51 protein-coding genes (2 of these 51 only partly in view) are annotated in these 55689 nt (G+C 67.0%); 34 read left to right on the forward strand and 17 right to left on the reverse strand.

Annotated features, from left to right (window positions below; genetic code table 11):
* Window positions 1–477 carry the end of an MFS transporter gene (locus tag J2Y49_RS12295; protein WP_310115129.1) on the forward strand. 783 nt of this gene lie to the left of the window's left edge, so 477 of the gene's 1260 nt are visible here — the last part of the coding sequence; its start codon lies beyond the left edge, outside the window; its stop codon occupies window positions 475–477.
* Between the two features lie 17 nt (window positions 478–494).
* Here J2Y49_RS12295 and J2Y49_RS12300 read toward each other — a convergent pair whose 3' ends face one another.
* Window positions 495–2357, reverse strand: coding sequence for an FHA domain-containing protein (locus J2Y49_RS12300; RefSeq protein ID WP_310115130.1), 1863 nt, complete (start codon window positions 2355–2357; stop codon window positions 495–497).
* A gap of 123 nt (window positions 2358–2480) precedes the next feature.
* On the opposite strand from J2Y49_RS12300, the gene J2Y49_RS12305 reads away from it, so the two are divergent.
* From J2Y49_RS12305 to J2Y49_RS12320, 4 genes are all read left to right on the forward strand, one after another.
* A complete protein-coding gene (locus J2Y49_RS12305) occupies window positions 2481–3962 on the forward strand; it encodes a D-alanyl-D-alanine carboxypeptidase (RefSeq protein ID WP_310115131.1) in 1482 nt (493 codons plus the stop codon).
* 158 nt (window positions 3963–4120) lie between these two features.
* Entirely contained in the window at window positions 4121–4771 is a 651-nt protein-coding gene (locus J2Y49_RS12310; RefSeq protein ID WP_310115132.1) for a chemotaxis protein, read from the forward strand.
* 70 nt (window positions 4772–4841) lie between these two features.
* Window positions 4842–5813, forward strand: a complete 972-nt coding sequence (locus J2Y49_RS12315) for an endonuclease/exonuclease/phosphatase family protein (protein WP_310115133.1) — start codon at window positions 4842–4844, stop codon at window positions 5811–5813.
* Between the two features lie 98 nt (window positions 5814–5911).
* Window positions 5912–6277, forward strand: a complete 366-nt coding sequence (locus tag J2Y49_RS12320; protein ID WP_310115134.1) for a hypothetical protein — start codon at window positions 5912–5914, stop codon at window positions 6275–6277.
* 163 nt (window positions 6278–6440) lie between these two features.
* On the opposite strand, the gene ahpF is transcribed toward J2Y49_RS12320, so the two are convergent.
* Both ahpF and ahpC read right to left on the reverse strand, forming a co-directional pair.
* On the reverse strand, window positions 6441–8036 hold the full coding sequence (gene ahpF / locus J2Y49_RS12325; protein WP_310115135.1) for an alkyl hydroperoxide reductase subunit F: 1596 nt from the start codon (window positions 8034–8036) through the stop codon (window positions 6441–6443).
* Window positions 8037–8457: 421 nt separating this feature from the next.
* Entirely contained in the window at window positions 8458–9021 is a 564-nt protein-coding gene (ahpC, locus tag J2Y49_RS12330; RefSeq protein ID WP_012977724.1) for an alkyl hydroperoxide reductase subunit C, read from the reverse strand.
* Between the two features lie 237 nt (window positions 9022–9258).
* Here ahpC and J2Y49_RS12335 point away from each other — a divergent pair, with 237 nt between their 5' ends.
* Together J2Y49_RS12335 and J2Y49_RS12340 are read left to right on the forward strand one after the other, a co-directional pair.
* The gene (locus J2Y49_RS12335; RefSeq protein ID WP_310115137.1) at window positions 9259–10170 is read left to right on the forward strand and encodes a hydrogen peroxide-inducible genes activator; all 912 of its coding nucleotides are present in this window, start codon (window positions 9259–9261) and stop codon (window positions 10168–10170) included.
* Window positions 10171–10282: 112 nt separating this feature from the next.
* Entirely contained in the window at window positions 10283–11179 is an 897-nt protein-coding gene (locus J2Y49_RS12340) for a prephenate/arogenate dehydrogenase family protein (RefSeq protein WP_310115138.1), read from the forward strand.
* A gap of 200 nt (window positions 11180–11379) precedes the next feature.
* On the opposite strand, the gene J2Y49_RS12345 is transcribed toward J2Y49_RS12340, so the two are convergent.
* The 3 genes from J2Y49_RS12345 to aceA all read right to left on the reverse strand — a co-directional run bounded on the left by J2Y49_RS12345 (window position 11380) and on the right by aceA (window position 15740).
* Complete coding sequence (locus tag J2Y49_RS12345; protein WP_310115139.1) at window positions 11380–13077, reverse strand: methyl-accepting chemotaxis protein; 1698 nt, start codon at window positions 13075–13077, stop codon at window positions 11380–11382.
* 238 nt (window positions 13078–13315) lie between these two features.
* Window positions 13316–13879 carry a DJ-1/PfpI family protein gene (locus J2Y49_RS12350; RefSeq protein WP_310115140.1) on the reverse strand — a complete coding sequence of 188 codons (564 nt, stop codon included), beginning with the start codon at window positions 13877–13879 and terminating at the stop codon, window positions 13316–13318.
* 583 nt (window positions 13880–14462) lie between these two features.
* Window positions 14463–15740 carry an isocitrate lyase gene (aceA, locus tag J2Y49_RS12355; protein WP_194912519.1) on the reverse strand — a complete coding sequence of 426 codons (1278 nt, stop codon included), beginning with the start codon at window positions 15738–15740 and terminating at the stop codon, window positions 14463–14465.
* 314 nt (window positions 15741–16054) lie between these two features.
* Between aceA and J2Y49_RS12360 the strand changes: the two genes are divergently transcribed.
* The 5 genes from J2Y49_RS12360 to J2Y49_RS12380 all read left to right on the forward strand — a co-directional run bounded on the left by J2Y49_RS12360 (window position 16055) and on the right by J2Y49_RS12380 (window position 23180).
* Window positions 16055–17497 (forward strand): short-chain fatty acyl-CoA regulator family protein, encoded by a 1443-nt coding sequence (locus J2Y49_RS12360; protein ID WP_310115520.1) that lies wholly within the window; start codon window positions 16055–16057, stop codon window positions 17495–17497.
* 251 nt (window positions 17498–17748) lie between these two features.
* Complete coding sequence (locus J2Y49_RS12365; protein ID WP_014189844.1) at window positions 17749–18522, forward strand: ferredoxin--NADP reductase; 774 nt, start codon at window positions 17749–17751, stop codon at window positions 18520–18522.
* 419 nt (window positions 18523–18941) lie between these two features.
* Window positions 18942–20723: a glycosyl hydrolase family 17 protein gene (locus J2Y49_RS12370; protein WP_310115141.1), complete on the forward strand. Its 1782-nt coding sequence runs from the start codon at window positions 18942–18944 to the stop codon at window positions 20721–20723.
* 79 nt (window positions 20724–20802) lie between these two features.
* Window positions 20803–21429, forward strand: coding sequence for a LysE family translocator (locus J2Y49_RS12375; RefSeq protein ID WP_310115142.1), 627 nt, complete (start codon window positions 20803–20805; stop codon window positions 21427–21429).
* A gap of 227 nt (window positions 21430–21656) precedes the next feature.
* Window positions 21657–23180 (forward strand): HD domain-containing phosphohydrolase, encoded by a 1524-nt coding sequence (locus J2Y49_RS12380; protein WP_310115143.1) that lies wholly within the window; start codon window positions 21657–21659, stop codon window positions 23178–23180.
* A gap of 22 nt (window positions 23181–23202) precedes the next feature.
* On the opposite strand, the gene dapB is transcribed toward J2Y49_RS12380, so the two are convergent.
* Both dapB and znuA read right to left on the reverse strand, forming a co-directional pair.
* Window positions 23203–24000 carry a 4-hydroxy-tetrahydrodipicolinate reductase gene (gene dapB, locus J2Y49_RS12385; RefSeq protein ID WP_310115144.1) on the reverse strand — a complete coding sequence of 266 codons (798 nt, stop codon included), beginning with the start codon at window positions 23998–24000 and terminating at the stop codon, window positions 23203–23205.
* 76 nt (window positions 24001–24076) lie between these two features.
* A complete protein-coding gene (gene znuA, locus J2Y49_RS12390) occupies window positions 24077–25045 on the reverse strand; it encodes a zinc ABC transporter substrate-binding protein ZnuA (protein WP_310115145.1) in 969 nt (322 codons plus the stop codon).
* A gap of 89 nt (window positions 25046–25134) precedes the next feature.
* On the opposite strand from znuA, the gene znuC reads away from it, so the two are divergent.
* Both znuC and znuB read left to right on the forward strand, forming a co-directional pair.
* The gene (znuC, locus tag J2Y49_RS12395) at window positions 25135–25935 is read left to right on the forward strand and encodes a zinc ABC transporter ATP-binding protein ZnuC (protein WP_310115146.1); all 801 of its coding nucleotides are present in this window, start codon (window positions 25135–25137) and stop codon (window positions 25933–25935) included.
* Entirely contained in the window at window positions 25928–26713 is a 786-nt protein-coding gene (znuB, locus tag J2Y49_RS12400) for a zinc ABC transporter permease subunit ZnuB (protein ID WP_310115148.1), read from the forward strand. Before znuC ends, znuB begins: the two co-directional genes overlap by 8 nt.
* A 302-nt stretch (window positions 26714–27015) precedes the next feature.
* Here znuB and J2Y49_RS12405 read toward each other — a convergent pair whose 3' ends face one another.
* Both J2Y49_RS12405 and J2Y49_RS12410 read right to left on the reverse strand, forming a co-directional pair.
* On the reverse strand, window positions 27016–29628 hold the full coding sequence (locus J2Y49_RS12405; RefSeq protein ID WP_310115149.1) for a DNA translocase FtsK 4TM domain-containing protein: 2613 nt from the start codon (window positions 29626–29628) through the stop codon (window positions 27016–27018).
* Window positions 29629–29697: 69 nt separating this feature from the next.
* Window positions 29698–30954: an aminotransferase class I/II-fold pyridoxal phosphate-dependent enzyme gene (locus J2Y49_RS12410; RefSeq protein ID WP_310115150.1), complete on the reverse strand. Its 1257-nt coding sequence runs from the start codon at window positions 30952–30954 to the stop codon at window positions 29698–29700.
* Window positions 30955–31209: 255 nt separating this feature from the next.
* On the opposite strand from J2Y49_RS12410, the gene J2Y49_RS12415 reads away from it, so the two are divergent.
* Window positions 31210–31773: a DUF2239 family protein gene (locus tag J2Y49_RS12415; RefSeq protein ID WP_310115151.1), complete on the forward strand. Its 564-nt coding sequence runs from the start codon at window positions 31210–31212 to the stop codon at window positions 31771–31773.
* A 61-nt stretch (window positions 31774–31834) separates the two neighbouring features.
* Here J2Y49_RS12415 and glnK read toward each other — a convergent pair whose 3' ends face one another.
* Complete coding sequence (glnK, locus tag J2Y49_RS12420) at window positions 31835–32173, reverse strand: P-II family nitrogen regulator (protein ID WP_014189833.1); 339 nt, start codon at window positions 32171–32173, stop codon at window positions 31835–31837.
* A gap of 396 nt (window positions 32174–32569) precedes the next feature.
* Here glnK and J2Y49_RS12425 point away from each other — a divergent pair, with 396 nt between their 5' ends.
* The 4 genes from J2Y49_RS12425 to J2Y49_RS12440 all read left to right on the forward strand — a co-directional run bounded on the left by J2Y49_RS12425 (window position 32570) and on the right by J2Y49_RS12440 (window position 36114).
* Window positions 32570–33853: a UbiH/UbiF/VisC/COQ6 family ubiquinone biosynthesis hydroxylase gene (locus tag J2Y49_RS12425; RefSeq protein WP_310115152.1), complete on the forward strand. Its 1284-nt coding sequence runs from the start codon at window positions 32570–32572 to the stop codon at window positions 33851–33853.
* Window positions 33854–33969: 116 nt separating this feature from the next.
* On the forward strand, window positions 33970–34656 hold the full coding sequence (locus J2Y49_RS12430) for an outer membrane lipoprotein carrier protein LolA (protein ID WP_310115153.1): 687 nt from the start codon (window positions 33970–33972) through the stop codon (window positions 34654–34656).
* Between the two features lie 87 nt (window positions 34657–34743).
* Window positions 34744–35373 (forward strand): HdeD family acid-resistance protein, encoded by a 630-nt coding sequence (locus J2Y49_RS12435; RefSeq protein ID WP_310115154.1) that lies wholly within the window; start codon window positions 34744–34746, stop codon window positions 35371–35373.
* A gap of 78 nt (window positions 35374–35451) precedes the next feature.
* Window positions 35452–36114 (forward strand): DedA family protein, encoded by a 663-nt coding sequence (locus J2Y49_RS12440; protein WP_310115155.1) that lies wholly within the window; start codon window positions 35452–35454, stop codon window positions 36112–36114.
* 19 nt (window positions 36115–36133) lie between these two features.
* Here J2Y49_RS12440 and J2Y49_RS12445 read toward each other — a convergent pair whose 3' ends face one another.
* Window positions 36134–36772: a LysE family transporter gene (locus J2Y49_RS12445; protein WP_310115156.1), complete on the reverse strand. Its 639-nt coding sequence runs from the start codon at window positions 36770–36772 to the stop codon at window positions 36134–36136.
* A gap of 262 nt (window positions 36773–37034) precedes the next feature.
* Here J2Y49_RS12445 and J2Y49_RS12450 point away from each other — a divergent pair, with 262 nt between their 5' ends.
* On the forward strand, window positions 37035–38021 hold the full coding sequence (locus J2Y49_RS12450) for a BMP family ABC transporter substrate-binding protein (RefSeq protein ID WP_310115157.1): 987 nt from the start codon (window positions 37035–37037) through the stop codon (window positions 38019–38021).
* A 26-nt stretch (window positions 38022–38047) separates the two neighbouring features.
* A complete protein-coding gene (locus J2Y49_RS12455) occupies window positions 38048–39595 on the forward strand; it encodes an ABC transporter ATP-binding protein (protein WP_310115158.1) in 1548 nt (515 codons plus the stop codon).
* A 24-nt stretch (window positions 39596–39619) separates the two neighbouring features.
* On the opposite strand, the gene J2Y49_RS12460 is transcribed toward J2Y49_RS12455, so the two are convergent.
* Window positions 39620–39868 carry a DUF2312 domain-containing protein gene (locus tag J2Y49_RS12460; protein ID WP_012973951.1) on the reverse strand — a complete coding sequence of 83 codons (249 nt, stop codon included), beginning with the start codon at window positions 39866–39868 and terminating at the stop codon, window positions 39620–39622.
* 386 nt (window positions 39869–40254) lie between these two features.
* Here J2Y49_RS12460 and J2Y49_RS12465 point away from each other — a divergent pair, with 386 nt between their 5' ends.
* From J2Y49_RS12465 to J2Y49_RS12505, 9 genes are all read left to right on the forward strand, one after another.
* A complete protein-coding gene (locus J2Y49_RS12465) occupies window positions 40255–41403 on the forward strand; it encodes a Re/Si-specific NAD(P)(+) transhydrogenase subunit alpha (protein WP_310115159.1) in 1149 nt (382 codons plus the stop codon).
* Window positions 41404–41429: 26 nt separating this feature from the next.
* Window positions 41430–41849, forward strand: coding sequence for a proton-translocating transhydrogenase family protein (locus J2Y49_RS12470; protein WP_310115160.1), 420 nt, complete (start codon window positions 41430–41432; stop codon window positions 41847–41849).
* A gap of 4 nt (window positions 41850–41853) precedes the next feature.
* Window positions 41854–43248, forward strand: coding sequence for an NAD(P)(+) transhydrogenase (Re/Si-specific) subunit beta (locus J2Y49_RS12475; RefSeq protein WP_310115161.1), 1395 nt, complete (start codon window positions 41854–41856; stop codon window positions 43246–43248).
* A 125-nt stretch (window positions 43249–43373) separates the two neighbouring features.
* The gene (locus J2Y49_RS12480; RefSeq protein WP_310115162.1) at window positions 43374–43661 is read left to right on the forward strand and encodes a DUF1330 domain-containing protein; all 288 of its coding nucleotides are present in this window, start codon (window positions 43374–43376) and stop codon (window positions 43659–43661) included.
* Between the two features lie 144 nt (window positions 43662–43805).
* On the forward strand, window positions 43806–43934 hold the full coding sequence (locus J2Y49_RS12485) for a hypothetical protein (RefSeq protein ID WP_310115163.1): 129 nt from the start codon (window positions 43806–43808) through the stop codon (window positions 43932–43934).
* Window positions 43935–44116: 182 nt separating this feature from the next.
* Window positions 44117–45157, forward strand: coding sequence for an ABC transporter substrate-binding protein (locus J2Y49_RS12490; RefSeq protein WP_310115164.1), 1041 nt, complete (start codon window positions 44117–44119; stop codon window positions 45155–45157).
* 30 nt (window positions 45158–45187) lie between these two features.
* Window positions 45188–45940, forward strand: a complete 753-nt coding sequence (locus tag J2Y49_RS12495) for an ABC transporter permease (protein ID WP_310115165.1) — start codon at window positions 45188–45190, stop codon at window positions 45938–45940.
* Window positions 45928–46695 carry an ABC transporter ATP-binding protein gene (locus J2Y49_RS12500; RefSeq protein WP_149222864.1) on the forward strand — a complete coding sequence of 256 codons (768 nt, stop codon included), beginning with the start codon at window positions 45928–45930 and terminating at the stop codon, window positions 46693–46695. The genes J2Y49_RS12495 and J2Y49_RS12500 overlap by 13 nt, the downstream gene beginning before the upstream one ends.
* A 487-nt stretch (window positions 46696–47182) precedes the next feature.
* Window positions 47183–48178 (forward strand): AraC family transcriptional regulator, encoded by a 996-nt coding sequence (locus tag J2Y49_RS12505; protein WP_310115166.1) that lies wholly within the window; start codon window positions 47183–47185, stop codon window positions 48176–48178.
* A 6-nt stretch (window positions 48179–48184) separates the two neighbouring features.
* Here J2Y49_RS12505 and J2Y49_RS12510 read toward each other — a convergent pair whose 3' ends face one another.
* Window positions 48185–48541 (reverse strand): Lin0512 family protein, encoded by a 357-nt coding sequence (locus tag J2Y49_RS12510; RefSeq protein ID WP_310115167.1) that lies wholly within the window; start codon window positions 48539–48541, stop codon window positions 48185–48187.
* A gap of 113 nt (window positions 48542–48654) precedes the next feature.
* Window positions 48655–49854: a 4-hydroxybenzoate 3-monooxygenase gene (gene pobA, locus J2Y49_RS12515; RefSeq protein WP_310115168.1), complete on the reverse strand. Its 1200-nt coding sequence runs from the start codon at window positions 49852–49854 to the stop codon at window positions 48655–48657.
* A 163-nt stretch (window positions 49855–50017) separates the two neighbouring features.
* Here pobA and J2Y49_RS12520 point away from each other — a divergent pair, with 163 nt between their 5' ends.
* The 3 genes from J2Y49_RS12520 (at window position 50018) to J2Y49_RS12530 (ending at window position 52814) form a co-directional block, all read left to right on the forward strand.
* Window positions 50018–51013 (forward strand): helix-turn-helix domain-containing protein, encoded by a 996-nt coding sequence (locus J2Y49_RS12520; protein ID WP_310115169.1) that lies wholly within the window; start codon window positions 50018–50020, stop codon window positions 51011–51013.
* A 92-nt stretch (window positions 51014–51105) separates the two neighbouring features.
* Complete coding sequence (gene cysE / locus J2Y49_RS12525; RefSeq protein WP_310115521.1) at window positions 51106–51921, forward strand: serine O-acetyltransferase; 816 nt, start codon at window positions 51106–51108, stop codon at window positions 51919–51921.
* 104 nt (window positions 51922–52025) lie between these two features.
* Entirely contained in the window at window positions 52026–52814 is a 789-nt protein-coding gene (locus J2Y49_RS12530; RefSeq protein ID WP_310115170.1) for a DUF3750 domain-containing protein, read from the forward strand.
* A gap of 413 nt (window positions 52815–53227) precedes the next feature.
* Here the strand turns inward: J2Y49_RS12530 and J2Y49_RS12535 are convergent, their stop codons facing one another.
* A complete protein-coding gene (locus tag J2Y49_RS12535; RefSeq protein WP_310115171.1) occupies window positions 53228–54139 on the reverse strand; it encodes a DUF4435 domain-containing protein in 912 nt (303 codons plus the stop codon).
* The gene (locus J2Y49_RS12540; protein ID WP_310115172.1) at window positions 54129–55457 is read right to left on the reverse strand and encodes an AAA family ATPase; all 1329 of its coding nucleotides are present in this window, start codon (window positions 55455–55457) and stop codon (window positions 54129–54131) included. The genes J2Y49_RS12535 and J2Y49_RS12540 overlap by 11 nt, the downstream gene beginning before the upstream one ends.
* Before the next feature lie 210 nt (window positions 55458–55667).
* Between J2Y49_RS12540 and J2Y49_RS12545 the strand changes: the two genes are divergently transcribed.
* Window positions 55668–55689 carry the start of a hypothetical protein gene (locus tag J2Y49_RS12545; protein WP_310115173.1) on the forward strand. Its footprint extends 266 nt past the window's final position, so only the first 22 of its 288 coding nucleotides appear in the window; it begins with the start codon at window positions 55668–55670; its stop codon lies beyond the right edge, outside the window.

Below are 55689 nucleotides of genomic sequence, written 5' to 3' on the forward strand. Positions count from 1 at the left end.
GCGGTGTTCGGCGCCGGCATGACCGTCGGCACGCTGGTCAGCGCCTGGGCCGCCGACCGCGCCCTGATGCCGACCGTCGCCTTCCTCCTGCTGTGGAGCGCCGGCTCGCTGGCGCTCTATCCCTTCGCCGCCGGCAATGTCTGGCTGGTCTCGGTCGTGGTGTTCATGATCGGCTGCGGCGGCGGGCTCGGCACCCCGCTGCAGGCCCGGCTGATGGATGTGGCGGAGGACGCGCAGACGCTGGCCGCCGCGCTGAACCACAGCGCCTTCAACGCCGCCAACGCGCTCGGCCCCTGGCTGGGCGGCATGGCGATCGCCGCCGGCTGGGGCTGGACCTCCACCGGCTGGGTCGGCTCGGCGCTGGCGCTGGGCGGTCTGGCCGTGTGGGCGGTGGCGATGCTGGACGACCGCGCCACCAGCCGCGCCACCAGCCGTGCCGCCGACGCCCGGCTGGCCGAGGCCTGCGCCGGCGACTGATCCGCCGACGTCCGTTCCTAACGTCCCGATACGTCCCAGGCGATCCGCGCCGGATGTTCGCCGAGGTCGAGGGAGCCGATGACGATCTCCCCCCGGCCGGACAGCGGCACCACGTCGCCCAGCTTCAGCAGCCGCTGTTCGCCGTTCTGCCGCACCAGGCGGGTGCCGTTGCGGCTGAGATCCTCCAGCGTGAAGGCGCCGTCGCGCAGCCGCACCACCGCATGGCGGCGCGAGGCGGAGGCATGGTCCAGCACGATGCCGCATTCGGCGGCACGGCCGATCACGACGTCGCCGCCGGCGTCGGGCAGAGCGACCGACCGGCCCTGGAAGCTCAGCGTCAGGCGCGGCGCAGGCGGCGCATGCAGGTCGACCGTCACCTCCGGCATCCGAGGCGCGATTCGCGATCCGGCCAGGATGCCGCTGCCGGTCACCGACATCCGCTGCTCGTCGGGGATGGTGGCGATCTTGGCGATCAGCCCGTCGGCCAAGGCCCGGGGGATGCCGGCGGCACGCAGGCGGCGGCCCAGCCCCTCGCGCACCTCCTGGAGCGAGGCGCCGGGGGCGGCAAGCTCGGCAGCCGATTTCACCCGGCCGAACTCGTCGGCGACATGCTGGATGACCGTGCTGATCTTGCGGTGGCCGTAGGCGCTGGTGCCGAGGTCCAGCAGGTAGCCCAGCCGCCCGGCCGCGGCGCCGAAGCGTCCGGCCAGCCGCGTCATCGTTTCCTCGAAGGGCAGGTCGCTGCCGCCGGCCGCCCACACGGTCTTGCCGCGGCGGGTCAGCGATTCCGCCATGGCCGGGCCGCCCATGAAGCCGTCGAAGGCGATCATCCCGTCGACGATGGCGCCGAAGGCGCGGGCGTCGCTGGACAGCCCGGTGCGGGTCAGCGGCGTCAGCCCGTCCAGCCCGCCGCGGATGCGGTTGAGCAGTGCCTCCCGCGTCCGGGGAAAGCCGGTTGTCGTTCCATCGGACCCAAGCACATTCGACAGCGCCAGCAGCGGTTCGGTGTGGGGCAGGCGGTCGTCCAGGTCGCCGCGCAGGGTGGCCAGCAGCGCCAGGATGGCGCTGCCCAGGTCGGGCGCGTATCCGATCAGCGCGCGGATCGGCTCCCGCCCGTCGACGATCTCCGCCGTGAATTCGTCCACCAGCCGGCTGCTCTCGCCGTCGCCTTCCCGGTGCAGGCGCAGGACGGCCGCCAGCTTGGCCCCCCACTCGCGCTGCGGCTCCAGCAGCGTGCCGAAGGCGTGGGTGACGATGCGGTCGCGTTCCTCCACCGGGCGGTCGACGGCGGCCAGCAGCAGGCCGGAAATCCCGCCGCGCATCAGCGCCTGATCGAAGGGGGCCAGCGTGTCGGACGCCTGGGCGAGTTCCTTCAGCCCGGCGAACAGGCGGATGATCTGGTCGTAGCGTTCATGCGGCTTCAGCCCCAGCATCGGCGCCTGGATGGCGGCGAGCCGGCTGACCGCCGGGTTGAACAGCAGCGCCTCCCGCTCGAAGTAGCGCAACGGATAGTAGCGGTGAAGCTGCTCGGACGGAATGACGCCCTGGTCGTCCCAATAACCGCGCAGCAGCCGCAGCAGGGTCATCCGGCTGTCGAAGGAAAAGACCTGCAGCACGCTCGTGCAGAGGCTGGCCTCTTCGATCGGAGAGATGGTGGTCAGCTTGGCGCCGCCGGAGGAGGATTTCTGGAAGATCGTCTCTTCCCGGCCGGTCCCGGTGACCTTTACCACCCGCACCACCGGGAACTTGGCAAGGCGCAGCAGGAAATTCGCGCGCTCCGTCGCCGACTTCTCGTCATCGAAGACGCCGTCGATGTTGGGTTTGCCGCCCTGTTCGACCACCACCTCGAAGCGCGCCTCGCGCCGCTTGGACATCGCCATGCCATCCCCCTTCGGCCTGCCCCTGTCGGACTGCTGCCGGCTACGTCCCTGTTCGCGATTTCCAGCGATTTTTCCCCAAAATACTTTATGAAATCCTGCATCAGAAGCGGAAAGACCCGACCCTTGACAGTCCTTCCCGGTTCCGGCCGTCCCGATTCGAAGCGCCGCCTGTACGCGACGCCGCTGGGCCGCCGTCCGTTCCTCGGCCTGCTCGGCTGCCTTGCTCTGCCCGCAGTGGCGCGGCCTTCCTATGCTGCAACCATTGATTTCGATGGCCTGGGGCCCGAAGGCACCGCGGTCGGCTATATCCTGTTCGACCCCGACAGCGGCCGGGCGGTGGAGGCGCGGGCGGCCGACACCCCCTTCATCCCGGCCTCTGTGGCGAAGCTGCCGACCGCCTCGGCGGCGCTGGCCCTGCTGGGACCGGATCACCGATTCGCCACCCGGTTGCTCGGCGGCGAATCGTCCGGCGGTGGGCTGTCCACCGACGGGGTGCTGCGCGGCGACCTGATTCTGCAGGGCGGCGGCGACCCGGCCCTGGCGACGGAAGGGCTGCTGCAACTGCTCGACCAAGCGCGTGCCGCCGGGCTTCGCCGGGTGGAAGGGCGCTTCCTCTACGACACCACGCTGCTGCCCGAACTGGCGGAGATCGATTCCGGCCAGCCCTGGGCCGCTCCCTACAACACGGGCGCCGGGGCGCTGTCGCTGAACTACAACCGTGTCCTGCTGAGTTGGGGGCGCGGCGGCCGGGGCGGGCCGGAGGCGTTGACCGTCGCCGATGCCGGACGGCTGCCGCTGGACAGCGTCACCGTCCTGCCGATGGCAGCGGGCGGCCGCTTTCCGCTGCTGCCGGACGGGGCGGACCGCTGGCGCATGACGGCGCCGGCAGCGGGGGAGGCCGGGGCAGCCTGGGTGCCGGTGGCCCGGCCGGGGTTGGCCGCCGCCACGCTGTTCCGCCGGTTGGCCGCCGAGGCCGGCATCGCCCTGCCGCCGCCCCTGCCGGGACGGGCACCAGCCGGGACGGTCCCGATCGCGACCCTGGACAGCCTGCCGGTGGCGGAACTGGTCCGCGGGCTTCTGCGCCATTCCAACAACCTGTCGGCGGAGGTGATCGGACTGGCCGCCGCGCGCCGGTTGGATCCGGCCGTCGCGACGCTCGGGCATTCCGCGGCGATGCTGCAGGGCCTGCTGGCGCGGCATCCGCTGGACGGGGCCGGGTGGGGCGGGTTGCGGCTGGCCAATCATTCGGGGCTGGGCACCGGGTCGCGCGCCACGCCACGGCAGATGGCGGCGCTGCTGCGGGCCGGCGGGCCGGCGCTGTGGGACCTGCTGCCGGGGGAGGAGGACGGCAAGGCGCTGCCGCCCGGCGTGCGGGCCAAATCCGGGACCCTGGCCTATGTCAAGGGCTTGGCCGGGCTGCTGACCGCAACCAGCGGCCGGCGGCTGGGCTTCGTTCTGTTCATCACCGATGCCCGGCGCCGGGCGGCGATGGACGCCGCGCTGGACCGCCGGGTGACCGCCATCCCGTCCGACGCGCGTGTCTGGGCCGCGGACGCCCGTGCGTTGCAGAGCGGGATGTTGGAGCGGTGGGTTTTAACCTATTGACTGACATAGGTCATACGTCCGACTATGACGTGTCCGTTAAAATGCAAGGCAAAGTCGATCCGATACAAATTGGTCCGCAAGCCGGTCCGCAGGCGAATTGAATGCCCGTCCATCCGATCCATATCCGTCCCCATTCGGCAGCGGGAGTGCCAGACCCGATGATGACAGCCAGTTCCAGCACCTCTACCGCGCGCAGCGCACTGCGCCGCAGGCTGGAACGGCAGGACGTCGCCGCCAACCGCTATCACGACCGGCGGCTGGGGGCGGAGGTCGTCAACATCGTCGTCGGCGGCTGCGTCGTCACCGACGACCCGAACGTCGTCATCACCACCACGCTGGGCTCCTGCGTCGCCGCCTGCCTGTACGATCCGGTGGCGGAGATCGGCGGCATGAACCATTTCCTTCTGCCCGATGCCGGCACGGACGCGCTGTCGCTGTCGTCCCGCTACGGTGCCACGGCGATGGAGCAGCTGATCAACCGTCTGCTGGCTGTCACCGGCCGGCGCGACCGGCTGCGCGCCAAGGTGTTCGGCGGCGCCAACGTGAACCTGACCACGCTGCGCACCGCCAACATCGGCCAGCGCAACGTCGAATTCGTGATGGAGTATCTGGCGACGGAAGGCATTCCCACCGTCAGCTGGGACGTCGGCGGCGCCAGTCCCCGCGGCGTGCGCTTCTTCCCCACCAGCGGGCGCAGCCAGCGCCGGCTGATCGGCGACGAGACCCTGCACGACATCGCCCGCAACGAGTCGTCCTACATGGAACATCTGGGCCGGACGCGGATCGAAGGCGACGTCGAGCTGTTCTGATAAGCTCGACCGGCGGCGTACATTCCACAGTCGCGCCGCCGATACCCGCCGTTCCTCTGCGGAGCCCTTCATGGCCGACACGCTGTTCCGGATCGCCACCTTCAACCTGGAAAACCTGGACGACGATGCCGACGAGCCGCCCTTCGAGGCGCGGATCGCCACCCTGCGCCCGCAGCTGGAGCGGCTGGAGGCCGACATCCTCTGCCTGCAGGAGGTCGACGCCCAGCACCCGGTGAAGAGCGAGCCGCGGACCTTGCGTGCGCTGACCCGCCTGCTGGAGGGCACGCGTTATGCCGATTACCACGTCACCGCCGGCGACGCCGAGTCGCCGGCCGACCGCCACAACCCGGTGATCGTCAGCCGCTGGCCGATCAGGGCGGCGCGTCTGCTGCGCCACCATCTGGTGCCGCCGGCCCGCGTCCGCCTCGCCACCGCCGACCCGGCGTCGGATACGGAGACGGAGGTCGGCTGGGACCGGCCGGTGCTGCATGCCGAGGTGGAGATGCCGGACGGCCGCATCCTGCATGTCTTCGACCTGCATCTGCGCGCGCCAATCGCCGCCCCGGTGCCGGGGCAGAAGACCGATGCCCAGACCTGGAAGACGGCATCCGGCTGGGCGGAGGGCTTCTATCTCGCCTCGATCAAGCGGACGGGGCAGGCGCTGGAAACGCGCATGGCGGTCGACCAGCTGTTCGACGCCGATCCCGACGCGCTGATCGTGGTGGCCGGCGACTGCAACGCCGAGCTGGAGCAGACCGCCGTCCGCATCATCCGCGCCGCCCCCGACTTCACCGGCAACCCGGCGCTGGCGAACCGCGTGCTGGAGCCGCTGGAGCAGGCGATCCCGGACGCGCGGCGCTACACCGTCCTGCATGCCGGCACGCCGGTGCTGCTGGACCATCTGATGACCTCGCCGCGCCTGACCGAACGCCTGCAGGAGGTCGCCATCCACAACGAGGATCTGACCGACGAGGTCGATCACGCCGACGAGCCGTCGCCGGTCAGCTACCATGCGCCTGTGGTGGCGAGTTTCGCGCTGTAGGACTGGATTTGCCGGGGCAACTGGTGGAAAACAACGTCTTCGGGTTTTTGCGGCGCTCCGGTCCGGTTGAGAGGGCCAGCGCCAATTGGGGAGACAGCATGTTCACTGCCGCCAGCTTCCGCGTCGGCGACCGCGTGACGATCCGCAGCGGCCAGTCCATTCCGCAGTCCACCGCAACGGTGGAGCGCTATACCGAAGGGGGACGCTGCATGGTGCTGTCCGACGGCAGCGAATGGCGCGCCGACGGGCGCCGCCAATGGAGCTTCCGCGGCGGCTATTACAAGGGGCCGGTGGTCGAGCCGTTCGAGGCGGGTGACGACGACTTCATCGCCCGCCGCCGCGCCATCGGCGCGCTGCGCAAGTTCGGGGATGGGCTGACGATGGAGTCGCCGCTGAGCACCGAGGCGTTGCAGCGGATTTTAGAGGTGGTGGACAAGGAGAAGGCGGCGGTGAAGAAGGGGTGAAGGGGGCTGGAGTCTTGCGGCGTTAGACCCCCACCCTGACCCTCCCCCGCTGGGCGGGGGAGGGGGATTGGCGCTTGTTCGGGAGGGTGGCGGCAGTCCCTCCCCCGCCCAGCGGGGGAGGTTAGGTGGGGGCATTCGAAGCCTACGCTTCGCAATAACCCTCTCACTCCGCCGCGACGGTCTCCCGCACGGCTTCCTCGGCCGGTACCGTGCGGATCAGGTGGTCGAAGGCGGCCAGCGCGGCCTTGGCACCCTCGCCCATGGCGATGACGATCTGCTTGAACGGCACCGTCGTCGCGTCGCCGGCGGCGAACACGCCGGGGACGGAGGTCTGGCCGCGGTTGTCCACTTCGATCTCGCCGCGCGGGGTCAGCGCCAGCGTGCCCTTCAGCCATTCGGTGTTGGGCACCAGGCCGATCTGCACGAAGATGCCTTCCAGATCCACCCGCTTCAGGTCGCCGCTGTTGCGGTCCTTGTAGGACAGGCCGACGACCTTGTTGCCGTCGCCATGCACCTCGGTGGTCTGGGCCGAGACGATGACGGTCACGTTGGGCAGGCTGTGCAGCTTGCGCTGCAGGACCGCGTCGGCGCGCAGCTGGCTGTCGAACTCGATCAGCGTGACGTGCGAGACGATGCCGGCGAGGTCGATCGCCGCTTCCACACCGGAATTGCCGCCGCCGATCACCGCCACGCGCTTGCCCTTGAACAGCGGGCCGTCGCAGTGCGGGCAATAGGCCACACCCTTGTTGCGGTATTCCGCCTCGCCCGGGACATTCATCGAGCGCCAGCGGGCGCCGGTCGACAGCACCACAGTGCGGGACTTCAGCGAGGCGCCGCTGGCCAGCTTCACCTCGATCAGCCCGCCTTCCTGCGTGGCCGGCACCAGGGCGGTGGCGGTCTGCAGGTTCATCACGTCGACCTCATAGTCCTTGACGTGCTGTTCCAGCGCCGCGGCCAGCTTCGGCCCCTCGGTGTGGGAGACCGAGATAAAATTCTCGATCGCCATGGTGTCGAGCACCTGACCGCCGAACCGCTCGGCCGCGACGCCGGTGCGGATGCCCTTGCGGGCGGCGTAGATGGCGGCCGCGGCGCCGGCGGGGCCGCCGCCGATCACCAGCACCTCGAACGGGGCCTTGGCCTTGATCTTCTCGGCGGCGCGGGCGACGGCGCCGGTGTCGAGCTTGGCGACGATCTGCGCCACGTCCATCCGGCCCTGGGCGAAGGGCTCGCCGTTCAGGAAGACGGTGGGGACGGCCATCACCTGACGCTGCTCGACCTCCTGCTGGAACAGCGCGCCGTCGATGGCGACATGCTTGATCCGCGGGTTCAGCGCGCTCATCAGGTTCAGGGCCTGGACCACGTCCGGGCAGTTCTGGCAGGACAGCGAGAAATAGGTCTCGAAGCGGAAATCGCCGTCGAGGTTGCGGATCTGCTCCAGCAGCTCCTCGGATTCCTTGGACGGGTGGCCGCCGACCTGAAGCAGAGCCAGCACCAGCGAGTTGAACTCGTGCCCCATCGGCAGGCCGGCGAAGGTGACGCCGATGTCGCTGCCGTCGCGGTTGATCGCGAAGGAGGGGCGGCGGGCGTCGGCGCCGTTGCGGTCCAGCGTGATCTTGTCGGACAGCGAGGCGATGTCTTCCAGCAGGCCCAGCATCTCCTGCGACTTCGCCCCGCCGTCCAGCGACGCGACCAGCGTGATCGGATGGGTGATGCGCTCCAGGTAAGCCTTCAACTGCGTCTTCAGATTGGCGTCCAGCATGGCTCTCTTTCCCAACGTCTCGTGTCCGGGGCGGATCGCCTGCGCTTCAAGGCGGCGGTCCGGGCGGAGAATTAGGTGGCCCGAATCGGGAGATCGAGTCGGGTTGGCGGTATCGGTTCCGGCGAGTGGTCCGGTTTTGAAACAGTGAAGAGTTCGAAACGTCATCGTCCTCCCCGCGCAGGCGGGGATCCAGGCTTTGAAAGGACTGCGACAAAAAGCGCGTCTGGGTGCCCACCTTCGTGGGGATGGGGAATCCGATGACGAAACCCGTCACGGGAGAGGGCTATGGCAGCCGGCCCGTGGAAACCGCCTTGCGGCCGTGTCGGCCCGTCCAAGGGTACTGCAATCAACACCCGCCGTGGCGGCGGGGTTGGGGGCCGGCCGGAACCGGCCCCCGATCCATAGGGCTCCCGAAGGACCCTTAGATCTTGCCGACGAGGTCGAGCGACGGGGCGAGGGTCTTCTCGCCTTCCTGCCACTTGGCCGGGCAGACCTCGCCCGGGTGGGCGGCGACGTACTGCACGGCCTTGATCTTGCGCAGCAGCTCCTTGGCGTCGCGGCCGACGCCGCCGGCGGTGATCTCGACGATCTGGATCTTGCCGTCCGGATCGACGACGAAGGTGCCGCGGTCGGCCAGGCCGACTTCCTCGATCAGAACCTCGAAGTTGCGGCTGATGGCCAGCGTCGGGTCACCGATCATGGTGTAGCCGATCTTGCCGATGGCCGGAGAGGTGTCGTGCCAGGCCTTGTGGCAGAAGTGGGTGTCGGTCGAGACGCTGTAGATCTCGACGCCCAGCTTCTGGAATTCGGCGTAGTTGTCGGCCAGGTCTTCTAGCTCCGTCGGGCAGACGAAGGTGAAGTCGGCCGGATAGAAGAACACGACCGACCACTTGCCCTTCAGGTCGGCGTCGGTCACGTCGATGAACTTGCCGTTCTTGTACGCGGTCGCCTTGAAGGGCTTAATCTCGCTGTTGATCAAGGACATTAGTGTTCTCCGATGGGGTGCGATGAATGGTTGTCGCCTCGATCCCCGGCCGGTGGCCGTGACATGCCCGACTTAGTGCGGCGCACCGGGTCGAACAAGGGGGGCTTTATCGAGTGGCTGGGGTGAGGCGTCGTTCCGTTGTCCCGTTGACCCGAGGAGGAATACGGGAAATCTGTGATCAAGAGAAGTAGAAAATACCAATTGAACTGATCGATAAATCCGATTACATATCCCGGCATGAAGCCGCTCCCCACCCTGCGCCAGCTCCGCTATCTCGTCGCCGTCGTCGACCGCTGCCATTTCGGGCAGGCGGCGGAGGCTTGTCTCGTCAGCCAATCCACGCTCAGCGCCGGCCTGCAGGAACTGGAAGACCTGCTGGGCGCTACGCTGGTGGAGCGCACGCGCCGTTCGGTGCTGCCGACCCCGCTCGGCCGCGAGATTGCCGAGCGCGCCCGCCAACTGCTGAAGGGGGCGGAGGAGTTGGTGGACATCACCCGGTCCGCCGCCGACCCAATGTCGGGCGCCCTGCATCTGGGGGTGATCCCGACCATCGGCCCCTTCCTGATCCCCCGCGTGATGCCGGCCCTGCGCGAGGCCTTCCCGCGCCTGCGCCTGTATCTGCGCGAGGACCAGACCGCCCGCCTGCTCGGCCAGCTGAACGCCGGCAAGCTCGACGCGGCCCTGCTGGCCTTGCCCTATCCGATGGGCGACCTGGAGACGGAGGACATAGCCGAGGACCGTTTCTCCTTCGTCTGCCCCACCGGCCACCGGCTGAGCGGCGGCGACCCGGCGCAGCCCGTCGCGGTTCCGTCGGAGGATCTGCTGCTGCTGGAGGACGGGCACTGCCTGCGCGACCACGCCATGGCCGCCTGCGCGCTGGACGCCACGCCACACAACACCGCCTTCCAGGGCACCAGCCTGCACACGCTGGTTCAGATGGTGGCGAACGGGCTGGGGGTGACGCTGCTGCCGCAGATGGCGGTCGATTCGGGCATCCTGCGCGGGCTGGATCTGGCGGTGCGCCCGCTGGCCGGCGACCGCCCCGGCCGCCGCATCGCGCTGGCCTGGCGCCGCACCTCCGGCCGGAAGGAGACCTTCCAGCGGCTGGCCGAAGCGCTGCGGGCGGAGATGACGCGCAACGACGGTTGAGCGGCCGTGCCGCAAAGAAACGCTTGGTCCGACGGGTGCGAGGTGGTTTAAACGGGACGGTTTCTCGCCCGTTCAATCCGCCTTCCAATCCGCTTTCGGGACACCCCGCGTCATGGTCACCACCGACACCGCCCCCCTGTTCGACCGCGTCGCCATCGTCGGCATCGGTCTGATCGGCTCCTCCCTGGCGCGGGCGCTGGCGGAGTATGGGATCGCGCGGCAGGTCGTCTGCGCCGACCGGAACCCGGAAGCCTGCGCCAAGGCGCTGGAGCTGGGCATCGTGGCGGAGGCCACCACCGATCTGGCGGCGGCGCTGGCCGGTGCGGAACTGGTGGTTCTGGCGACCCCGGTCGGCAGCTTTGCCGCGGTGGGCGAGGCCATCGGGCCGCTGCTTAAACGCGGGACCATCGTCACCGACGTGGGTTCGGTCAAGCAGGCGACGCTGCGCGACATCGGGCCGCATCTGCCGGACGGCGTCCACCTGATCCCCGGCCATCCGGTGGCGGGCACCGAGCATTCCGGTCCCGAGGCCGGTTTCGCCACCCTGTTCCAGGGCCGCTGGTGCATCCTGACCCCGGCGACCGGCGCCGACCGCCATGCGCTGGCGCGGGTGACGGAGATGTGGCGCCGCGTCGGCTCCACCGTGGAGATCATGGAGGCCAATCACCATGACCGCGTGTTGGCCATCACCTCGCACCTGCCGCACCTGATCGCCTACACCATCGTCGGCACTGCGTCCGACCTGGAGGAGGACACCAAGTCGGAGGTCATCAAGTTCTCCGCCGGCGGCTTCCGCGACTTCACCCGCATCGCCGCCAGCGATCCGGTGATGTGGCGCGACATCTTCCTGAACAACCGCGAGGCGGTGCTGGAGATTCTGCAGCGCTTCACCGAGGATTTGACGGCGCTGCAGCGCTCCATCCGCTGGGGCGAGGGCGAGCAGCTGCAGGACCACTTCACCAAGACGCGGGCGGTTCGTCGGGGGATCATCGACGCCAAGCAGGCGTAGTTTGGGGATGGAGGGTCGGCTTCGATTGCCCCCACCCTGACCCTCCCCCGCTGGGCGGGGGAGGGGACAAGTGCTTGTTTGGAAAGGCGGCGGCAGTCCCTCCCCCGCCCAGCTCTCGCACAAAGCTATGCTTTGTGCTGACGCGGCAGGCGGACCAAAGGTCCGCTGAAAGCGGGGGAGGATAGGTGGGGGGCTAACTCTTACGACGCCCGCAGCGCCCCCAGGAACCCGTCCACCTCCTGCCGCATCCGTCCGGCGTCGTCCGTCACCGTACCCACCGAGCGCACCATCACGCCGCTGGCCTGCTCCGCCGATGCGGCGGCGGCAGTGACGGCGGCGATGTTATCGGAGACGGTGCGGGTGCCGTCGGCGGCATCCTGGATGTTGGCGGCGATCTCGCCCACGGCGGCGGATTGCTGCTCCACCGCGGTGGCGACCTCGGCGGCGATCTCGTTGATGCGGGTGATGGTGCGGGTGACGGCGCCGATGGTGTCGACCGCGGTGCCCGACGCGGTCTGGATCTCGGCGATGCGCGCCTGGATCTCGGCGGTGGCCTTCGCCGTCTGGCCGGCCAGCTGCTTGACCTCGCTGGCGACGACGGCGAAGCCCTTGCCGGCCTCCCCGGCGCGGGCCGCTTCGATGGTCGCGTTCAGCGCCAGCAGGTTGGTCTGGCCGGCGATGCCGGAAATCATGTCCACGACCTTGCCGATCTCCTTTGCCGCTTCGGCGAGGCTGCCCATCACGGCGGTGCTGCGTTCGGCGTCGCGGGTGGCGTCAGCGGCGATGCCGGCGGAATCGGCGACCAGGCTGGCGATGCCGGCGAAGCTGGCCGACAGCTCTGCGGTGGCGGCGGCGACGCTGTCGACATTGGCCGAGGCGCGGCCGGCGGCGGACGACACCGCGTCGGAATGGCGCGCGGTCTCGGCCGCACCCTCCGCCATCGCGGTAGAGGCGGCGGCCATCTCGGCGGTGGAGGCCGACAGCGCTTCGACCAGCCGCTTCACCGTCGCCTCGAAGCCGTCGGCCAGCGTGCGCAGTTCGCGGCGGCGTTCCTCGGCGGCGGCGGTCTTCAGCCGCTCCTGCTCCTGCTGGAGGCGTTCGGTGTCGAGCATGGTGTCGCGGAAGACGCGGGCGGCGGTCGCCATGCGGCCGATCTCGTCGCGGCGGCCTTCCTCGAAACTGGCGGAGAAATCGCGGGCGGCCAGACGCTCCAGGGCGCTCGCCACGTCGAGGATCGGGCGGGAGATGCCGCGCACCAGTACGACGCCGAAGCCCAGCGCCAGCAGGGTGCAAAGCGTCACCCCACCCAGCACCATGCCGTGGGCGCTGTTGTAGACCTCCGCCCCCTGGTCGGCGACGGCGCCGGCATCGGCCATCGTGCCGTCGACCAGCGCGTCCAACGCCTCCTGCACGCGGGCGAAGGCGACGGCGCTGGGACGTTTGAAGACGCTGACGGCGGACTGGGCGTTGCCGTCGCGGGCTTGGGCGCGCACCCGGTCGGCCGCGGCGGCATAGGCGGTCCAGGCTTCGTCGAACGCCGCCAGCCGCGCCGCCCCTTCCCCGGCGGTGAAGCGGGTGCCGGCGTCCTGCCGGCGGGCCGTGACCTCGGCCACCGCGTCGGCCCAGCCCTTTTCCGCCTGGTTCACCTGCATCTCGTTGGTGGCAAGCGCATAGGCGGCTTCTGCGATGCGATGACTCTGCGCGGCGGAGGTCAGTTGACCGGCCAGCTGGGTCGCCGGCAGCGAACGGCTGCGCATGGTTTCGGCGGCATTGTTTAGGATTTCCAGCCGGCTGAGCGTGAACAGGCCGAAGGCGCCGGCCATCACCACGGTGCCCAGAACGGCGACGATGATCTTGGCGCGGATGGTGAGGCGCCCGAATGCACGAATTTTAGCCATTTTGCCTGCATCCCCGCCAAGCCTTGGGTAAGAAATCGTCCCACCCGAAGGTATTGTTCGACCCTCAACCTTACTAATCCGAATGTTTAAAATTATCAACGCGGAAGGCGAGTGAATTCGTCGGAAATCGGCGGGGTCGGGCAATGGTCACAGTCTGGGAAAGAACCGGCCCAAAAACGAAACGGCCACCGCACCCGGTTGGTGCGGCGGCCGTTTCGGTACCGGCTGAGGATGGAGGTCAGGCGGCCTTGCGAACGGAACCCAGCTCGGTGAACAGCTTCACCACGGCTTCGACGAACTCGTTCAGCTGGTCCTGGCCGAGGGCAGAGACCGTGACGTCGTCGACGACCAGAGCCTCGTCGCTGATCCGGCCGCCGGCGGCGGTCAGGTCGGCGCGGTAGGCTTCCGGAGCAGCCAGCAGACGGCCGCGCAGCTTGCCCGGAATGGCGAGCAGCTGGATGCCCTGGTCGATGGCGGCGATCGGCTTGCCGGCATCCAGGAAATGGCCGACGATGCGGCGGGTGTGGGCCGACTGCTGCAGCTTCGCCACGCTGCGCTCACCACCCGGCAGCAGCAGCATGTCGAAGTCGGCGCCCAGCGCCTCGCTCAGATGCTTGTCCACCGGGAAGTAATGGCCCCAGGACTTGCCGTGCCAGCCGTTGACCAGACCCGTCTCGGTCGAGATGGTACGCAGCGTGGCGCCGGTCTTGATCAGGGCGCGTTGCGGCTCGGTCATCTCCGCTTCTTCAAAGCCGTTGGAGACGAGGATGGCGATAGACTTTCCTGCGAGCGATTGATCCATACTGTCTTGTCCTTTCATCGTTTCACCAAAGAACGCCGGACCATCTCCGATGGCATGTCGACCAGGGGAGAACCCGCCGGGGGCCCGCCGGAGCAGGGGGCGGTCGGGAAACGGTCATCGCCGCGCAAGGGGATGCGCGGCGGCCAGTTCCGCCCGCCGGTGGCCCGAAGTCGGGGTGCCGGCGTGTGGGACCTTTACGTCCCGGATCGGTTTGTTTTCAGCATGCGGACTTAATTGGTCCCGATGCGGTGCCAAGTCAACAACGGATTCCGCGCCGCACCCAAGACCACGGCATCGCGGATCCGCGCTCAGACAAGGGATTTGGCGGTATTTTCCAGCCCCGTTCAAGACTTTCGGCCCAGCCGGGCCGTACCACCGGTTGATGCGGCGCAGGTCTGCCATACCATAGGGGCGTGGCTTCGCCGACGGCTTATCCCGAATGAACCGCTTCAAAATCGTTCGGACACAAAAAAGCGGCCGGGGGGAAGGCCCCCGGCCGTCGGCAAGTCAAAGCATCAGCCGTTCGAAAAGATCCGGCTCGCACACCGGATCACGGACCAATCCCCTTGATCGGAACCTGCGATCAATGGAACTGGTCAGCCTCGGTGGAGTCCTTGTAAGCGGTGGTCGAGGAGGTGCCGCCGGAGATCGCCGTGGCGACCGCGTCGAAGTAGCCGGTGCCGACTTCGCGCTGGTGCTTGGTGGCGGTGTAACCGTCCTTCTCGGCCGCGAACTCGGCCTGCTGCAGTTCGGAGTAGGCGGCCATGCCGCGCTCGGCGTAACCCTTGGCGAGCGTGAAGGCCGAGTAGTTCAAGCTGTGGAAGCCGGCCAGCGTGACGAACTGGAACTTGTAGCCCATGGCGCCCAGCTCGCGCTGGTACTTGGCGATGGTGGCGTCGTCCAGGTTGGCCTTCCAGTTGAAGGACGGCGAGCAGTTGTAAGCCAGCATCTTGCCCGGGAACTGCTTGTGCACGGCCTCGGCGAAGCGGCGCGCCTCGTCCAGGTTCGGCTTGGAGGTCTCCCACCACATCAGGTCCGAATACGGCGCGTAGGACAGGCCGCGGGCGATGCAGTGATCGACGCCCATGCCCTTCTTCAGGCGGAAGAAGCCCTCGGTGGTGCGGCCGCTGTCGAAATCGATGAAGGGATGGTCACGCTCGTCGATGTCCGAGGTGATGAGCTGCGCCGACTCCGCGTCGGTGCGGGCGATCACCAGGGTCGAGGTGCCGCAGACGTCGGCGGCCAGACGGGCGGCGTTCAGCGTGCGGATGTGCTGCTGCGTCGGGATCAGAACCTTGCCGCCGAGATGGCCGCACTTCTTTTCCGAAGCCAGCTGGTCTTCCCAGTGCACGCCGGCGGCGCCGGCCTTGATCATCGACTTCATCAGCTCGAAGGCGTTCAGCGGGCCGCCGAAGCCGGCTTCGGCATCCGCGATGATCGGCGCGAACCAGTAGGTGTCGCCCTTGCCCTCGGAGGTCTGGATCTCGTCGGCGCGCTTGAAGGCGTTGTTGATGCGCTCGACCACCGCCGGCACCGAGTTGACCGGATACAGGCTCTGGTCCGGGTACATCTGGCCGGCCGTGTTGGCGTCGCCGGCGACCTGCCAGCCCGACAGGTAGATGGCCTTCAGGCCGGCCTTGACCGCCTGCATCGCCTGATTGCCGGTCAGCGCACCCAGCGTGTTGATGTAGGGCTCGGTGTTCAGCAGTTCCCACATGCGGCGCGCGCCCAACTCGGCCAGCGTGTACTCGATCTTGACCGAGCCGCTCAGACGCTTGACGTCGTCCATGGTGTAGTCGCGGCGGATGCCCTCGTAACGGGCGGCGTGGATGGCGGCCTTGGTCTTTTCATCGAGCGACATGGGTCAGGTTCCTTGTTGTCCGGTGCGCCCGGTGGATCGGGGCGGAACTGGGGTCTCGGGGCGGGCCTTTTGTCGGTCCCGACAACCGGTTGTGCGCAGTGGCGTTTCCTCCCGCCCTTGCTCTGCCGCCGGTGTCTTCGGGGCCGCTTGCGCTTTACAGCGCGGCCGTGAACCAAGACTTAAACCCCGCCCGAGTGCGTTGCAATAAGCCCTTGTTTGTAAAAAGGTCCGTTTGTAAACTGCCGTTTTCAAAAACCTGTAAATCCGTAAATCTTGTAAAGTCAGAGAAAGCTGGAGGAGCTGTCGTGGCGACCATGGAAAAGAAGGCGATGCTGGGTCCGAAGGTCCGCCGCCTGCGCCGCGACCACGGCCTGACCCAGGCCCAGATGGCGGAGCAGCTGGGCATCTCCCCCAGCTATCTGAACCTGATCGAGCACAACCAGCGCCCGGTCACGGTGCCGCTGCTGCTGAAGCTGGGCCACCAGTTCGGCGTCGATCTGCAGGCTTTCGCCGAGGACGAGGAAAGCCGGCTGGTGGCGGGATTGCGCGAGGTGTTCGCCGACCCGCTGTTCGACGGCTCCGACATCAAGAACCAGGATTTCCGCGAACTGGCGGCGGTGGCGCCGACGCTGGGGCAGGCGGTGGTGGCGCTCTACCGCGGCTTCCGCGGGGCGCGCGACGATCTGCAGGCTCTGGCGGAGCGGGTGGCCGACCGCGAGAAGCTGCATCTGGTGCAGAGCGCCGGCTTCCCGCAGGACGAGGTGCGCGACCTGTTCCAGACCCATTCCAACCATTTTCCCGACCTGGAGGCGGCGGCCGAAGGCCTGTGGCAGGACGGCAAGCTGGAGCGCGGCGACCTCTACCGCGGGCTGGTCGACTGGCTGAACACCCAGCACAGCGTGCGCGTCCGCCTGCTGCCGTCGGAGGTGATGGGCTATGCCGTGCGCCGCTTCGACCGCCACAGCCGGCGCATCCTGCTGTCGGAGATGCTGGCGCCGTCGGGACGCACCTTCCAATTGGCCTGCCAGATTGCCCTGCTGCGCCACCGCGACCTGCTGAACGGCATCGTCGATTCCGCCAACCTGTCCGGCGACGAGGCGCGGCGGCTGGCCCGCATCGGGCTGGCGAACTATTTCGCCGCGGCGGTGCTGATGCCCTATGCCCGCTTCCACGAGGCGGCGACCCAGGTCCGCTACGACATCGAGATCCTGCGGCGGCGCTTCGACGCGTCGTTCGAGCAGGTCTGCCATCGGCTGACCACCCTGCATCGGTCCGGCGCCAAGGGCGTGCCCTTCTTCTTCATGCGGGTGGACAGCGCCGGCAATGTGTCCAAGCGCTTTTCCGGCGCCGGCTTCCATTTCGCCCGCTTCGGCGGCGGCTGCCCGCGCTGGGTCGTCTACGACGCCTTCCGCACGCCCGGCAAGATCCACAGCCAGATGGCGGAAATGCCGGACGGCACCGCCTATTTCTCCATTGCCCGCACGGTGGTGAAGGCCGGCGGCGGCCACCGCAGCCCGCCGCAGCAATTCGCCGTCGCTCTCGGCTGCGATGTCCAGCATGCGGCTCAGGTCACCTATGCGGACGGGTTCGACCTGTCCAACACCGATGCCGCGACGCCGATCGGGGTGAATTGCCGGCTCTGCCCGCGGCTGGACTGTTCGCAGCGGGCGTTTCCGCCGCTGAATCATCGGCTTATCGTCGACGAGAACCTGCGCGGCCTCTCGCCCTACCTGTTTGCCCCGCCCAGCGCGGAGTGAGACGGCGATTGACCGGGATCAATGTTGTACGGCGCAGACTGTGTTGTTTGCCGGAAAGCCCGTCGTTTGACTGGTATAAATCCGTGGCCTTCGACCGGGTTTGTTGATAGGTTTCGGCCGTTGCGTCGCGGCAGCTCCGCTTGCGTCATCGCGCACCGGCCACCTGATGCAGCGTCCCGGACGATGGTTTGAACATTGCGGCTTGAACACCGCCAACCGAGCTTTGCCTCGACAGGTTTTGGAACGCCCCCATGAGCAATCTGATCAAAGAGCGCGTGCTGACCGTTCACCACTGGACCGACACGCTGTTCAGCTTCACCACCACGCGCGATCCGTCCTTCCGCTTCCTGCCGGGGCAGTTCACCATGATCGGGCTGGAGGTCGACGGCCGGCCCCTGCTGCGCGCCTACAGCCTCGTCAGCGCGCATTACGAGGAAACGCTGGAGTTCTTCAGCATCAAGGTGCAGGACGGCCCGCTGACATCGCGGCTCCAGCACCTGAAGGAAGGCGACACGCTGCTGGTGAACCGCAAGGCGACCGGCACGCTGATCACCGACAACCTGCTTCCCGGGCGGAACCTGTATCTGCTGAGCACCGGCACCGGCCTGGCGCCGTTCCTCAGCATCATCAAGGACCCGGAGATGTACGAGAAGTTCGACCGGGTGATCCTGACCCACGGCACCCGCACCGTGGCGGAGCTGGCCTATGACGACCTGATCCACCACAGCCTGCCGGAGAACGAGTTCTTCGGCGAGCAGGTGAAGGAAAAGCTGCTGTATTACCCCACCGTGACGCGCGAGCCCTTCCGCAACCAGGGCCGCCTGACCACGCTGATGGAGACGGGCAAGCTGTACAGCGACCTGGGCCTGCCGGAACTGGACGCCGAGAAGGACCGCGTGATGATCTGCGGCAGCCCGGCGATGCTGGCCGAGACCACCGCGATGATGGAAAAGCGCGGCTTCGTCATGGGCACCAACGGCGAGCCGGGCGGGTTCGTCATCGAGAAGGCGTTTGTGGAGCGGTGAGGGTGTTGGCTTTTATGCCGCGTTAGACCCCCACCTAACCTCCCCCGCTCTCAGCGGACCTACGGTCCGCCTGCCGCGTCAGCACAAAGCAAAGCTTTGTGCGAGAGCTGAGCGGGGGAGGGACTGCCGCCGCTTTCCCGCACAAGCACTTGCCCCCTCCCCCGCCCAGCGGGGGAGGGTTGGGGTGGGGGGCTGACGTCCCCACAAAGTCACACCCCCCAGCGGAATAAACTCCCCCTCCCGCCGGTTTACCAACCCGTGACGAAGGCACGTCACTCAATCCTTGACCGACTGGGCGCGCCTCCTTTTGGGGGGCGCGCCCATTTTCTGTCCGCATCCGTGAATAAAATCACCGTCCGGCCTGTTGGTGCGACGGTCACCGTTCAAACCGTCAAGCCTTTGGTGTAGACATCCCGCCCATGCGCCTGATCCTCATCATCGCCGCGATCCTCGTCGCCGGCCTCGCGAATCTCGCCGTCTGGTCCCTGCCGAACCGCCCGGTGCCGCTCGATCCGCCGCCGGGGGGCAAGCTGCGCAGCGTGTCCTTCGCCCCCTTCCGCGACGGCCAGAGCCCGCTGACCCAGGTCTTCCCGACCAATGCCCAGATCGAGGAAGACCTCGCGGCATTGGCGCCGCAGGTGGCCGGCATCCGCACCTACACCTCGCTGGAAGGGCTCCAGGTGGTGCCGGAGATGGCACGCAGGCACGGGATCCAGGTCACCATGGGGGCGTGGCTGTCCTCCAAGACCGAGAAGAACGAGGCGGAGATCGCCTCGCTGATCGATCTCGCCAACCGCTATCCCGACGTCATCACCCGTGTCATCGTCGGCAACGAGGTGCTGCTGCGGCGCGAACTGACGCCGGAGCAGGTCACCGGCTACATCGACCGGGTCAAGGCGGCGGTGAAGCAGCCGGTGTCCTATGCCGACGTGTGGGAATGGTGGCTGAAATACCCGCAGATCGCGGATCACGTCGATTACCTGACCATCCATCTGCTGCCCTACTGGGAGGACGTGCCGGCCGGCGTGGAGGGCGCCACCGAGCGCATCCGCCACAGCTACCGCACCATCGCCCAGCGCTTTCCCGGCAAGCCGATCCTGGTCGGCGAGACCGGCTGGCCGACGGAAGGCCGGTCCCGCGGGGCCGCCGTGCCGGGGCTGGTCAACAAGGCGAAATTCGTCAATGCCTTCGTCCGCATGGCCGAGCAGGAGGGCTTCGACTACAACGTGATCGAGGCCTTCGACCAGGAGTGGAAGGCGAAGCTGGAGGGCACCGTCGGCGGCCATTGGGGCCTCTACAACGCCGACCGCACGCCGAAATTCTCGCTGGCCGGGCCGGTCGTCGGCAATGTGGCTTGGCCCTGGCTGTTCGCGATCTCCAGCGGGCTGGCGCTGGTTCTGCTGGGCGGGCTGGCCCTGCTGCGCCGCCATCTGCCGGGTACCGGCTGGGTGGTGCTGATCCTGCTGGCGCAGGCGCTGTCCACGCTTTATGTCCGCGCCGGCTTCGTGGCGGCGCATGGCAAGCATTACTGGCAGGACACCACGCTGGCCGTGGGCATGCTGGCCCTAACCGCCGCCCTGGTGCTGGCGGTGCTGCTGACCGCCCACCGCGCGCTGGCTAGCGGCGGTCTGGCGCGCGAGCCGCTGGTCGGCCTGCGTCACGCCCGCCCGGCCCTGACCCGCACCGAGCGGGTGGGGCGGTGGAGCGCGGTGGCGCTGGGCGTCGCGGCGCTGGTCTGGTCGGTTCTCATCATCTACGACGGCCGCTATCGCGACTTCCCCAACCCCTACCTGCTGATCCCGGCGGTGGCTCTGCCGGCGCTGGGGCTGATCCGCGCCGCCCGCCGCCCGGTGGGGACCCAGACGCGCGATGCGCTTGGCATCGCCAGCCTGTTCCGCCCGGCGATCCCGGTGGACGATGGGGAGCCGCGCGGCCTGTGCGGTGCCGTCCGCCGCATGCCGGTGGAGTCGCTGCTGGGCTTCGGGCTGCTGCTGGGCGCGCTGCTGACCGTGGTGGCCGAGGGATTCGTCCCGCTCGAGTCGCTGATCTACGGCCAGCTTCCCTTCATGGAGGCGCTGCACGAGGTCGATTGGACCCTGCCGAACTGGGAGGCACTGGGCTGGGCGGCGTTGCAGGTCCTGCTGGCGCTGCCCTTCCTGGCCGGGGTGTGGAGTGCCCGGCGTCCGCTGCGGCGGATCTGAGGTCGCAGAGACCCATTGCGCGGGCCGTAGCGCTGTGGATTGATGAGCGGGTTCCTGGCCTTAACCGGAGACCCGTTCGATGTCCCCCGACCTGTGGCTCGCCTTCGCCGCCGCCTCCGCCGTGATGCTGATGATCCCGGGGCCGACGGTGCTGATCGTCGTCTCCTACGCGCTGGGCCACGGACGCAAATCGGCCATGGCGACTGTGGCGGGGGTGGCGCTGGGCGACTTCACCGCGATGACCGCCTCGATGCTGGGGCTGGGGGTGCTGCTGTCGACCTCGGCGGCACTGTTCACCCTGCTGAAATGGGCCGGCGCCGCCTATCTGCTTTATCTCGGCATCAAGCTGTGGCGGGCCCCGGTCCGCGGTGCCGAAACGGTGGCCGACGACTCGGCCGTCCGCCCCTGGCGCATGATGCTGCACACCTATGCCGTCACCGCGCTGAATCCCAAGAGCATCGTCTTCTTCGTTGCCTTCCTGCCGCAGTTCCTCGATCCCGGCCGGCCGCTGGCCGAACAGATGGTGGTGATGGAGGCGACCTTCCTGGTGCTGGCGACGCTGAACGCCGCCGGATACGCCCTGCTGGCCTCGGCGGCACGGCGCGCGGTGCGGACGCCGTCGGTGCAGCGCACGGTCAACCGCGTCGGCGGGTCGCTGCTGATGGGGGCCGGGCTGCTGACCGTCGCCTGGAAGCGGACCGCCTGACGCGCTCGTGGCCCGGGGAAATGCGACGCGCGACACACGCACGCACCCGGCGATTTATTGACAAAGCAAGATAACTTCACTGAAAATTGTCGACAACCAGGGGGATGCACGCGCCGGTAACTTTCATGGAGCCGGCGGAAGCGAATCGATCCGCGGGGGCGGTGATGGCCGACGGCTGCAACAGGGGCGAAATGGCGGAAGAGGCCAGGCGGGAGCCCGCTGGGGATGTGTTGGAGTTCGCCGCCGAGACCGTCGATGCGGCCGGCGTTCGGCAGAACCCCCCCTGGCAGATCCTGATCGTCGACGATGACCACGAGGTCCACGCCATCACCCGCGTCGTCCTCGGCGAAATGACGTTCGAGGAGCGGCCGGTCCGCTTCCTGTCCGCCTACACCGCGCGGCAGGCGCGGTCGCTGCTGGCCGAAAATCCGGGGATTGCCGCCATCCTGCTGGACGTGGTGATGGAGACCGACGATGCCGGACTGAAGCTGGTCCGCCACATCCGCGAGGAGATGGGCAACCGGCAGATCCGCATCATCCTGCGCACCGGCCAGCCGGGGCAGGCGCCCGAGCGGCAGGTGATCGCCGCCTATGACATCAACGACTACAAGGCCAAGAGCGAGCTGACGGCGCAGAAGCTCTACACCGCGACCGTCGCGGCCCTGCGCTCCTACCAGCACATCGCCACCATCGAACGCGGCCGGCAGGGGTTGGAGCGGGTGATGGAGGCCGCCGTCCATCTGGCCGGCCTGCGGTCGCGGTCCCAGTTCCTGGCCGGGCTGGTGGGGCGGGCGTCGGCCCTGGTGACCGACGCCACCACCGCCCTGCTGTGCGGGGCCGGGGAGGACGGCGGCGTGGCGATCCTCGCCGAAGCCGGGCTGCCGGCCGATCCGCCGGCGGAGGCCGTGGCCGACATCGCCGCCGCGCTGGCCGCCGCGCTGGCCGCCGCACCGGGCGATGGGCAGGTGCGATGGGGAGCGCGACACGGCGTGGCCGTCCTGCGCGGCCGCGATGCGGCGCCGCTGGCGCTCTGCCTGCTCGGCGGTCCGTTTGCGGAGGGCGACCGGCCGCTGCTGGAACTGCTCTGCACCAAGGCGGCGGTCGGGCTGGACAATCTGCGGCTCTACGAGCGGCTGAACGAGGCGCAGGTCGCCACCGTCCACGCGCTCGGCAAGCTGGCCGAATACAAGGACGAGGTCACCGGCGACCATGTGAAGCGGCTGGGCCGCTGGGCCACGGCGATCGCGCGGGAACTGCACGCCCGCGGCGACTTCGCGGGCGAGTTGGACGACTCGTTCTGCGACACTATCGGGCTGGCCAGCGTGCTGCATGACGTGGGCAAGGTCGGCATCCCGGATGCCATCCTGCGCAAGCCCGGCCGGCTGGACGCGGCGGAGATGGCGGTCATGCGCGACCACGCGTCCATCGGCGGCAGCATCCTGCGCGACGCCTGCGGCGGCGACCGGCGCGGCTACCTGTCGATGGGGGCGGAGATCGCCGAGAGCCATCACGAGAAGTTCGACGGCAGCGGCTATCCGCGCGGGCTGGCGGGCGACGCCATTCCGCTCTCCGGCCGCATCGTCGCCGTCGCCGACGTCTTCGATGCGCTGCTGCACCGCCGCCCCTACAAGAAGGCGTGGGACATCGGCGAGGTGCTGGACCTGCTGCGCGCCGAGTCGGGGAGCCATTTCGACCCGCGCGTCGTCGATGCCTTCCTGGCGGTGCTGACGCGGGAAGGGGCGGGGGTGTAGAGCCGCCGCCCCGTCCGGGAGGTCAGAGACCCAGCACGTCCCGCATGCTGTAGAGGCCCGGCGTCTTGTCCTGCGCCCACAGGGCGGCGCGGACGGCGCCCTTGGCGTAGATCTGGCGGCCGGACGCCTTGTGGGTCAGTTCGATCCGCTCGCCCTCGCTGGCGAAGATCACCGTGTGGTCGCCGATGACGTCGCCGCCGCGCAGCGTGGCGAAGCCGATCTCGCCGCGCGGACGGGCGCCGGTGTGGCCGTCGCGGACCTTCTGCCAGACATCCTCCAGCCTGACCCCGCGCCCGGCCGCCGCGGCATGGCCGAGGCCCAGCGCGGTGCCCGACGGCGCATCCACCTTGCGGCGGTGGTGCATCTCCAGAATGTCGATGTCGAAGTCGTCGTCCAGCGTGTGGGCGACCTGCTCCACCAGCGCCAGCAGCAGGTTGACGCCCAGCGACATGTTCGGCGACTGGATGATCGCCGTGTGGGTGGCCGCGGTGGCGATGGCGGCCTGCTGCGACGGGTTCAGGCCGGTGGTGCCGACGACCAGCACGGTTTCGGACTGGGCGGCCAGGGCGGCATGACGCTCCGTCGACTCCGGGCTGGTGAAGTCGATCACAGCGTCGGCCTCCGCGAACAGGGTGACCGGATCGTCGATGGCGGTCACGCCCAGCGGGTCGAGCCCGGCCAGAACGCCGAGATCCTTGCCCAGCGCCGGGCCGCCCACCCGCTCGGTCCCGCCGGCCAGCGTGCAGCCCGCGGTCGCCGCGATCTCGCGCACCAGCATCTGCCCCATGCGCCCCGCGCACCCGACGACACCGATCTTCATGACGCCCATCCCCTGTTCAGCGTTCCGGCCGGACTTTTCCGCCCTCTCAGCGGTTTAGCACAGGCCCGGCCGGGGCTTAAGCGCCAAGGCAGCCGCGCAGCGATGCGGCGAGGTTGCGCAGCAGGGCGGGGTAGAGCGCCTCGCCCTCCGGCAGCTCGGTGCCCTCGGGGTCGAGCACGCCGGTCCCGGCCTTGGTGCCTTCCACCACCGTCTGGACCAGCGCGGGTTCGAACTGCGGTTCGGCAAAGACGCAGGCCGCACCCAGCCCGCCGATCTTGGCGCGGATCGCCGACAGCCGCTTGGCGGACGGGCGGCGGTCCGGGCTGACGGTGATGGAGCCGACCGCCGACAGGTCGTAGCGCGCCTCGAAATACTGGTAGGCGTCGTGGAAGACGACGAAGGGCTTGTCCTTCACCGGCGCGAGCGCGGCCTTCAGCTCCGCATCCAGCCCGTCGAGCTGCTGCAGCGTGCGGTCGGCGTTGGTGCGATAGGTCTCTGCCCCGGCGGGGTCCTTGGCGGCAAGCGCCTCCGCCAAAGCGGTCACGATGGCGCGGGCGTTGGCGGGATCGAGCCAGATGTGGCTGTTCAGTTCCTCGTGCTCTTCGGCGTGATCGTGGCCTTTATGGTCGTGACCTTTATGATCATGGCCCCCCTTCCGACCATGGTCATGTGCCTCCCAGGCGCCGCCCTCGCGGGTTTCCAACAGGGTCAGGCCCTTCAGGTCCATCAGCGTCAGCAGCGTCGCCTTGGGCGCATTGGCCTTCAGCGGCTTTTCCAGGAAGCTCTCCAGTTCCGGCCCCACCCAGACCACCAGATCGGCGGCCGACAGCGCCTTCGCGTCCGACGGCTTCATCGTGTAGCTGTGCGGCGAGGCGCCGCCGCGCACCAGCAGCGTCGGCTCGCCCACCCCATGCATGACCGACGCGACCAGGGAGTGGATCGGTTTGATCGACACCACCACCTTCGGCACCTCGGCACGGGCCGGCAACGCGGCAACTGCGGCAAGGGCTGCGGTCAGGGTGGTGAACAGCGCGAATCGGCGCATGGGAGGGATCCTCTCGACTTGCTGGACAGGCTGCTGGTTTCAGCGCATAGGGAAGCCACGTTCACTTTGGTGTCACGTTATAACGTAACATGTCAATACCTCACCCAAACCGGGATACCTCCGCGCTCTTCGCCGGCCCGCTCGCCTGGACCGAGGATCTGACCGTCCGTTTCGGCCGCCGCACCGTGCTGGACCGCGTCAACGTCGCCGTCCAGCCGGGGGAGGTTGTGACGCTGATCGGTCCCAACGGCGCCGGCAAGACGACGCTGGTGCGCGCCGTGCTGGGGCTGGTGGCGCCCGACGGCGGACGGGTGCTGCGGCGCCCGAACCTGCGCGTCGGCTACATGCCGCAGAAGCTGTCTGTGGATCAGACGCTGCCGCTGACCGTGCGGCGTTTCCTGGCGCTGTGGCGGCCGGTGACCGCCGACCGGGTGGAGGCGGCGCTGGAGGAGGCCGGGGTGGCGCGGCTGGCCGACTCGGCGGTGCAGACCATTTCCGGTGGCGAGATGCAGCGGGTGCTGCTGGCCCGCGCTCTGCTGAGCGACCCCGACCTGCTGGTTCTGGACGAGCCGGACCAGGCGGTGGACGTCCATGGGCAGGCGGAACTGTTCCACCGCATCGCCCAGGTGCGGCAGCGGCGCGGCTGCGGCGTGCTGCTGGTCAGCCACGATTTGCACACGGTGATGGCGCGCACCGACCGGGTGGTGTGCCTGAACGGCCATGTCTGCTGTTCCGGCCGGCCGGAGGATGTCAGCCGGCATCCGGAATATCATGCCCTGTTCGGCGGCCATGCAGGCGACCTCGCCGTCTATGTCCATCACCACGATCACGCCCATGCCGAGGACGGCAAGGTCGTGCCCGACCATGACGGGGGATGCTGCCATGGATGATTTCCTGATCCGCGCGCTGCTCGCCGGCGGCGGCATCGCCCTGCTGGCCGGGCCGCTTGGATCCTTCGTGGTGTGGCGGCGCATGGCCTATTTCGGCGACACGCTGGCCCATTCGGCTCTGCTGGGCGTGACGCTGGGCTTCCTGCTGGGCGTCAACCCGATGGTCGGCGTGATGGTGGTCTGCGTGGCGCTGGCGCTGGCGCTGGTGGCGCTGCAGCGGCGGCGCAACCTTGCGGCGGACACTCTGCTGGGCATCCTGTCGCATGGCTCGCTGTCGCTCGGGCTGGTGGCCCTGGCCTTCCTGGAGACGCTGCGCGTCGACCTGATGGCCTATCTGTTCGGCGACATTCTGTCGGTGACCGACGGCGACCTGATGGCGATCTATGGCGGTGGCGCGGTGGCGCTGACCGGGTTGGCGCTGCTGTGGCGCCGGCTGCTGGCGGTGACGGTGGACGAGGATCTGGCGCGGGTGGAGGGCATGCCGGTCGACGCCCTGCGGCTGGCCTTCATGCTGCTGATCGCGCTGGTGATCGCCATCGCCATGAAGATCGTCGGCATCCTGCTGATCACCTCGCTGCTGATCATCCCGGCGGCCGCCGCCCGCCGCTTCGCCCGCACGCCGGAGGGTATGGCGGCGCTGGCCTCGGTCCTGGGTGTCGTGGCGGTGGTCGCTGGGCTGCTGGCGTCGCTGAACTGGGATTTGCCGGGCGGGCCGAGCGTGGTGGTTGCCGCTGCCGCGCTGTTCCTGCTGGGATCGCTGGTGCCGCTGCGTCGTTGATTGCAATCAGGAAAAGAACACGATTGCATGGATTTCCCGTTTGCGGAGGTGCCCGCCTGCGCCATAGTCCGGCGGCGGACGCAGTGGCGGACTGGCCACCACTGCCGCCGTACCAATGGAGGGCTGGAGGATGGAGAAGATCCTCACTCTCCTGATCCTGGTGCTGGAGATCGTCAAGCGGCTGCTTGACCTTCTGATGCACTAAGATCGGGCGGGCGGACCGGGGAATTGCCGTCCCCGGCCCGCCTACCCCCGATATTGGTGTTGCACCCGCCCGCTGTCAACGGGGTGCCTGAAAACACTCATTCGTCGATGTTGCGCGCCAGGACTTCGCGTTTGCCGGAGTGGTTGGGCTTGCTGACCACCCCTTCGGTCTCCATCCGCTCGATCAGGCGGGCGGCGGAGTTGTAGCCGATGCGCAGCTGGCGCTGGATGAAGCTGGTCGAGGCCTTGCGCTCGCGGCAGACCACCGCCACCGCCTTGTCGTAGAGGTCGTCGCCGGACCCGCCGCCGGTGCCGGGCAGGGCGCCGTCGTCGAAGGACTCCTCGCCCTCCTCGTCCTCCAGGATGGCGTCGACATAGTTGGGCTCGCCCTGCGCCTTGAGGAACTTGACGATCTGTTCGACCTCATGGTCGGAGACGAAGGGGCCGTGGACGCGGGTGATGCGGCCGCCGCCGGCCATGTAGAGCATGTCGCCCTGGCCCAGCAGCTGTTCGGCGCCCTGTTCGCCCAGGATGGTGCGGCTGTCGATCTTGCTGGTGACCTGGAAGCTGATGCGGGTGGGGAAGTTGGCCTTGATGGTGCCGGTGATGACGTCGACCGAGGGGCGTTGCGTCGCCATGATCAGGTGGATGCCGGCGGCACGCGCCATCTGTGCCAGACGCTGGATCGCCGCCTCGATGTCCTTGCCGGCGACCAGCATCAGGTCGGCCATCTCGTCGACGATCACGACGATGTAGGGCAGTTCGGTGAGGTCGAGCGGCTGCTCCTCGAACAGCGGCTTGCCGGTGTCGGGATCGAAGCCGGTCTGGACGCGGCGGGTGAGCGATTCGCCGCCCTCGCGCGCCTCGCGCAGGCGGGCGTTGTAGCCCTCGATGTTGCGCACGCCCAGCTTGGACATGTTGCGGTAGCGGTCCTCCATCTCCCGCACCGTCCATTTCAGCGCGACCACCGCCTTCTTGGGGTCGGTGACGACCGGCGTCAGCAGGTGGGGGATGCCCTCGTAGACTGACAGTTCCAGCATCTTGGGGTCGATCATGATGAAGCGGCAGCGCTCCGGCGGCAGCCGGTAGAGCAGCGACAGGATCATCGTGTTGATCGCCACCGACTTGCCCGAACCGGTGGTGCCGGCGACCAGCAGGTGGGGGAAGCGGGCGAGGTCGGCGACCACCGGCTGGCCGCCGATGTCCTTGCCGAGCGCCAGCGCCAGCTTGCCGCCATGCTTGTCGAAGCCTTCCGCCGCCATCAACTCGCGCAGCAGCACGGTCTCCCGCCTGGCGTTCGGCAGCTCGACGCCGATGACGTTGCGGCCGGGCACCACGGCGACACGGACCGACACCGCGCTCATCGAGCGGGCGATGTCGTCGGCCAGACCGATGACGCGGGACGATTTGGTGCCGGGGGCCGGTTCCAGCTCGTACAGGGTGACGACCGGGCCGGGATGGACCTTCTGGATCTCGCCGCGCACGCCGAAATCGCCCAGCACGCCTTCCAGCTGGCTGGCGTTGCGCTGGAGCGCCGCCTCGTCCAGCTGTTCGCCGCGGATTCCGGTGGGCGGCACCTGCAGCAGATCGAGCGGCGGCAGCTCGTAACCCGGCGGACCGTCCTCCTCGCCCAGGGGCAGGCGGGTCTGGCGCGGGTCGGCCTTGGCGGCGTCGCGCTCCGACACGGCAGATTTGGGTGGAGTGACAATGGGGACCGGGCGCAACGGCTTCTCGGCGGCGGTCGGTGCGGCGGACAGCGTCACCGGACCGGCATCCAGGCCGGCGGGGGGAAGCGGGTCGACGCGCACGGCATCGTCGAAGCTGGGACCTTTGCGCTTGGGAGACCCGTCGCCGCGCAGCGCATCGTCCACCGCGATGGAGGCGGTCTGCACCGCGGCCTGCGCCGCGTTGCGGCCATGGCGGCGTAGGGCGTCCACGCCGCTGCGGGCTCCGTGGCGGATCAGATGGACACCGTTCACGGTGCCGCGGCCCAGCGCGCGGAAGCTGGCGATCCATTCGCCGATCGTCAGGCCGGCTGCCAGGAACAGCACCAGCCCACCGCCGACCGCGGCGACGGTCGCCACCATCGGCTCCGCCCCGAACAGGTTGCCGACGCCGCGCAGCAGGATCTGGCCGATGCTGCCGCCGGGCAGGGGGGCGAGCGGATCGGTGGAGGGGTCGGTCAGGCCGGCCAGCGCCATCGACACCAGGATCACCCCCCACAGGGCCAGCACGGTGCGGAACAGCGGATTCCCCAGCTTGCGCTGGGCACCGAGCCGCCAGCCCCAGAACATCGGCACCAGCGCGATGACGAAGGCGGCCCAGCCCAGCGACTGGATCAGCAGGTCGGCGACATAGGCGCCGGGAGGACCGAACAGGTTGTGGGTGTCCCCCGCCGTGGCGGGAACCGAGTTCAGCGAGGCGTCGCGCGGATCGTAGCTGCCCAGCAGCACCATCAGCAGCAGGCCGAACAGCCCCAGCACGAAGCCCATCGCCTCCCGCGCGCGCGCGACGACGAAGGCGCGCATGGCCGGGGAGAAGAAGGGCGGCTTTTCCTGCCGGCTGCGGCCGGTGCGCAGGCGGTCCTTCCCCGGATCCTTGGCTCCCAGATCCTTGGCGCTATCGCGGGGCGACCCCTTGCGCGGGCTGGGGGCGGTCCGTCCCAGGCTGGGCCGGGGGCGCGCGGAGGTGGGGCCGGCGGGTCGGGCCATGGGGCGGAAACCTCGTGCTGTAGAAACCGAAAAGACGGGCTGGTCGGAGCCGGGACGGGCCGGAACCGGTCAGCCGAGAATGCGGACGATGGACGCGCAGGCCTGGGCGACGGTGTCGGTGTCCTGCACCAGGGCCACGCGGATGAAGGCCTCGCCGGGGTTCGGCTCTCCGGGGTTGCTGCGCGACAGGTAGGCACCGGGCAGCACGCGGACGGCGCCCTCCGCCCACAGCCGCTTGGCCACCTCCTCGCCGTTGCCGACCTCCAGCCACAGGAAGAAGCCGCCGGCCGGCCGCTGATAGCCGTAGCGCCCGCCCAGCTCCGCCTCCGCCGCCGCGAACTTGGCGCGGTAGGCGGCGCGGTTCTCCTCCACATGCGCCTCGTCGCGCCACAGCGCGGTGCTGGCGGCCAGGATCGGCAGCGGCATGCCGGCACAGCCGTAGCTGCGCAGGCGGGAGAAGCGCCCGATCAGCGCCGGGTCGCCGGCGACGAAGCCGGAGCGCAGGCCGGCCGCGCTCGACCGCTTGGACAGCGAATGGAAGACCAGCAGGTTGGCCCAGGGCTTCCCGTCCTCGTGCGGCAGGGCGGTTGCGACCTGGAGGGCGCCGACCGGCGGCGCGTCCAGCCAGATCTCGGCATAGCATTCGTCGACCGCCAGCACGAAACCGTATTGCCGCGCCAGCCCGATGGCCTTGGCCAGATAGGCCGGGGAGGCGGCGGCGCCCTGCGGGTTGGCAGGGGTGCAGAGATAGAAGAGGGCGGTGCGTTCCAGCAACTCCGGCGTCAGCGCGTCGAGGTCGGGCAGGAAGCCGGTCTCGCGGGTGGCCGACAGGAACACCGGCTCCGCCCCCGCCATCACCGCCGCCCCCTCGTAAGGTGCATAGAAGGGGTTCGGCATCAAAACCGCGGGCTGGCGCCCGGCCTTGCGCGTCGGGACCGCCAGCAGGGCCAGCATGAACAGGGCCTCGCGCGTGCCGGACAGCGGCAGGATGGAACTGTCGGCGTGCAGCAGTCCGGCCGGCAGGTCGTAGCGGCGGGTCAGCCAGTCGCCGGCCGCGGCGCGGAACTCCGGCGTGCCGCCGACCGGCGGATACTTGTTCCAGCCGGCGCCGTTGGCGCGCAGCGTCTCTTCGATGATGGCGGGCGGGGTGTGCTGCGGCTCGCCCACCGTCAGCAGGATGGGGGCGACGTTGGCGCGCGGGGTGATCGGCGCCAGCAGGTTGGCCAGCCGGGTGAACGGATAGTCGGTCAGCAGGTCGAGCCGATCGTTGCCGATCGCCTCGGTGAAGACGGCACCGCTGTTGACGCTGAAATCGGCAGAGACCATGACGACCGGAACCCTCTTCCCACCCCGGGTGCCGCACCCCGGCCAGGGGCGACGGCCACGCCTTACGAGCGACCGATCCTATCGGCGGGGCACGGGGGGCACAAGCGCCCAAAGCCCTTGCTTGCGGCTGAGCGCGGCAGGTGGCCGAACGGTCACAGGGGGGTGACTCTTTCCCATTCCGCCATTATACCCGGATAATATTGACTTCCACATTTCATCCGGGTAAAAAGCCGTCCTCACAACCGGAGTCCGTCCATGTCCGTCACCGCCGAGACCCTCTGCACCGCCTTCCGTGGCGAGCGCCGCCTTGCCGCCGGGGATGCGCTGAGCGTCGCACGGGCGTTGCGGGCGGCGCTGGACGCGGAGCCGGACGGACCGCCGGTGCTGGTGTTCGACGATGCCACTGGAAAGGCGGTCGACCTCGATCTGCGGGGAAGCGATGAGGAGGTCGCGTGGCGTCTTGCTCCGCCGCCGAGGGGGCCGGGGCGGCCGAAACTGGGGGTGGTGGCGCGGGAGGTGACGCTGCTGCCGCGTCATTGGGACTGGCTGAACGCCCAGCCGGGCGGGGCGTCGGTGGCGCTGCGCAAGCTGGTGGACGAGGCGCGCAAGGGCAACGAGGCGAAGGACCGCGTGCGCCATGCGCAGGACGCCGCCTATCGCGTCATGCTGGAACTGGCCGGCGACCGGCCGGGCTATGAGGAAGCGGTTCGGGCGCTCTATGCCGCGGACCGTGCGCGGTTCGACGCGTTGACGGCGGACTGGCCCGCCGACCAGCGGGATTATATCCGGACGCTGGCGGCGGATGCGTTTGCCGGCTGAGAAAGCGGACAGGCGCGCAGACGCGCGCCCGCCATTGCCGGCATCCTTGGGGCCGGCAGCCTTACAGCGCCTCGGAGTTGGTCTCGCCGGTGCGGATGCGCACGGCCTGGGCGATCTCCAGCACGAAGATCTTGCCATCGCCGATGCGGCCGGTGTTGGCGGCCTTCTGGATCGCCTCGACCACCTGCTCGTACTGGTCGTCGGACACCGCGACCTCGACCTTCACCTTGGGCAGGAAGCTCACGGAATATTCGGCGCCGCGGTAGATTTCCGTCTGGCCCTTCTGGCGGCCGAAGCCCTTGACCTCGCTGACGGTCAGGCCCTGGATCCCGAGCGACGTCAGCGCCTCGCGCACTTCGTCGAGCTTGAACGGCTTGATGATGGCCATAACCAGTTTCATGTGGCTTCCCCTTAAAGCGTTGTTCCGGCCGCGGATAAAGGCTGTGGCCGCCAATTGCGGTTCCAGTCCGGCCCGACAGCCGTTCCGTCCTTCCGCCGATGGCCCAAGCCTGTTCGCGTCGACCGCAAAAAGCAACGATTACAAGAATCGTGCCGGTTGAAATGCGCTGCAACGATGGGAATATGCCTGTTGATTGGGCGCTCAAAAGGGCGGCATCTGCTCAAAAATTGCTCAGCGGCAATCTGTCCGGTGCATGGCGGCCGCCGGCCGGGGACAGGAGACTGGACAGGACGCCCCCGTGCGACAATTGTTTCACCGCGCGCGGCACCGGCAAGGCTCACGTCCGGCCGGTCGACCGCAGCGCAGGCGCAAGAAGGCGAGAGGGCAGCGAGCATCATGGCCGTACCGGGCACCGAATCGGGCAACGCGACCATCCCCCCCCAGGGAGGCGTCGGCGGCGACATCACCACCGAGGTCGTGGTGCTGGGCGGCGGTCTGGCCGGGCTGACCATGGCGGCGGCGCTGGCCAGCGCCGGCGTACCGGTGGTCTGCATCGACCAGGACAGCCCGGAACGCAAGGGCGGCGGGGATTTCGACATCCGCACCACCGCCATCTCCTATGCCTCGAAGATGGTGCTGGAGTCGGCGGGCGTCTGGCGCCACATGGCCGATCAGGCCGGTCCGATGCTGGACATCCGCATCGCCGACCAGTTCTCGCCTCTGTTCATCCATTACGACCACACCGAACTGGCGATGGAGGGCAAGCACCAGCCCTTCGGCTGGATTCTGGACAACAAGGACATTCGCCGCGCCCTGTTCACGCGCGCGGCCGAGCTGCCGGGGCTGGTCCATCTGGCGCCGGCCAAGGCGACGGCGGTGGAGCGCACGCGGTCCGGTGTTTCCGTCACGCTGGCCGACGGGCGGACGGTGCGCGGCCGGCTGCTGGTCGGCGCCGACGGGCGGCGGTCGCTGGCGCGCGAGAGCGCCGGGATCAGGGTGCGGCGCTGGTCCTACGATCAGAGCGCCATCATCTGCACCATTCGCCACACCGAGCCGAACAAGGGCGTCGCGGTCGAGCATTTCCTGCCCAACGGCCCCTTCGCCGTCCTGCCGATGACGGACAACCGCTGTTCCATCGTGTGGAGCGAGAAGACCTCGCTGGTCGACACCTACCTCGCTCTGCCCGACGACCAGTTCATCGACGAACTGCAACGGCGCTCCGGCGGCTATCTGGGCGAGATCATGCTGCTGACCAAGCGCGAGGCCTGGCCGCTGTCGGTGCTGTTGGCCGACCGCTTCGTCGCCGACCGGCTGGCCCTGGTGGGGGAGGCGGCGCACGCCATCCACCCCATCGCCGGGCAGGGGCTGAACCTGGGCATGCGCGACGTCGCGGCATTGGCGGAGGTGGTGGTCGACGCCTACCGCCTCGGCCTCGACGTCGGCGGGCCGGAGGTGCTGGCCCGCTTCCAGCGCTGGCGCCGCTTCGACACCGTGCTTCTGGCGGCGGTGTGCGACGGGCTGGTCCACCTGTTCTCCAACAGCATCCCGCCGCTGAAGTTGGCGCGCAACCTGGGCATGGCGGCGATCAACCGCCTGCCGCCGGTCAAGCGCTTCTTCATGAAGCACGCCATGGGCGTGGTCGGCGACCTGCCGCGGATGATCCGGGGCCAGCCGCTTTGAGGAAGCCCCTTTGAAGCAGCCATTTTGCCGGCACCGGTAATCCTTGGCAGCGGGGGGCGGACGCCTTATGTCCGCCTCACTGCCCGATTAAGGAATACGGGCTCTTACGACCAAGGATGAAGATCGTGCTTCGCCGCCTCTCCCGCTCCATGTTGCCTGGCGCCCTGCTGTCCGCCGTACTCCTGGCTCCGCTGCCGGTCATGCTCGCCCAGTCCGCCGTCGCCGCGCCGGCCGCGCCCATGTCGCTTTCGGCGCAGGACCAAGCCATCGTCGCCAAGGTGGAGGAGTATCTGAACGACATCACCACCCTGCAGTCGAAGTTCCTGCAGGTGGCGCCCAACGGGCGGCAGGCGACCGGCACCTTCTATCTGTGGCGGCCCGGCCGGATGCGGCTGGAGTATGACCGACCGCTGAAGGACTTCATCGTCGCCGACGGCAGCTTCGTCTTCTATTGGGATGGCGAGATGCGCCAGCAGTCGAGCGCGCCGATCGGATCGACGCTGGCCGACTTCATTCTGCGCAAGAACATCCGCCTGTCGGGCGACGTGACCGTCACAGAGGTGTTCCAGGCCCCCGGCGTGATCGAGGTCAGCCTGCTGGAGACCAAGGATCCCGGCAAGGGCACCCTGACGCTGGTGTTCGAGGACCGTCCCTTCCAGCTGCGCAAGTGGCGGGTGCTGGACGCCCAGGGCATGACCACCGAGGTCGCCCTGCTGAACCCGCGCACCGACGTCACCTTCGACCGCGAGATGTTCTATTTCAAGGAGCCGGCGCGCGGATCGGACTTCGGCCGCGGCAACTGAGCGGTCCCACATCTTCAATACCGGGCCGGCAACAAAACCCTTCGCCTCCTGTTGTCATTTCGCAAGACGGGCAGCGGGAGGCGTTTCATGTCCTACGATCCGGCACAGCGGGCGACCCTTGAGCCCGCAAGCCGCCTGCACAGCGTGAACATGCTGCTGGCGCGCAACTGGTGGGCGCTGGCGTTGCGCGGGGCGGCGGCCATCCTGCTGGGGATACTGGCGTTGATGATGCCGGGCGTGACGGTGGCGACCCTGGCGCTGACCTTCGCCGCCTATCTGCTGCTGGACGGCGTCTTCGCCATCATGGCCGGCATCCGTGCCTCCCGCCACCATGAACGCTCGCTGCCCTTCATCCTGGAGGGCGTCGTCAGCCTGATCGCCGGCATCGTCGCCGCGCTGTGGCCGGCCGCCAGCCTGTTCGCCCTGGTCTTCCTGATCGCCGCCTGGTCGGTCATCACCGGCTTCGCCGAGGTGATGGGCGCCTGGCGCATGGACCGCACCCACGGCAAATGGGCCTGGGGCGTGGCCGGCGTGCTGTCGATCCTGTTCGGCCTCAGCATGTGGGTGCTGCCGGCGCTGGGTCTGCTGGCGCTCGCTTGGGGTGTGGCGGCCTATCTGATCGCGTTCGGCATGCTGGCGCTGGTGACCGCCTTCCGGCTGCGGCGCTGCCACCAGGAAAACAGCGGCTCCGGCGGCGGGATGGCGAAGGCGGCGTGAGGGGGCGGGAACCGTCTGCCGCAGCCGGCCGTTTTCCCGATGCGGGTCATATCGACCGGTGGGGGAGGATGGAACGGAATGGATGGCGGATTGACGGACTGGCTGGTGCACACCATGCACCACCTTCACTATATCGGGATCTTCCTGCTGGTGGCGCTCGCGCGGATCTTTCCGCCGCTGCCGGCCGAGTCGGTGATTCCGCTGGCCGGGATCGGGGCGGCGACCGGCGAGTTCACGCTGGTCGGGATCGCCATCGCCGGCGGGTTCGGTTCGCTGGCCGGGCAACTGGTGTGGTTCCTGCCCAGCCGGCTGATGGGCCGCGACCGGCTGGAAGCCTTCCTGAAGAAATACGGTCCCTGGCTGACCATCAACCCGAAGAAGGTGCGGCAGAGCACCGATTGGTTCGGCAAACACGGCGGCATCGCCGTGCTGTTCTCGCAGCCGGTGCCGGGGGTGCGGACCCTGATCTCGATCCCGGCCGGGGCGTGCAGGATGTCGATCCTGAACTACTCGCTGGCCTCGGGGATCGGCTCGATCCTGTGGACGGCGCTGCTGGCCTGGACCGGCTACATGCTGTCGACCTGGCCTTTTGCACACCGGCTGATCGGCTATTTCACCGTCGGACTGCTGGTGGTCCTGGTCGGGCTCTATCTGTGGCGGCTGACCAAGCACCTGCATCTGCTGCGCAAGGGAAGCGCGGTGCCGGACGCTCCTTCCGCCACGCCGACCGCAGGCTGCTGACGGGGTCAGGCTCCGGATATCAGGCCCAGGCCATGCCGACGATGCCGGTCGCGGCCATGCCCAGCGCCCACAGGCCGAAAACGCCGAGCGCCACGCCAGTGCAGTGGTTCAGCATGGTCAGCCCGCGGTCGGAGATGCGGTGGCGGACGGCGGCGACGCCCATCGACAGCGTCATCCACCACAGCGACGATCCGATGAAGACGCCCAGCACCAGGGTCGAGGCCTCCAGCCGGTCCAGCGTGCCGCCCAGCCCGAAGCCGGCGAAGATGGCGATGAAGGCCATGATGGTCGCCGGGTTGGTCAGGGTCAGCGACAGCCCGGTCATGAAGCCGGTGAACCAGGATTTGGTGTCGGGGGCGGAGGCCGCCTCCCGCTCTTCCGCGTCGGGCTGCTGGCGGAAGGTGCGGATCGCCACCACCAGCAGGAAGATGCCGCCGATCAGCTGGAAGGCCGTCTCGTGTCCGCGCAGAAAGCTGAGTGCCGCCGAAACGCCGAAGGCGGCGATGGCGCCGTAGATGGTGTCAGCCACCGCGGCGCCGAATCCGGTGAAGAAGCCCATCAGGGGGCCGTGCTGCAGGGTGCGGCGGATGCACAGAAGACCGATCGGCCCCACGGGTGCGGCGATGGCGAATCCGAGAACGATTCCCTGCAAAAGCACCCAGACTTCATCCACCGAGCGTCGCCCCCCGAACCTATTGCCAGATCCTGTCGCCAAAACCTGTGGCCTTGCCGGCATGCCGCTGCAAACCGCAACCGGTTCGACGCAACGACTATCGGCGGGGGTGATAAACGCCCCCGTTCCCGTCGTCAACCGGGGGCGCCGCGATTCGCTGCACCGTATCGTCCGCTTTCCCTGTTGTGCGGAATGATGGCGCGGTTATCCTTTGGGTCAAGTTTCGGCTTTCCGGAGTGGGTGGGACATGAAGACGCGTATCCTTGCCGCCATGCTGGCGATGACGGCGATCACCGCGGTCGGGCCCCAGGCGCTGGCGCAGGACTTCTCGCCGGCCGTGGTGTTCGACCAGGGCGGCAAGTTCGACAAGTCCTTCAACGAGGCCGCCTACAATGGTGCCGAGCGCTTCAAGAAGGCTACCGGCACCGCCTATCGCGAGTTCGAGATCACGAACGAGGGGCAGCGCGAGCAGGCCATGCGCACGCTGGTCCGCCGCGGAGCCTCGGTGATCGTCGCCGTCGGCTTCTCGCAGACCGCGGCGGTGGAGAAGGTGGCGAAGGAGTCGCCCAACACCAAGTTCTGCCTGATCGACGACAAGCTGGAGGCTCCCAACGTCCAGTCCGTGACCTTCAAGGAGGAGGAGGGCTCCTTCCTGGTCGGCATGGCGGCGGCGCTGGCGTCGAAGACCGGCAAGGTCGGCTTCATCGGCGGCATGGACATCCCGCTGATCCGCAACTTCCTGACCGGCTACGAGCAGGGCGTGAAGCATGTGATGCCGGGCGCCGAGGTGTTCGTCAACATGACCGGCACCACGCCGGCCGCCTGGAACGATCCCGGCCGCGGGGCGGAACTTGCCAAGAGCCAGTTCGGCCGCGGCGCCGACGTGGTCTTCGCCGCGGCGGGCGCCACCGGCCTCGGCGTGATGCAGGCGGCGTCCGATGCCGGCAAGCTCGCCATCGGCGTCGACAGCAACCAGAACCACGTCCATCCCGGCAAGGTGCTGACCTCCATGGTCAAGCGGGTCGACGTCGTCGTCCATGACTGCATGAAGTCGGCGAAGGAGGGCAGCTGGAAGGCCGGCCACCGTGTCGTCGGCCTGAAGGAGGACGGTGTCGGCTATGCGCTGGACGAGCATAACCGCAAGCTGATCACGCCGGAGATGGAGGCCAAGCTGGAAGAGGCCGAGAAGCAGATCATCGCCGGCTCGCTGGCTGTCAAGCCGTACAAGCCCTGAAACAATCTCCGGGACCGGCTCCGTCGATGATGCAGGAAAACCCGCCGCCCGCCCGCTCCGGCATCGCTCTCGAAACGGTGGCGATCAACAAGTGGTTCGGCACCAACCATGCCAACCGCGACGTGTCGCTGTCCGTGCCGGCCGGAACGATCCACGGGGTGATCGGCGAGAACGGCGCCGGAAAGTCGACGATCATGAGCATCGTCTACGGCTATCTGCGCGCCGACGGCGGCGAGATCCGGGTGAACGGCAATCCTGCCGCCATCCGGACGCCGCGCGACGCGCTAGCCGCCGGCATCGGCATGGTCCACCAGCACTTCATGCTGGTCGACCCCTTCAGCGTGCTGGAGAATGTCCTGCTGGGGGCGGAAGGCGGGGTGACCCTGTCGGGCGGCCTCGCCCGTGCGCGGGCGGAACTGACGCGGCTGGCCCGCGACTATGGGCTGGAGGTCGATCTCGACAGTCCGGTCGGCGACCTGCCGGTCGGTGCCCAGCAGCGGGTGGAGATCCTGAAGGCGCTCTATCGCGGCGCCGACATCCTGATCCTCGACGAGCCGACCGGCGTGCTGACCCCGCAGGAGGCCGACCACCTGTTCCGCATCCTGCGGGCGCTGCGCCAGCAGGGCAAGACGGTGATCATCATCACCCACAAGCTCCGCGAGATCATGGAGCTGACCGACAACGTCACGGTGATGCGGCGCGGACAGGTGGTCGCCAACGTCGCCACCCGCGACACCAGCCGGGAGCAGTTGGCCGAGCTGATGGTCGGCCGCAAGGTTCTGCTGCGCGTCGACAAGACGCCGGCCAAGCCGGGGGCGGAGGTGCTGCGGGTCGAGGGGTTGCGGGTGCGCGATCCGTCGGGTGTGGAGCGGGTGAAAGGCGTCGGCCTGTCGGTGCGGGCCGGCGAGATCGTCGGCATCGCCGGGGTATCCGGCAACGGCCAGTCCGAACTGCTGGAGGCATTGGCCGGCATGCGGCCCATCGCCGGCGGCTCCGTCCGGCTGCGGGGGGAGGAACTGGCCGGCCATGCGAACCGCTTCAACGCCCGCGCGCTGCGCGGGCTCGGCGTCGGCCATGTGCCGGAGGACCGGCAGAGGGTCGGCCTCGTCACCGGCTTCTCGGCGGAGGAATGCTCGATCCTGGGATTCCAGGACGATCCGGCCTGGAACGGACGGGTGCTGCTCGACCGCGACGCCATCGCCGCCAACTGCGCCCGCCAGATGGAGGATTACGACACCAGGCCGCGCGACGGCACGCTGGCGGCGGCCAATTTCTCCGGCGGCAATCAGCAGAAGATCGTGCTGGCGCGCGAGATCGAACGGAATCCCGACCTGCTTCTGGTCGGGCAACCCACCCGCGGCGTCGACATCGGCGCCATCGAGTTCATCCACCGCCGGCTGGTGGCCCTGCGCGACCAGGGCAAGGCCATCCTGCTGGTCTCGGTGGAACTGGACGAGATCCGCGCCCTGGCCGACCGCATCGTCGTGATGTTCGACGGCCACATCGTCGGCGAGGTTCTGCCGGACGAGGCGGACGAGAAGACGCTGGGACTGATGATGGCCGGCTGCAACTGACCGGCCCTCACACCCTCCAGGTCGTTACTCCACCATCCCCAGCGCTTCCTTGTAGAGCTCCAGGATGGCTTCCTGCTCCTGGCGGTCGGCCTTGTCCATCTTTCGCAGGCGAATGATCTGACGGATGATCTTGGTGTCGAAACCGGTGCCCTTCGCCTCGGCGTAGACTTCCTTGATGTCTTCCTGCAGGCCGCGCTTTTCCTCTTCGAGACGCTCGATGCGCTCGACGAAGGACTTTAGGCGATCAGCCGCGATGCCGCCGACGTCGGACATGGCAAAACCTCAAACGATGGGGGTGTTCTGGAACAGGGGCGGGACAATATCGGCGGGCGGGGGGATTGGCAAGCCGACGATGCGCCCCGCCCGGACGGGGCGGGCTTGCGCCTGCGTCATCACGTCGCGGTGGTTCCTTCGTACACCCTGTGCCGCCGCGCGGATTTGAACAGCCCGTGGCTGGTTTGTCTTATTATCTGAAACAATCGTACGATAGGCTCACGCAGCCATTCCCTTTGTTGCGATGCACTGTATAGGCTGGTATTACCATCGAGGGGTTCGGCTTCACAAAGTCACACGGATGCGGCATGTATGCCCGTCGTCTGGGCCGATGACCCATGGGGGATGCCGGGATCGGCGTATCTGAGGCAGGGGAGTCTTATCTAATGAAAGTCGCCATTCCAAAGGAGCGACGTGCGGGCGAACTTCGCGTGGCCGCCTCACCGGAGACGGTGAAGAAACTGAAGGGTTTGGGACTGGACGTGGTGGTGGAGAGCGGGGCCGGTCTCGGTTCCAGCCTTCCCGACGCGGCCTATGAGGCGGCGGGGGCCGCCATCGCCGCCGATGCCGCGTCCGCGCTGGCCGACGCCGACATCGTGCTGAAGGTGCAGCGGCCGCTGATCGCTGCTGAAGGCGACCTGGACGAGCTGGCGCTGATGCGCAAGGGCGCGTTGCTGTTCGCCATCCTCAACCCCTACAACAGCCGCGACCATGTGAAGGCCTACGCCGATGCCGGCGTCAACGCCTTCGCCATGGAGTTCATGCCGCGCATCACCCGCGCCCAGGTCATGGACGTGCTGTCCTCCCAGGCCAACCTCGCCGGCTACAAGGCCGTCGTCGATGCCGCCGGCGAGTATGGCCGTGCCTTCCCGATGATGATGACCGCCGCCGGCACCGTGCCGCCGGCCCGCGCCTTCATCATGGGCGTCGGCGTCGCCGGCCTGCAGGCCATCGCCACCGCCAAGCGCCTCGGCGCCATCGTCTCGGCCACCGACGTGCGCCCGGCGGTGAAGGAGCAGGTGCAGTCGCTGGGCGGCAGCTTCGTCGCGGTCGAAAACGAGGAGTTCAAACAGGCGGAAACCGCTGGCGGCTACGCCAAGGAGATGTCGGACGACTACAAGCGCCAGCAGGCCGCGCTGGTCGCCGAGCACATCAAGAAGCAGGACATCGTCATCACCACCGCGCTGATCCCCGGCCGCAAGGCGCCGATCCTGGTGACGGCGGAGCATGTGGCGTCGATGAAGCCGGGTTCGGTGATCATCGATCTGGCTGTGGAGCAGGGCGGCAACGTCGAGGGCGCCAAGCTGGGCGAGGTGGTGACCACGGCCAACGGCGTGAAGATCGTCGGCCATGCCAACTACGCCAGCCGCATCGCCGAGTCCGCGTCGCTGCTCTACGCCAAGAACCTGCTGGCGCTGCTGACCTCGCTGCACGGCAAGGAAACGGGCGTGGCCGTCAACTGGGACGACGAGATCGTCAAGGCCATCGCGCTGACCCGCGACGGCGCCGTCGTCCATCCCGCCTTCGCCGGCTGACCGGGCGCCTGAGGAGACTTACCGCAATGGACCAGACCCAACTGTCCGCCCGTATTGCCGAGCTCAAGGCGAATCTCGCGGCGCTGAGCCAGCAGGCCGACCAGCTTGCCGCCCAGGTCGCTCACTCGGCCCAGCCCGCCGTGGAGGCCGCTGGCGGCCACGGCGACTTCTTCGTCACCGGCCTGACGGTGCTCGTGCTGGCCTGCTTCGTCGGCTACTACGTCGTCTGGCGCGTCACCCCGGCTCTGCACTCGCCGCTGATGGCCGTCACCAACGCCGTGTCCTCGGTCATCATCGTCGGCGCGCTGATCGCCGCCGGACCCGCAGGCTTTGGCTTCTCCAAGGTTCTGGGCTTCCTCGCCGTCATCCTGGCAAGCGTCAACATCTTCGGCGGCTTCCTCGTGACCCAGCGCATGCTCTCCATGTTCAAGAAGAAGGGCAAGTAAGACCATGGAAACCTTGTCGGCCCTTCTCTATCTCGTCGCCTCCATCTGCTTCGTCATGGCGCTGCGCGGGCTCTCCAGCCCGGAGACCTCGCGCCAGGGCAACATCTACGGCATGGTCGGCATGACCATCGCCATCCTGACCACGCTGGCCTCGCCCATCGTCCAGTCCTATTGGATGATCGTGCTCGGCATCGCCATCGGCGGCGCCATCGGTTACGTCGTCGCCAAGAAGATCGAGATGACGGCGCTGCCGCAGCTGGTCGCCGCCTTCCACTCGCTGGTCGGCCTCGCCGCCGTCTTCGTGGCGCTCGCCGCCTTCTACTCGCCGGAGGCCTACGGCATCGGCGTGGCCGGCGCCATCGCCAAGGGCTCGCTGGTCGAAATGGCACTCGGCACCGCCATCGGCGCCATCACCTTCACCGGCTCGCTGGTCGCCTTCGCCAAGCTGCAGGGGCTGGTCACCGGCAAGCCGCTGGTCTTCCCGATGCAGCACCCGCTGAACGCGGCGCTGGGCGTGCTGACCGTCATCCTCATCATCTGGCTGGTGCAGTCGAACTCGTCGGCCGCCATGTGGCTGATCGTGCTGGTGGCGCTGGCGCTCGGCTTCCTGCTGATCTTGCCGATCGGCGGCGCCGACATGCCGGTGGTGATCTCGATGCTGAACAGCTATTCCGGCTGGGCGGCCTGTGGCATCGGCTTCACCCTGCAGAACAACCTGCTGATCATCACCGGCGCGCTGGTGGGTTCCTCGGGCGCGATCCTGTCCTACATCATGTGCAAGGGCATGAACCGCTCGATCTTCAACGTCATCCTCGGCGGCTTCGGCGGCGAGAGTGCCGCTGCCGGCGGTCCCGCCAAGGGTCCGCAGGGTTCGGTCAAGGCCGGCTCGGCCGAGGACGCCGCCTACATCATGAAGAACGCCCAGTCGGTCATCATCGTCCCCGGCTACGGCATGGCGGTGGCGCAGGCCCAACATGCCCTGCGTGAAATGGCCGACGTGCTGAAGCATGAGGGCGTGGACGTGAAGTACGCCATCCACCCGGTGGCGGGCCGCATGCCCGGTCACATGAACGTGCTGCTGGCGGAAGCCAACGTGCCGTATGACGAGGTGTTCGAGCTGGAGGACATCAACCGCGATTTCGGCACCGCCGACGTGGCCTTCGTCATCGGCGCCAACGACGTGACCAACCCGGCGGCCAAGACCGATCCGACCTCGCCGATCTACGGCATGCCGATCCTGGACGTGGAAAAGGCCAAGACGGTATTCTTCATCAAGCGCGGCATGGCGGCGGGCTATGCCGGCGTGGAGAACGAGCTGTTCTTCCGCCCCAACACCATGATGCTGTTCGGCGACGCCAAGAAGGTCACCGAAGAGGTCGTGAAGGCGATGGAAGCCTGATCGGCATCCGTCTGCAATCGACCGGAACCGATTGACCGGAACCGATTGACCGGACAGGGCGCGGGGGCGAAGCTTCCCGCGCCCTTTTCTTTGGGCCGAAAAAGACAAGAGAGGATGCGGAAACCATGGCCGCCTACATCATCGCCGACGTGCGCGTGACCGACCCGGTCGCCTATGAGGTCTACAAGTCGCTGACCCCCGATGCGATCGCCAGGAATGGCGGGCGTTTCCTCAGCCGCGGCGGCGAGACGGCGGTTCTGGAGGGCGGCTGGCAGCCCAACCGCATCGTCATCCTGGAATTCCCCGACATGGCGACGGCCAAGGCCTTCTACGACAGCCCGGAATACCGCAAGGCGCGCGAAGCCCGGCGCGATGCCGCCGACTTCAAGATGATCGTGGTGGAGGGGCTGTAACGCACCGGGAGGTGCCGTTACCAAGCGTTACACAACGCCGCCCGCGGGACACACGGCGGCAACACGGCCCCGCTATCGCTTGCCGTCACCGAGAGCCGGTGGGGTCCGCCCCGCCGGCTCCCCCACAGTGATGGAAGTCCGGATATGGACGACGACGACTTTGCCGAACCGCTCGATTCGCACATCGCGCTCTGGACCCGCATTGCCGTGGCGATCCTGATGCTGGGCGTTTCGCTCTGCTGCGTCTCGCTCTATCTGTTGACGGATTTCTGAGTCCGGTCCGCCCGCACCGCGCCGAACCCACAATTCCTGCGGTTTCCAGACATTCCGAATCAGAAAATAACACTGTATATGTGTGTTATTGTAAATTCCCGTGCATGGATGTGTGGAAATCTCTCTTCCCCAAACGCGCAACCGTGCTAAATAGCGTCGGAACCCCAGTCGAGGATGATCCGATGCTCCGCCTGACCCGTCGCTCCACCCTTGCCGCCCTGGTCGCCCTCGCGTCGGCTGCCGCATCGGCCGTCGCCGTCATGCCCGGCACCGCGCGCGCCGCCGACCCGGTGAAGCTGGAGATCGGCTACATCCCGATCCTGGCCGCCTCGCCGCTGTTCATCGTCGACGGGCAGGGCTGGGCCAAGGAGGCGGGGATCCAGCTGAAGCTGACCCGTTTCGAATCCGGCCCGCACGCCATCCAGGCGATGGCTGCCGGCCAGATCGACCTGCTCTATGCCGGCGTCGCCCCGGTTCTGGTCGCCCGCACCAAGGGCGCCGACATTTCGGTCATCGCCAATTCGGCGGTGGAGGAGATGGTGGTGGCCGCCCGCGGTCCCTTCGCCAAGGCGGTGGGCGCCAATCCGACCGCCGAGACCTTCAAGAAATTCGCCGCCGACACCGGCCGCAAGCCGAAGATCGGCACCCAGCCGCCGGGCTCCGTCCCCGACACCGTGCTGAAGCACTGGCTGTTCAAGGTGGTGAAGGTCGATCCGGCCGATGTCGAACTGGTGCCGATGGGCATCGAGAAGACGCAGCAGGCCCTGTTGGCCGGCGCGCTCGACGCCGCCACCATCCGCGAGCCGACGGTGACCGTCACCCAGCAGATGGACCCGAATGTCGTGCTGGTCGCCACCGGCGCCCAGATGTTTCCGGACCAGCCCGGCACCGTCGTCTCCGCCCGCGCCGAGGTGCTGAAGAAGAGCCCCGACGCCATCAAGGCGCTGGTCAAGGCCCATATCCGCGCCGTCGACATGATTGCCAAGGATCCGGCCGCGTCGGCGAAGCTGGTGAACAACTATCTCGGCAAGGGCCTGATGGAGCCGGCGACGCTGGAGGCCGCCTTCAAGGGTCCGGGCTCCAAGTTCGTCGCCGATCCCCATTCGGTCGTGCCGGCGGTGGAGAAGATGATGGCCTTCACCAAGGAGATCGGGTCGGCCAGCGAGACCATTCCGGTGGCCGAGGCCTTCGACTTCAGCTTCTACGACGCCGTCGCCAAGTAAGCCGGCGCGCCCAGGGATATCGGAAAGCCGATGAAGACCACCAACAAGATCGCCCTGTCGGCGCTGGGCGTCGTCGTCTTCCTGCTGGCGTGGGAAGCGGTGGCGCGCAGCGGCGTGGTGCCGGCCCGGCTTCTGCCGTCGCCGAGCGCCGTGCCCGCCGCCTTCCTGACCGAGTTCAAGAGCGGCACCTGGCAGGCGATGGTGATGGCCAGCCTGTCGCACTATCTGGTCGGCCTGTCGCTGGGCACCTTCCTCGGCGTGTCCTTCGGCACGGCGGCGGCGCTGTGGGGCAAGTGGGACGCCTTCCAGGCCTGGGTCGTGCGCATGCTGCGCCCGATCCCGGCCATCGCCTGGATCCCCTTCGCCATCATCTGGTTCGGCGTCAGCGAGGCGGCGGCGTCCTTCCTGATCGCGCTGACGGTGTTCTGGATCAACTACTACGCCAGCTACGCCGCGGTGCGCGGGGTGGACAAGGACCTGATCGAGCTGGGCTATGCCTTCGGCCAGGGCGGGCTGATCCCGCGCCTGTTCAAGATCATCCTTCCGGGCGCGCTTCCGGGCATCCTGTCGGGCCTGCGCGCCGGGCTGGGCCAGGGCTGGATGACGGTGGTCGCGGCCGAGCTGTTCGGCATCTCTGGCCTCGGCATGCGGATGATGGAAGCGTCGGGCCTGCTGGCGACCCACATCGTCGTGCTCTACATGGTCACCATTGCGCTGCTCTACGGCGTGTCGGATTTCCTGTTCATGCAAGTTCAGTCGCGGGTGCTCTCATGGCAGCGGTGACCCTCTCGAAGACCACCGCCGCGTCGGTCATCGACCTGGAGGACGTGTCCATCGGCTATGGCAGCGACGCGCCGCCGGTGCTGGTCGACGTCAACCTGTCGGTCGAGCGTGGCAGCTTCGTCGCCATCGTCGGCCCGTCGGGCGTCGGCAAGTCCACGCTGCTGCGCGTCGTCGCCGGGCTGCATACCGCCCGCAGCGGCGGCGTCACCATCCACCAGGACAAGCGTCCCGGCCACCGACCGGTCGGGCTGGTGTTCCAGGATTCCCGCCTGCTGCCATGGCGCCGGGTGATCCGCAACGTGGAGTTCGGGCTGGAGGGCCTGCCGGTCAGCCGCGACGAGCGTCGTCAACGGGCGGAGGCCGCGCTGAAGCTGGTCCGGCTGGACGGCTATGCCCGCCGCTGGCCCTATGAGTTGTCGGGCGGCCAGCGCCAGCGCATCGGCATCGCCCGCGCCATGGCGGTGGACCCGGACATCCTGCTGATGGACGAGCCCTTCGGCGCGCTGGACGCCATCACCCGCCACAACCTTCAGGACGAGTTGCGCCGCATCCATCAGGAAACCGGCAAGACCGTGCTGTTCGTCACCCACGACCTGGAAGAGGCGGTGCATCTGGCCGACCGCATCATCGTGCTGGGCGGCACCCCGGCGCGGGTGGTGCGCGACGTGCGCAACAGCGCCGGCCGCGACGGCTCTGTTTTCCGCGATCAGGTGGAGCAGCTGCGGTCGGAGATCGCGGACAATTACAGCATCTGATCGGGCGGGCATTGGAGAATGCTCCCGCCGTTTGGTGGGTATCGGATGCTCACATCTCGTATTTGCAAGGAACTGCAATCTTTGAAGGCGGATAGCCCTTCTCCCCTTGCGGGAGAAGGGATGGGATGAGGGGCAGTGGCCGCAGGCCGAAAGGAAGCTTGGATTTGCGCCCCCTCACCCCAACCCCTCTCCCGCGAGGGGAGAGGGGCTTTGCCCGACTCCAAACTGCTCTTCCTGCTGCAAAAGTGAACTCTATGCATGCAGTGGCGCCCGGCAGGGGAAAGCCTGGAGAAACCCGCGGTCGGCAGGTTTTCCGATCATAGCCCCATCGTACAATTTCCTATGCGAACAGTCTCTGGCAGCCTGAAATCCGGCATGATGTTTGCTGCGTTGCGGCAAACCGGCTGCGAGGGGCTGCGTCATGGGACCGCACCGACCGTCTTTTGGGCACACCGCCGACCAGCTTGGCGGGGGGCGCACAGGAACTGTGCAGCACAACATCCTGGCCGCCGCGGCTTGCGGGGTGTCCGGCTTCATCGCCGCGCAGGGCGGCTGCCCCGACCGGGTGTTCCACCGCGCGGGCGTGGAGGAGCGGGCGCTCGGCCAGCCGACGGTGGCGCTCGACCTCCGCGCCTATGTGGCGATGATGGAGGTGGCGGCGGCGGAGACCGGCAACGACAATTTCGGCCTGATGTTCGGGCGGCAGTTCCAGCCGGAGATGCTGGGGCTGATCGGCTCCATCGCGCTGGCCGCCCCGACGCTGGGGGCCGCGCTGGACCATCTGGCTCGGCTGTTCCCCTTCCACCAGCAGGCGACCGAGACCCGATTCGTCCGCGAGGGCGAACTGCTGCGGCTGGAATACCGCATCCTCGACGGCTGCATCGTCGAGCGGCGGCAGGATGCCGAACTGACCATGGGCATGTTCGCCAATGTGGTGCGCGCCTGCCTCGGCCCGCAGTGGATGCCGGAGGAGGTCCATTTCGAGCATCCCAAGCCGGAGGGCTGGCGCCAGCATGAGGCGCTGTTCGACGCGCCCGCCCATTTCGGCCAGAGCACCAACGCCATCCTGCTGCGCGACCGACATCTCGACCGCCGCATGCCCGGCGGCGACATGGGCCGGCTGACCGGACTGTGCGGCACGCTGATCGACATCGCCCGCGGCACCGGCACGCCGCCGCTGCTCGACCGCGTGAAGGCGGAGGTGCGGGCGCGGCTGCCGGAAGGCCCGCCCTATGTCGAGGACATCGCCGACCGGCTCGGCATCGCCCGCTGGACCCTGCAGCGCCGGCTGGCCGACGAGGGGCTCAGCTTCTCCGATCTGGTGGAGGGGGTGCGGCGCGATCTGGCCGCCGTCTATATCCGCCAGCGCCATGTGCCCATCGCCGACATCGGCGCGCTGCTGGGCTATTCGGAGGTCAGCGCCTTCAGCCGCGCCTTCCGCCGCTGGTTCGGCGTGTCGCCGGCGAGGATGCGCGGGGCCTGAGACCGGTCAGATCCCGACCTCGACCGCCGCGTTGACGACGTAGATCTGCTCGTTGCGGTCGTTCTTGTCGGCCAGGAAGATGCCGCTCGGCGCCAGCATGCCGCCGCTGGTGACATGGATGGTGACGGCGCCATAGGGAAAAACGGCCTTCACCGCCTCATGGTCCAGCCGGTCGGCATCGGCCGGGACGGCAAGGTGGACCCGCACCTGCATCTTGCTGGTGTCGCCATCCACCAAGGCGCGCATGCCGGGCATGGAGTTGCGCTCTATGGCGTTGCGCACGGCACGGATTGCGGCCTTGGTCACGTCCTGGCCATGCAGGTCCACCCCCATGCCGAGCTCCACGAACATCACCTGCTTCATCGCGTCGAACTTTCCTGTCGGTGTCGGGTGGTGGGGATGATGGCGCGCAGGCGTGGGGAGGACCAGGGGGCAGGGGTGGGATTTTCGGGGGGTGGAAGGAGCCGACGCGTTCCTCACTCCATCGGCAGTCCCACGTAATTCTCCGCCAATGCCGTCATCGCGGCGCGGGAGTGGACGAGATAGTCCAGCTCCGCCAGATGCACGCGCTGCTCGAAGGGCGACTCATGTTCGTTCCGGTGCAGCATGGTGGTCATGTACCAGGAGAAGCGCTCCGCCTTCCAGATGCGGCGCAGGCAGGAGGCGCTGTAGCATTCCAGCCCCTCGGTGCTGCCGGACTTGTAGTAGGCGGTCATGGCGCGGGACAGGACTGCTACGTCGGCGACCGCCAGGTTCAGGCCCTTGGCGCCGGTGGGCGGCACGATGTGGGCGGCGTCGCCGGCGATGAACAGGCGGCCGTGCTGCATGGGATCGCAGACGAAGCTGCGCATGGCGATGATCCCCTTCTGGAAGATCGGGCCTTCCGTCAGGGTCCAACCGCTGTCGTCCTCCAGCCGGCGGTGCAGTTCGGACCAGATGCGGTCGTCGGACCAGTTGGCGATGTCGTCCTTGGGATCGACCTGGATGTAGAGCCGCTGCACCTCCGGCGAGCGGGTGCTGAGCAGGGCGAAGCCGCGCTCGTGGTTGGCGTAGATCAGCTCACCGTGCGACGGCGGCGCCTCGGTCAGGATGCCGAGCCAGCCGAAGGGATAGATCATCTGGTATTCGGTGCGCGCGGCGGCGGGAATCGCCTGCCGGCTCGGCCCGTGGAAGCCGTCGCAGCCGGCCACGAAATCGCAGCGCAGCTCCTCCACCGGCCCGTCGGGGCCGCGGCGGAACCGGACGCGCGGCGCCTTGCCGTCGAGGTCGAGGAACTGCACGTCGGAAACGCCGAACAGGATGCTGCCGCCATCCTCCAGCCGGGCGGAGACGAGGTCGCGGATCACCTCGTGCTGGGCATAGACGGTGACGCGCTTGCCGCCGGTCAACTCCGCCATGTCGATGTGGTGGCTCCGGCGGTCGAAGCGCAGGGTGATGCCGGAATGGAAATGGCCCTCGCGCATCATGCGGCCACCCAGGCCCATCCCGTTCATCAGGTCGACCACCCACTGCTCCAGCACGCCGGCGCGGATGGTGCCTTCGATCTCCTCGCGGCTGCGGTGCTCAAGGATCACCGACTCGATGCCTTGGCGGTGCAGCAGATGGGACAGGAACAGGCCGGCCGGGCCGGCGCCGACGATGGCGACCTGTGTGCGGGTCGATCCGGTGGTTTGCATGTCTCTCGCCCCCTTCGGGAAACCGGGTTCGGCTCGTTTTTTTGATGATTGTTGTGCGCACCAATCATTCGTGATCATGCTATTCCCGCAGGCGGATGGCAGGACATAGACGAACCGGTGAAAGGCTTGTACTTTTCATCGTCAGGCCGCCGGAGCCCGTGCGATGTCCGCCCAGCATGCCCACAGCGCCGAACCCATTCCCCGCTATTGGCTCTATGGCGAGCCGCCGGCCGTTCCGGAGCTGCGCTTCGTCCATATCGAGACGATCCCGGAACGGATGCGCTTGTACAATTGGGAGGTCCGTCCCCACCGCCACGACGGGCTGAGCCATGCGCTGCTGGTCACCGGCGGCGGCGGGCAGCTCACTGTCGACGGGGTGGACACCGCCTTCCGCGCGCCCGCCCTCATCGTCGTGCCGGCGCAGGTGGTGCACGGGTTCCGCTTTGATCCCGGCACCGACGGCCATGTGCTGACCATGTCGGAAGGCTTCCTGGCCGGCGTGCTGGCCGCCGTGCCGGATGCGGAGCTGCGCGCCGCGCCGCCCCTGCCGCTGGCCTGGGATTTGGGCGAGGGATCGGACGAGGCTGCGGCGCTGTCCCATGCCTTCGCCGCCATCCGGCGGGAGTTCCGCGCCCATCATGTCGGCCGGGCCAGCGCGATTGCCGCCCATGTGATGCTGCTGCTGGTCGCCGTGGCGCGGCTGAGGGCCGGCCGGCGCGACGATGGGGCCCGCGACGGGCAGGGGCAGTCCCCCGACGTCCGGCTGCTCGCCCGGCTGCGGCCGATGATCGACGAGCGGTTCAGCCTGCATTGGCCGGTGGAGCGCTATGCCGCTGCCCTGGGCGTCACGCCGGGCCGGCTGAACGCCGCCTGCCGCCGTGTCACCGGCCTGTCGACCCTGCAGTTGGTCCATACCCGGCTGATGCTGGAGGCCCGGCGGTCGCTGATCTACACCAGCCACGGCATGGCGGAGATCGGCTATGCCCTGGGCTTCGAGGACCCGGCCTATTTCTCCCGCTTCTTCGCCAAGCGCGAAGGGCGGTCGCCGCAGGCCTTCCGGCGGGCGCACGCCAAGGACGGGAACGAAGCCGACGGCGCAGCGGGAGGCAGCCTTGACGGCAACGGCCTTGACCGCACCGGGGGGGTCTCACCACAGTAGCATCCTGCGGATTTGGTGGGGCGGCCGGGCACGCCCTGCGGGAAGGGGTGATGGCGATGGACAGCCTGCCGATGGATAGCCTGACTGTGACGATGCGGGAAGCGGCGGAGTCGGTCGAACAGTCGCTGTGGCGCCGCCTGCGCGCCGATGCCGTTCGCGTTGCGGAGGAGGAAAGCGGCCTCGCCCCCTTCCTGTATGACGCGGTGCTGGCGCGCGACGGCTTCGGGCCAGCGCTGGCGGCGTTGCTGGTGCGCAAGCTGGCCGATCGCGCCATGCCGGAGGACCGGCTGGCCGCCGTGGTGCGCGACGCCATGGAGTCCGACCCGGCCATCGTCGATGCTGCCGCCGCCGACCTCGCCGCCATCCTGGCGCGCGACCCGGCCGCCGACGGCTGCCTGACGCCCTTCCTCTATTTCAAGGGCTTCCACGCCCTGCAATGGCACCGCGTCGCCAACTGGCTGTGGAAGCGGCAGCGCCACGACCTCGCCCATTTCCTGCAGAGCCGCGTGTCGGAGGCCTTCGCCGTCGACATCCACCCTGCGGTTCCGGTCGGGCGCGGCGTCTTCATCGACCATGGCACCGGCGTGGTGATCGGCGAAACCGCGGTGATCGGCAATGACGTGTCGATCCTGCAGAACGTCACGCTGGGCGGCACCGGCAAGGAGCATGGCGACCGCCACCCCAAGGTCCGCGACGGCGTGCTGCTGTCGGCCGGGGCCAAGGTGCTGGGCAACATCACCATCGGCGCCCACGCCAAGGTCGGCGCCGGCAGCGTCGTGCTGAAGGACGTCCCCGGCTGCGCCACCGTGGCCGGCGTGCCCGCCAAGGTCGTCGGCTGGTGCCGCGACGAGCCGGCCCCGGCGCTCACCATGGACCAGAGCCTGCAGCAGGGCGACTACAGCATCTGACCGACTTGCGGCCGGAACCGGCCGTATTCCTTGCCCCGTTCCTTGCACTGTCTCTCCGCTGTCACCGGAAATCCGTTGTCCGGGTGACTACATGGAAGACGGGCGTGGAATCCGCGCGGGGGCAGGGCGTGAGGGTCGTGAAGGTGCTGCTGGCATTTCTGTTGACGCTGGTCCTGCTGCTCGCCGGGCCGGCTTTTCTCATCGCGTCCGGAACCGTACCGACGGCCGTCGACTGGAACCGCATCGACCGCAGCCCGGTGGGCCTCGCCCCCGACGCGGCGACGACCCCGGAGGCAGTGGTACAGGTCTATGCCGCGCGCGTGCTGTCCTGGCGCGGCGCCTTCGGCGTGCATCCCTGGTTCGCCGTGAAGCCGGCCGGCGCCCGCAGCTACACCGTCTATGAGGTGATCGGCTGGCGCGCCTACCGCGGCCTGCCGGTGGTGGCCGTCAGCAACCGTGATCCCGACGGCCACTGGTTCGGTGCCCAGCCCGCCCTGCTGGGGGAACTGCGCGGTGCCGCCGCCGAGGCCGCGATCCCCAAGATCGCCGCTGCCGCCGCCAGCTACCCCTTTGCCGGCGAGTACCGGGTCTGGCCCGGCCCCAACAGCAACACCTTCGCCGCCTGGGTCGCCCGCGCCGTGCCGGAACTGCGGCTCGACCTGCCGTCCACCGCGCTGGGCAAGGATTATCTGGGCCGCGGCCTGTTCGCCCGGGCGCCGAGCGGCACCGGCTGGCAGATCAGCCTGTTCGGCGTCGCCGGCCTGCTGCTGGCGCTGGAGGAGGGGTTGGAGATCAACCTGCTGGGCCTGACCATCGGCATCGACCCGCTGGACCTTGCAGTGAAACTGCCGGGTCTCGGGCGTATCGGATGGTTTGATTCCGGGTCGGCTTAAAGGAGCCGAAGAAACAGGAGATGGGGAAGAAGATATCGGTCAGTTGGGTTGACCGAAGCACACCATCCAGACCTTGAACTTCGAAGGAAGGATGGTGCCCAGGGACGGAGTCGAACCGCCGACACGGGGATTTTCAGTTGGAGCGCACCTAAGCTTGATCATTCGCTTAGGTGCGCTTACTTGGAGAAAACTGCCCATTGGTACCCATGAAGCTCCCATCAGGGAGCATTCCAACCAGTGGACTGTTAGCTACGTATGGCACTCATGTAGGATCGCTTTGTTGTCGATCTTGTTGCACTTCGGCGATGAAGGGCATTTGGTATGAGCCCAAACATCTAAGTGAAACGTAGCACTATTATCATTGATCCCTGTAGCATTACGACAAGACATCTTTTATGATGTTTCCCTTTCTATCAAAATGCTGAAGCTGTAAATGCACGTACGATCCTGTCTTCGTAATATTTTCTCTCTTCTCGGCTCAGGTCTTTAGCCTCCCTTTCTGAGAAAATTGATAGTATTTGAGATATAATTTCGTCATTCGAAATGCTTTTCCTTCCATATGACTTAGCCTTGCGTGATACATACTTTATTACCAGACCCATCAAAGAGTGCCCTGGATACAGGCGAGTGGATAGCGCTAGCTGAGAAGGAATGTGTCTACGCTTTACATATTTATGCTTGTTTCTTTTAAGGCGATTAATCATAGATTTTCTATCAATAATACCAGTATCGTCAAACTTTGATATTGCACCTCCAAAATTTTGATCGGTTGGGCAGATGCCGCAGTTGCAGCCGTCAGATTGGAGTTGAAGGTGAAGAAGAACCCATGAAAGCCTCGTGAACTCATTAAGAGTTTTACTAAATTCTTGATAATGGTTGGGGTACTCATTGGCTGAGCACTGACAGATAGCTCTCACTGTTTTAGCTACAAGCAGAGGCTTAACAAGGTCATTTTCCCAGGCGTATCCAAATGTATATATGATACGGTCATCTTGCTTCAACCCGTTACGATAATCATTCCAATCTCGATCAAGTATCGCGATGGTATTCCTTAGATTTTGGTTTATTATCTCTTCTGCCTTTGCCGAAACGTTCTGGCAATCACCTATTGGTTTGAAGTGAAAGGTGCGACCAGGAACAAACTTATGAAACATAGTCTCCCAAAAAACTAGATCCTCCGCATTATCATTTGAAGCGCCACTCGCAAGGTTTGATGGCTCAATTCCTTTGCCACCTTCGCAGTAAATAACCAATGAAACGCGAGCAAAGATCGCATAATTATTCTGACCACTTCTGGTTCTAGAAAATAATGGCCTATTGCTCATTTCCGCCCTCGAAGTGGATAACTTTGTTTTGATAGTGAGAAACGATATCAGGTGAGTGAGTGGCAAATACAAGCTGACAGTTAGGATTAAGTTCTCGAAGTGCGTCAACAATCTTCTCTTGCCACATCACGTGGAGGCTCAACTCCGGTTCGTCCGCCATGTATATCGTTGGGCGTTCTTCCTGTAAAAGAGCCTCAACAAGAAGAATAAATAGCTGCTTTTCACCAGATGAAAGCTCACTAGCGTTTATTATCTGCATTGGCTTTCCTTCTCTATGCGTCGTTCTAAGGAGAACGATATCGCCTGAGTCGGTAATAACGCTGATCTTACCCTCATTGAAATCATCAAGGAATTTTGTCAGCTTTCTTTCGGGCGTTCTTATGTCATCAACCTTTTTGCTGTATTCCTTCCAATGCTTGATAATATCATGCAATTGTGCTGTCGCTGTTAGGTTTGTGAAGTCATTTATCTGGAATCCTTGGCGTTGGCTTCTCGCGACTCGTATGGCTTTAACAGAGTTATTATGAGCATGAAAGAAGTTAGTTATAACGGCAGATGTCTCTTTGCTAAAATAACCAAGTTCATGAAATAGGCTTCCAATTTCGACTTGGTAATTTTCAACCTCAGGCTTGAAGCAATTTTCAATAACTTCTGAACCGTCTCTTATCGTTAGAAGAGAAATAAAGACGTTTCTGTCGAACTCCTTCCTTGCCACTTCCATTTTTGATTTTTGCCTATTCATGTAAGCTCGAAACCTATTTGCAAGCTCTTCAATATGGCGGTCGATAGGGTTTGCAATGCTCACAGAATAAGGCTCAGGAGAGCGCGATCTTTGAGCGCGCATCAGAGACAACCAAGTTACTTGCGTCAACTGAGACACAGCTTTATTCATTGATGGGCTTGCTTTTAGAGCATAATCGAGGAAAAAAGCTGTGTTATCGCCCTCTGGCCGAATTGTATCGACAATGACTGGCTTGGTTTTTACTGAATTTTCGTGAAAAGAGATGGTTGCGCTATGAAAGTATCCATATTGCCCTTGAGACTTTCTTCTAACAACAATGAATACTGGAGATAGAGTTGTTGGAGATCGCAATTCTACTGAAAAGTACGAAAACCAAATATCTTTTATAGCATTGTAGTCCCCAATAAAAACTCCAGACAATATAGAAAGTACTGACGTCTTTCCAGTTCCATTAGGGCCGATAAGAAAATTAACATCTTCTGAGACAGTAAACTGTCTGTCTACTACATCCCATAAGCCTCTAATTCTTATCTCTTTGATGCGGTAATCGCCTTTTGTACTTAATGTCTTTTCCATCGTTTTCTCGCATATCAACCGGTTGAGCTAGTGCTGTGTATCTCGCATAACGAGGTGCAGTCCAGAATATTGTATTTCGACAACATGGCCAACTAGGTTTTCTGTATTTAAAATCAATGCCTTAGACGGAACATTTCGAAGCGAATTCGAAATCCATTCGACAACAGTTGACGCAGCATCGTCACTGCAGTTCCATGCGGTTGAGAACGCATGGAGAACGAAATGCCCGATG

Origin of the sequence: Azospirillum sp. BE72 (assembly GCF_031455875.1) — a bacterium.
Lineage (GTDB): Bacteria > Pseudomonadota > Alphaproteobacteria > Azospirillales > Azospirillaceae > Azospirillum.

Excerpts from the sequence above, each read along its gene's own strand:
- J2Y49_RS12485 (WP_310115163.1), top strand. The coding sequence starts at position 43,806 with ATGGACGACGACGACTTTGCCGAACCGCTCGATTCGCACATCGCGCTC.
- J2Y49_RS12450 (WP_310115157.1), top strand. The coding sequence starts at position 37,035 with ATGAAGACGCGTATCCTTGCCGCCATGCTGGCGATGACGGCGATCACC.
- J2Y49_RS12345 (WP_310115139.1), bottom strand. The coding sequence starts at position 13,077 with ATGGCTAAAATTCGTGCATTCGGGCGCCTCACCATCCGCGCCAAGATC.
- J2Y49_RS12500 (WP_149222864.1), top strand. The coding sequence starts at position 45,928 with ATGGCAGCGGTGACCCTCTCGAAGACCACCGCCGCGTCGGTCATCGAC.
- J2Y49_RS12520 (WP_310115169.1), top strand. The coding sequence starts at position 50,018 with ATGTCCGCCCAGCATGCCCACAGCGCCGAACCCATTCCCCGCTATTGG.
- J2Y49_RS12350 (WP_310115140.1), bottom strand. The coding sequence starts at position 13,879 with ATGGATCAATCGCTCGCAGGAAAGTCTATCGCCATCCTCGTCTCCAAC.
- J2Y49_RS12360 (WP_310115520.1), top strand. The coding sequence starts at position 16,055 with ATGGAAAAGAAGGCGATGCTGGGTCCGAAGGTCCGCCGCCTGCGCCGC.
- cysE (WP_310115521.1), top strand. The coding sequence starts at position 51,106 with ATGCGGGAAGCGGCGGAGTCGGTCGAACAGTCGCTGTGGCGCCGCCTG.
- J2Y49_RS12335 (WP_310115137.1), top strand. The coding sequence starts at position 9,259 with ATGAAGCCGCTCCCCACCCTGCGCCAGCTCCGCTATCTCGTCGCCGTC.
- J2Y49_RS12405 (WP_310115149.1), bottom strand. The coding sequence starts at position 29,628 with ATGGCCCGACCCGCCGGCCCCACCTCCGCGCGCCCCCGGCCCAGCCTG.
- J2Y49_RS12415 (WP_310115151.1), top strand. The coding sequence starts at position 31,210 with ATGTCCGTCACCGCCGAGACCCTCTGCACCGCCTTCCGTGGCGAGCGC.
- ahpC (WP_012977724.1), bottom strand. The coding sequence starts at position 9,021 with ATGTCCTTGATCAACAGCGAGATTAAGCCCTTCAAGGCGACCGCGTAC.
- J2Y49_RS12435 (WP_310115154.1), top strand. The coding sequence starts at position 34,744 with ATGTCCTACGATCCGGCACAGCGGGCGACCCTTGAGCCCGCAAGCCGC.
- J2Y49_RS12455 (WP_310115158.1), top strand. The coding sequence starts at position 38,048 with ATGATGCAGGAAAACCCGCCGCCCGCCCGCTCCGGCATCGCTCTCGAA.
- J2Y49_RS12320 (WP_310115134.1), top strand. The coding sequence starts at position 5,912 with ATGTTCACTGCCGCCAGCTTCCGCGTCGGCGACCGCGTGACGATCCGC.
- J2Y49_RS12475 (WP_310115161.1), top strand. The coding sequence starts at position 41,854 with ATGGAAACCTTGTCGGCCCTTCTCTATCTCGTCGCCTCCATCTGCTTC.
- J2Y49_RS12495 (WP_310115165.1), top strand. The coding sequence starts at position 45,188 with ATGAAGACCACCAACAAGATCGCCCTGTCGGCGCTGGGCGTCGTCGTC.
- J2Y49_RS12440 (WP_310115155.1), top strand. The coding sequence starts at position 35,452 with ATGGATGGCGGATTGACGGACTGGCTGGTGCACACCATGCACCACCTT.
- dapB (WP_310115144.1), bottom strand. The coding sequence starts at position 24,000 with ATGAAGATCGGTGTCGTCGGGTGCGCGGGGCGCATGGGGCAGATGCTG.
- J2Y49_RS12510 (WP_310115167.1), bottom strand. The coding sequence starts at position 48,541 with ATGAAGCAGGTGATGTTCGTGGAGCTCGGCATGGGGGTGGACCTGCAT.
- J2Y49_RS12465 (WP_310115159.1), top strand. The coding sequence starts at position 40,255 with ATGAAAGTCGCCATTCCAAAGGAGCGACGTGCGGGCGAACTTCGCGTG.
- J2Y49_RS12410 (WP_310115150.1), bottom strand. The coding sequence starts at position 30,954 with ATGGTCTCTGCCGATTTCAGCGTCAACAGCGGTGCCGTCTTCACCGAG.
- J2Y49_RS12470 (WP_310115160.1), top strand. The coding sequence starts at position 41,430 with ATGGACCAGACCCAACTGTCCGCCCGTATTGCCGAGCTCAAGGCGAAT.
- znuB (WP_310115148.1), top strand. The coding sequence starts at position 25,928 with ATGGATGATTTCCTGATCCGCGCGCTGCTCGCCGGCGGCGGCATCGCC.
- ahpF (WP_310115135.1), bottom strand. The coding sequence starts at position 8,036 with ATGCTGGACGCCAATCTGAAGACGCAGTTGAAGGCTTACCTGGAGCGC.
- J2Y49_RS12370 (WP_310115141.1), top strand. The coding sequence starts at position 18,942 with ATGCGCCTGATCCTCATCATCGCCGCGATCCTCGTCGCCGGCCTCGCG.
- aceA (WP_194912519.1), bottom strand. The coding sequence starts at position 15,740 with ATGTCGCTCGATGAAAAGACCAAGGCCGCCATCCACGCCGCCCGTTAC.
- J2Y49_RS12300 (WP_310115130.1), bottom strand. The coding sequence starts at position 2,357 with ATGGCGATGTCCAAGCGGCGCGAGGCGCGCTTCGAGGTGGTGGTCGAA.
- J2Y49_RS12425 (WP_310115152.1), top strand. The coding sequence starts at position 32,570 with ATGGCCGTACCGGGCACCGAATCGGGCAACGCGACCATCCCCCCCCAG.
- J2Y49_RS12490 (WP_310115164.1), top strand. The coding sequence starts at position 44,117 with ATGCTCCGCCTGACCCGTCGCTCCACCCTTGCCGCCCTGGTCGCCCTC.
- J2Y49_RS12365 (WP_014189844.1), top strand. The coding sequence starts at position 17,749 with ATGAGCAATCTGATCAAAGAGCGCGTGCTGACCGTTCACCACTGGACC.
- J2Y49_RS12430 (WP_310115153.1), top strand. The coding sequence starts at position 33,970 with ATGAAGATCGTGCTTCGCCGCCTCTCCCGCTCCATGTTGCCTGGCGCC.
- J2Y49_RS12460 (WP_012973951.1), bottom strand. The coding sequence starts at position 39,868 with ATGTCCGACGTCGGCGGCATCGCGGCTGATCGCCTAAAGTCCTTCGTC.
- J2Y49_RS12540 (WP_310115172.1), bottom strand. The coding sequence starts at position 55,457 with ATGGAAAAGACATTAAGTACAAAAGGCGATTACCGCATCAAAGAGATA.
- znuC (WP_310115146.1), top strand. The coding sequence starts at position 25,135 with ATGTCAATACCTCACCCAAACCGGGATACCTCCGCGCTCTTCGCCGGC.
- J2Y49_RS12375 (WP_310115142.1), top strand. The coding sequence starts at position 20,803 with ATGTCCCCCGACCTGTGGCTCGCCTTCGCCGCCGCCTCCGCCGTGATG.
- J2Y49_RS12340 (WP_310115138.1), top strand. The coding sequence starts at position 10,283 with ATGGTCACCACCGACACCGCCCCCCTGTTCGACCGCGTCGCCATCGTC.
- znuA (WP_310115145.1), bottom strand. The coding sequence starts at position 25,045 with ATGCGCCGATTCGCGCTGTTCACCACCCTGACCGCAGCCCTTGCCGCA.
- pobA (WP_310115168.1), bottom strand. The coding sequence starts at position 49,854 with ATGCAAACCACCGGATCGACCCGCACACAGGTCGCCATCGTCGGCGCC.
- J2Y49_RS12310 (WP_310115132.1), top strand. The coding sequence starts at position 4,121 with ATGATGACAGCCAGTTCCAGCACCTCTACCGCGCGCAGCGCACTGCGC.
- J2Y49_RS12315 (WP_310115133.1), top strand. The coding sequence starts at position 4,842 with ATGGCCGACACGCTGTTCCGGATCGCCACCTTCAACCTGGAAAACCTG.
- J2Y49_RS12535 (WP_310115171.1), bottom strand. The coding sequence starts at position 54,139 with ATGAGCAATAGGCCATTATTTTCTAGAACCAGAAGTGGTCAGAATAAT.
- glnK (WP_014189833.1), bottom strand. The coding sequence starts at position 32,173 with ATGAAACTGGTTATGGCCATCATCAAGCCGTTCAAGCTCGACGAAGTG.
- J2Y49_RS12480 (WP_310115162.1), top strand. The coding sequence starts at position 43,374 with ATGGCCGCCTACATCATCGCCGACGTGCGCGTGACCGACCCGGTCGCC.